The 42,911-nt window shown below is 48.0% G+C and carries 38 protein-coding genes, 5 tRNA genes and 1 pseudogene; 23 read left to right on the top strand and 21 right to left on the bottom strand.

Annotated elements, in window-relative coordinates; genetic code table 11:
- Nucleotides 1-146: 146 nt before the first annotated feature.
- The 8 genes from ACNA7P_RS07560 to rsxA form a co-directional block, all read right to left on the bottom strand.
- Nucleotides 147-1,457 (bottom strand): amidohydrolase, encoded by a 1,311-nt coding sequence (locus ACNA7P_RS07560; protein WP_416258013.1) that lies wholly within the window; start codon nt 1,455-1,457, stop codon nt 147-149.
- A gap of 139 nt (nt 1,458-1,596) precedes the next feature.
- Nucleotides 1,597-2,232, bottom strand: a complete 636-nt coding sequence (gene nth / locus ACNA7P_RS07555; RefSeq protein ID WP_416258012.1) for an endonuclease III — start codon at nt 2,230-2,232, stop codon at nt 1,597-1,599.
- Nucleotides 2,233-2,242: 10 nt separating this feature from the next.
- Complete coding sequence (locus tag ACNA7P_RS07550) at nt 2,243-2,941, bottom strand: electron transport complex subunit E (protein ID WP_416258011.1); 699 nt, start codon at nt 2,939-2,941, stop codon at nt 2,243-2,245.
- Nucleotides 2,938-3,576, bottom strand: coding sequence for an electron transport complex subunit RsxG (rsxG, locus tag ACNA7P_RS07545; protein ID WP_416258010.1), 639 nt, complete (start codon nt 3,574-3,576; stop codon nt 2,938-2,940). The genes ACNA7P_RS07550 and rsxG overlap by 4 nt, the downstream gene beginning before the upstream one ends.
- Nucleotides 3,576-4,652, bottom strand: a complete 1,077-nt coding sequence (rsxD, locus tag ACNA7P_RS07540) for an electron transport complex subunit RsxD (RefSeq protein ID WP_416258009.1) — start codon at nt 4,650-4,652, stop codon at nt 3,576-3,578. The genes rsxG and rsxD overlap by 1 nt, the downstream gene beginning before the upstream one ends.
- Nucleotides 4,652-6,313, bottom strand: a complete 1,662-nt coding sequence (gene rsxC, locus ACNA7P_RS07535; protein ID WP_416258008.1) for an electron transport complex subunit RsxC — start codon at nt 6,311-6,313, stop codon at nt 4,652-4,654. Before rsxC ends, rsxD begins: the two co-directional genes overlap by 1 nt.
- Nucleotides 6,313-6,945, bottom strand: coding sequence for an electron transport complex subunit RsxB (gene rsxB, locus ACNA7P_RS07530; RefSeq protein ID WP_416258007.1), 633 nt, complete (start codon nt 6,943-6,945; stop codon nt 6,313-6,315). The genes rsxC and rsxB overlap by 1 nt, the downstream gene beginning before the upstream one ends.
- Nucleotides 6,942-7,526, bottom strand: coding sequence for an electron transport complex subunit RsxA (gene rsxA, locus ACNA7P_RS07525; protein ID WP_416258006.1), 585 nt, complete (start codon nt 7,524-7,526; stop codon nt 6,942-6,944). Before rsxA ends, rsxB begins: the two co-directional genes overlap by 4 nt.
- A 223-nt stretch (nt 7,527-7,749) precedes the next feature.
- Here rsxA and ACNA7P_RS07520 point away from each other — a divergent pair, with 223 nt between their 5' ends.
- Nucleotides 7,750-8,274 carry a phosphatase PAP2 family protein gene (locus tag ACNA7P_RS07520; protein ID WP_416258005.1) on the top strand — a complete coding sequence of 175 codons (525 nt, stop codon included), beginning with the start codon at nt 7,750-7,752 and terminating at the stop codon, nt 8,272-8,274.
- Nucleotides 8,275-8,276: 2 nt separating this feature from the next.
- Here the strand turns inward: ACNA7P_RS07520 and ACNA7P_RS07515 are convergent.
- Nucleotides 8,277-8,353: transfer RNA gene (locus ACNA7P_RS07515), tRNA-Asn, on the bottom strand.
- Nucleotides 8,354-9,150: 797 nt separating this feature from the next.
- A complete protein-coding gene (locus ACNA7P_RS07510; protein ID WP_416258004.1) occupies nt 9,151-10,341 on the bottom strand; it encodes a pyridoxal phosphate-dependent aminotransferase in 1,191 nt (396 codons plus the stop codon).
- Between the two features lie 226 nt (nt 10,342-10,567).
- On the opposite strand from ACNA7P_RS07510, the gene ACNA7P_RS07505 reads away from it, so the two are divergent.
- The 4 genes from ACNA7P_RS07505 to ACNA7P_RS07490 all read left to right on the top strand — a co-directional run bounded on the left by ACNA7P_RS07505 (nt 10,568) and on the right by ACNA7P_RS07490 (nt 14,404).
- On the top strand, nt 10,568-12,010 hold the full coding sequence (locus ACNA7P_RS07505; protein WP_416258003.1) for an MATE family efflux transporter: 1,443 nt from the start codon (nt 10,568-10,570) through the stop codon (nt 12,008-12,010).
- The gene (gene uvrB / locus ACNA7P_RS07500; protein ID WP_416258002.1) at nt 11,910-14,027 is read left to right on the top strand and encodes an excinuclease ABC subunit UvrB; all 2,118 of its coding nucleotides are present in this window, start codon (nt 11,910-11,912) and stop codon (nt 14,025-14,027) included. The genes ACNA7P_RS07505 and uvrB overlap by 101 nt, the downstream gene beginning before the upstream one ends.
- A gap of 172 nt (nt 14,028-14,199) precedes the next feature.
- Nucleotides 14,200-14,275, top strand: a tRNA-Val gene (locus tag ACNA7P_RS07495).
- A gap of 53 nt (nt 14,276-14,328) precedes the next feature.
- Nucleotides 14,329-14,404 (top strand) — tRNA-Val (locus ACNA7P_RS07490).
- Between the two features lie 69 nt (nt 14,405-14,473).
- Here ACNA7P_RS07490 and ACNA7P_RS07485 read toward each other — a convergent pair.
- Nucleotides 14,474-14,866, bottom strand: coding sequence for an MAPEG family protein (locus ACNA7P_RS07485; protein WP_416258001.1), 393 nt, complete (start codon nt 14,864-14,866; stop codon nt 14,474-14,476).
- A 159-nt stretch (nt 14,867-15,025) separates the two neighbouring features.
- On the opposite strand from ACNA7P_RS07485, the gene gltX reads away from it, so the two are divergent.
- The 5 genes from gltX to ACNA7P_RS07460 all read left to right on the top strand — a co-directional run bounded on the left by gltX (nt 15,026) and on the right by ACNA7P_RS07460 (nt 18,435).
- A complete protein-coding gene (gene gltX, locus ACNA7P_RS07480) occupies nt 15,026-16,450 on the top strand; it encodes a glutamate--tRNA ligase (RefSeq protein ID WP_416258000.1) in 1,425 nt (474 codons plus the stop codon).
- On the top strand, nt 16,451-17,098 hold the full coding sequence (gene can, locus ACNA7P_RS07475; RefSeq protein ID WP_416257999.1) for a carbonate dehydratase: 648 nt from the start codon (nt 16,451-16,453) through the stop codon (nt 17,096-17,098). It abuts the gene before it with no gap.
- Nucleotides 17,099-17,279: 181 nt separating this feature from the next.
- Nucleotides 17,280-17,355, top strand: a tRNA-Ala gene (locus tag ACNA7P_RS07470).
- A gap of 76 nt (nt 17,356-17,431) precedes the next feature.
- Nucleotides 17,432-17,507: transfer RNA gene (locus ACNA7P_RS07465), tRNA-Glu, on the top strand.
- A 190-nt stretch (nt 17,508-17,697) separates the two neighbouring features.
- Nucleotides 17,698-18,435: an SDR family NAD(P)-dependent oxidoreductase gene (locus ACNA7P_RS07460; protein WP_416257998.1), complete on the top strand. Its 738-nt coding sequence runs from the start codon at nt 17,698-17,700 to the stop codon at nt 18,433-18,435.
- Between the two features lie 147 nt (nt 18,436-18,582).
- Here ACNA7P_RS07460 and ACNA7P_RS07455 read toward each other — a convergent pair.
- Nucleotides 18,583-18,882, bottom strand: a pseudogene (locus ACNA7P_RS07455) (2-amino-4-hydroxy-6-hydroxymethyldihydropteridine diphosphokinase); the annotation flags it as partial.
- Nucleotides 18,879-19,490, bottom strand: coding sequence for an arylesterase (locus ACNA7P_RS07450; RefSeq protein ID WP_416257997.1), 612 nt, complete (start codon nt 19,488-19,490; stop codon nt 18,879-18,881). The pseudogene ACNA7P_RS07455 and the gene ACNA7P_RS07450, both read right to left, overlap by 4 nt.
- A 69-nt stretch (nt 19,491-19,559) precedes the next feature.
- On the opposite strand from ACNA7P_RS07450, the gene ACNA7P_RS07445 reads away from it, so the two are divergent.
- Both ACNA7P_RS07445 and ACNA7P_RS07440 read left to right on the top strand, forming a co-directional pair.
- Nucleotides 19,560-20,318: an ABC transporter ATP-binding protein gene (locus ACNA7P_RS07445; RefSeq protein ID WP_416257996.1), complete on the top strand. Its 759-nt coding sequence runs from the start codon at nt 19,560-19,562 to the stop codon at nt 20,316-20,318.
- Nucleotides 20,308-22,806: an ABC transporter permease gene (locus tag ACNA7P_RS07440; RefSeq protein WP_416257995.1), complete on the top strand. Its 2,499-nt coding sequence runs from the start codon at nt 20,308-20,310 to the stop codon at nt 22,804-22,806. The genes ACNA7P_RS07445 and ACNA7P_RS07440 overlap by 11 nt, the downstream gene beginning before the upstream one ends.
- Nucleotides 22,807-22,830: 24 nt before the next feature.
- Here the strand turns inward: ACNA7P_RS07440 and ACNA7P_RS07435 are convergent, their stop codons facing one another.
- Nucleotides 22,831-23,730: a TIGR01777 family oxidoreductase gene (locus ACNA7P_RS07435; RefSeq protein ID WP_416257994.1), complete on the bottom strand. Its 900-nt coding sequence runs from the start codon at nt 23,728-23,730 to the stop codon at nt 22,831-22,833.
- Nucleotides 23,731-23,859: 129 nt separating this feature from the next.
- Here ACNA7P_RS07435 and ACNA7P_RS07430 point away from each other — a divergent pair, with 129 nt between their 5' ends.
- On the top strand, nt 23,860-24,957 hold the full coding sequence (locus tag ACNA7P_RS07430; protein WP_416257993.1) for an AI-2E family transporter: 1,098 nt from the start codon (nt 23,860-23,862) through the stop codon (nt 24,955-24,957).
- Nucleotides 24,958-25,001: 44 nt separating this feature from the next.
- Here ACNA7P_RS07430 and ACNA7P_RS07425 read toward each other — a convergent pair whose 3' ends face one another.
- The 7 genes from ACNA7P_RS07425 to ACNA7P_RS07395 form a co-directional block, all read right to left on the bottom strand.
- Complete coding sequence (locus tag ACNA7P_RS07425) at nt 25,002-25,904, bottom strand: hypothetical protein (protein ID WP_416257992.1); 903 nt, start codon at nt 25,902-25,904, stop codon at nt 25,002-25,004.
- Nucleotides 25,905-26,082: 178 nt separating this feature from the next.
- The gene (trpA, locus tag ACNA7P_RS07420) at nt 26,083-26,901 is read right to left on the bottom strand and encodes a tryptophan synthase subunit alpha (protein ID WP_416257991.1); all 819 of its coding nucleotides are present in this window, start codon (nt 26,899-26,901) and stop codon (nt 26,083-26,085) included.
- An 11-nt stretch (nt 26,902-26,912) separates the two neighbouring features.
- Complete coding sequence (trpB, locus tag ACNA7P_RS07415; RefSeq protein WP_416257990.1) at nt 26,913-28,118, bottom strand: tryptophan synthase subunit beta; 1,206 nt, start codon at nt 28,116-28,118, stop codon at nt 26,913-26,915.
- Nucleotides 28,119-28,131: 13 nt separating this feature from the next.
- Complete coding sequence (gene trpCF / locus ACNA7P_RS07410; protein WP_416257989.1) at nt 28,132-29,607, bottom strand: bifunctional indole-3-glycerol-phosphate synthase TrpC/phosphoribosylanthranilate isomerase TrpF; 1,476 nt, start codon at nt 29,605-29,607, stop codon at nt 28,132-28,134.
- Entirely contained in the window at nt 29,604-30,608 is a 1,005-nt protein-coding gene (gene trpD / locus ACNA7P_RS07405) for an anthranilate phosphoribosyltransferase (protein ID WP_416257988.1), read from the bottom strand. The genes trpCF and trpD overlap by 4 nt, the downstream gene beginning before the upstream one ends.
- Nucleotides 30,601-31,245 carry an aminodeoxychorismate/anthranilate synthase component II gene (locus ACNA7P_RS07400; protein WP_416257987.1) on the bottom strand — a complete coding sequence of 215 codons (645 nt, stop codon included), beginning with the start codon at nt 31,243-31,245 and terminating at the stop codon, nt 30,601-30,603. Before ACNA7P_RS07400 ends, trpD begins: the two co-directional genes overlap by 8 nt.
- On the bottom strand, nt 31,242-32,933 hold the full coding sequence (locus ACNA7P_RS07395) for an anthranilate synthase component 1 (protein ID WP_416257986.1): 1,692 nt from the start codon (nt 32,931-32,933) through the stop codon (nt 31,242-31,244). The genes ACNA7P_RS07400 and ACNA7P_RS07395 overlap by 4 nt, the downstream gene beginning before the upstream one ends.
- A gap of 341 nt (nt 32,934-33,274) precedes the next feature.
- On the opposite strand from ACNA7P_RS07395, the gene ACNA7P_RS07390 reads away from it, so the two are divergent.
- The 10 genes from ACNA7P_RS07390 (at nt 33,275) to csrA (ending at nt 42,882) form a co-directional block, all read left to right on the top strand.
- Nucleotides 33,275-34,186, top strand: a complete 912-nt coding sequence (locus tag ACNA7P_RS07390; protein WP_416257985.1) for a PHP domain-containing protein — start codon at nt 33,275-33,277, stop codon at nt 34,184-34,186.
- Nucleotides 34,183-34,803, top strand: a complete 621-nt coding sequence (locus ACNA7P_RS07385) for an L-threonylcarbamoyladenylate synthase (RefSeq protein WP_416257984.1) — start codon at nt 34,183-34,185, stop codon at nt 34,801-34,803. Before ACNA7P_RS07390 ends, ACNA7P_RS07385 begins: the two co-directional genes overlap by 4 nt.
- A gap of 54 nt (nt 34,804-34,857) precedes the next feature.
- Complete coding sequence (locus ACNA7P_RS07380) at nt 34,858-35,721, top strand: segregation and condensation protein A (RefSeq protein WP_416257983.1); 864 nt, start codon at nt 34,858-34,860, stop codon at nt 35,719-35,721.
- Nucleotides 35,718-36,323 carry an SMC-Scp complex subunit ScpB gene (gene scpB / locus ACNA7P_RS07375; protein ID WP_416257982.1) on the top strand — a complete coding sequence of 202 codons (606 nt, stop codon included), beginning with the start codon at nt 35,718-35,720 and terminating at the stop codon, nt 36,321-36,323. Before ACNA7P_RS07380 ends, scpB begins: the two co-directional genes overlap by 4 nt.
- The gene (rluB, locus tag ACNA7P_RS07370) at nt 36,323-37,294 is read left to right on the top strand and encodes a 23S rRNA pseudouridine(2605) synthase RluB (RefSeq protein ID WP_416257981.1); all 972 of its coding nucleotides are present in this window, start codon (nt 36,323-36,325) and stop codon (nt 37,292-37,294) included. The genes scpB and rluB overlap by 1 nt, the downstream gene beginning before the upstream one ends.
- Nucleotides 37,295-37,297: 3 nt before the next feature.
- Complete coding sequence (locus ACNA7P_RS07365) at nt 37,298-38,512, top strand: agmatine deiminase family protein (RefSeq protein ID WP_416257980.1); 1,215 nt, start codon at nt 37,298-37,300, stop codon at nt 38,510-38,512.
- A gap of 13 nt (nt 38,513-38,525) precedes the next feature.
- Nucleotides 38,526-39,236, top strand: a complete 711-nt coding sequence (locus ACNA7P_RS07360) for an SIMPL domain-containing protein (protein WP_416257979.1) — start codon at nt 38,526-38,528, stop codon at nt 39,234-39,236.
- Between the two features lie 15 nt (nt 39,237-39,251).
- The gene (locus tag ACNA7P_RS07355) at nt 39,252-39,776 is read left to right on the top strand and encodes a regulatory protein RecX (RefSeq protein ID WP_416257978.1); all 525 of its coding nucleotides are present in this window, start codon (nt 39,252-39,254) and stop codon (nt 39,774-39,776) included.
- A gap of 97 nt (nt 39,777-39,873) precedes the next feature.
- On the top strand, nt 39,874-42,480 hold the full coding sequence (gene alaS / locus ACNA7P_RS07350) for an alanine--tRNA ligase (RefSeq protein WP_416257977.1): 2,607 nt from the start codon (nt 39,874-39,876) through the stop codon (nt 42,478-42,480).
- 213 nt (nt 42,481-42,693) lie between these two features.
- Nucleotides 42,694-42,882 carry a carbon storage regulator CsrA gene (gene csrA / locus ACNA7P_RS07345; RefSeq protein ID WP_416257976.1) on the top strand — a complete coding sequence of 63 codons (189 nt, stop codon included), beginning with the start codon at nt 42,694-42,696 and terminating at the stop codon, nt 42,880-42,882.
- The last annotated feature ends 29 nt before the right edge of the window (nt 42,883-42,911 follow it).

The raw sequence follows: 42,911 nt of genomic DNA, 5'->3' as shown, positions 1-42,911 counted from the left end.
GAAAGCGTTCTTTAATGGTAGGCCGACGTTGTTCGTTAGATGAAGCTGGTTCAGCAGTACTCATTACAATCCTTTATTTTTTAGATAAATTTAGCGCAAAATTACCCTGTTATTCGCGGGCTCCATTCATGTTTCGAGTAACAGAATTAATGCGTGGCAGGATAATCTAAAGCCCAATTAATAAATAATTCCGTGCCAACACGTAATGCAGCTTCGTCGGCGTAGAAGTAGGGCGAGTGATTACTGGGTGCTGTGCTCGGCTCTTGGTTTGGTGGTGTAATACCAAGAAATACAAACATACCAGGAACTTCCATAGCGTAGAATGAGAAATCCTCTGCCCCTGTTACCAAATCAGCCTCATACACCTTATCACGGCCAATAACTCGTTCTGTTGTGGGCATCATTCGGGCTACGAGTTCTGGATCGTTCACGGTAACGGGGTAGCCTTCATGAATGGTAACTTCTGCTTTGGCGCCACTAGCAGCCGCTGTCATTTCCGCGGTAGTGGTTAACTTCTCAAAAATCTGGCTGCGAATACCCATATCGAAATTACGAATGGTGCCCTCAAGGTAAACTTCGTCGGGAATAATATTATTGCGTACGCCACCTTCAACGATACCAAAACTTACTACGGCGGGTGCTTTAGTAATATCTACTTGGCGGCTAACAATGGTTTGTACGTTGTTGATAATTTGGCTTGCAACCACGATAGGATCAACGCCACCCCAGGGCCGTGAGCCATGAGTTTGTTCACCACGCACGCGAATTTCAAAGCGATCGGAAGACGCCATTAAAGGCCCTTTACGATACCCAATATGCCCCGTAGTGCCTGCCGACCAAACGTGAATTCCGAGCACAGCTTCGGGTTTGGCAATATCGAATAGGCCTTCTTTGAGCATTAGCTCAGCACCGCCTTCTTCGCCTTCAGGAGCACCTTCTTCCGCAGGCTGGAAGATAAACATAACGTTGCCAGCAAGTTGCTCTTGCACGCCGGCTAAATATTCTGCGGCACCCATTAACATGGCTACGTGCAGATCATGGCCGCACGCGTGCATTACCGGCACCTCACGGCCTCGGTATTCGCCAGTTGCAGTAGAGGCGAAGGGTACATCGGTCATTTCTTGTACCGGTAGGGCATCCATATCGGCACGCAACGCGATGGTTGGCCCAGGGCGGCCGCCACGAAGGATACCCACCACACCGGTATGGGCAATTTCAGTGGTTACTTCCAAGCCTAAGGCACGCAAATGCTCAGCCACAACGCCGGCTGTGCGAAACTCTCGATTACTTAGTTCTGGATGCTGGTGAATATCGCGGCGCCATTCGATAACGCGTTGCTCTAATTCATTACTAATAGTGGCGTTGCTTGAGGAAACATCAGCTGCTGGTTGGGCATAACTAATGCCAACAAAAAGATGAGTAGCAAGCGCGATTAAACCGATCATTGTAAGCTTCATTTCGTTTCCTCTAAATGGGTGAGTTAAGCTCAGTATTACAGTGAGTATTACGAAGCGCAACTATCACCTAAGCTTATCACCTAAGCCTATTACTCAAGCCGTATCAAGAGTTCTTGCTACTTGCCATAAACGTAGTACTTTACAGCTCGATTTTATTAGCATACTCACAAAGATCTTCGATCAAGCACGAGCCACATCGTGGTTTACGAGCGATACAGGTATAGCGCCCATGCAAGATGAGCCAATGATGCACATCTACCTTGAATTCTGCAGGCACTACTTTCAATAGCCGCTGCTCTACTGCTTCTACCGTTTTACCCGGTGCTAACTTGGTACGATTGCTTACCCGAAAAATATGCGTATCTACCGCAATAGTTGGCCAACCAAAGGCCGTGTTAAGCACCACATTTGCAGTTTTCCGGCCAACCCCTGGCAGTGCCTCTAGCGCTGCACGATCTTCGGGCACCTCGCCGCCATGCAATTCTACTAACATGCGGCAGGTTTTAATCACATTTTCGGCCTTGGTATTAAATAGGCCAATGGTTTTAATATAATCTTTTACGCCATCCACACCTAACGCCAACATATCGGCAGGGTTGTTGGCAACGGCAAACAATGGCCCTGTGGCTTTATTTACCCCAACATCCGTTGCTTGCGCAGAGAGAAGCACGGCAATCAGGAGCTCAAATGGGTTACTGAAATTCAGTTCCGTAGTAGGGCTGGGGTTTTCGGCCCGCAGCCGCATTAAGATTTCAATGCGTTTTTGTTGATTCATAATATTCTTATTAATTTACTGTTGTTACTCGCGCGCGCTGTGCTTTTGCGATTGGCTGTTTAGCGAGCTTCTCTTTGCGCCGCAAATCAAGCCAGTTTTTCCCGGCAATTAAAAAGCCCATACAAATAAATGCACCTGGCGGCAGAATGGCTAACAGCAGCGGATAATCAAACTGAATGAGTTGGATACGCAATTCGCTGGCCCATGCGCCAAGTAATAGTTCGGCGCCATCGAATAGCGTGCCTTGGCCAAGCAGCTCGCGCATTGCGCCAAGAGCTACCAGTACTGCGGCAAAGCCTAAGCCCATCATCAAACCATCAAACCCTGCTTTATGCCAAGCATTCTTGGAAGCATAAGCTTCCGCTCGGCCAATGATGGCACAGTTGGTAACAATTAACGGAATAAAGATGCCTAAGGCCATGAATAAGCCATAGGTAAAGGCATTCATAGTGAGTTCTACCAGCGTTACAAAGGTAGCAATTACGATTACAAAAACCGGTATACGGATTTCATTGGGCACAAAATTACGCACTAACGAAACCGTGATATTTGAACCTACCAGTACCAGCATGGTGGCAATACCAAGACCGAGCGCATTGGTAACGGTTCCTGATACAGCGAGCAATGGGCAAAGGCCCAATAGTTGCACGAGGGCAGGATTATTTTCCCATAAACCATCTTTACTTAGCGTTGCGTACTCGTTACTCATGCGCTTGGCTCCTGATAACAATTCGCCGGGGCAGTAAACAGCATTTCGGTGTTTTCACTAGCAAACCATGCCGCTTTTTGTACGGCATTCACTACCGCACGCGGGGTAATGGTGGCACCAGTAAACTGATCAAACATACCATTATCACGGCGCACAGCCCAGCGAGCATCATTTTCTGTACGTACTTGTTTGCCATCGAAGCTAAGGATCCAAGGGCTTTTTGCTAGTTCAATTTTATCGCCTAAACCCGGGGTTTCGCGATGTTGCAAAACGCGCACACCCTGCACGGTACCGCTGCGATGCACTGCCACCAACATGTGGATATTGCCACTGTAGCCATCTGTTGCCGTAGTACGCAGCACCACTGCGTTGTTCATTCCTGCCATGCGAGCACGATATACCGGCTGCTTCGCGGCACCTAAAACACTTGGTGCTGCAATGAAGGCGCAATCGGCGTATAGATCGTTATCATGTTGGCTAGCAGGTACTAACTCATTCAAGGTGCGTAAAAGTTCGTTACGCTGTTGCTCGGCAATACGATCGGCGGTTAAAAATTGTGTTCCCACCACTAAGGATGTTGCCGCAAGAGCAAAGGCACCAAGAATAAGGCCGTTTTTTTGCATATTTCTCAGCATTAACGTTCCTCTCGTTGGTAGCCATAGGTAGTAGGGCGGGTGTATTGGTCTATTACCGGTACACAAAGGTTTGCGAGCAGCACGGCAAAGGCTACTGCATCTGGATAGCCGCCAAAGCTGCGAATGAGATACACCAGCACACCAATGAGTGCTGCATAAATTAGCTTGCCGCGATTAGAAGTAGCTGCGGATACCGGATCGGTAGCAATGAAGAATGCTGCCAGCATGGTTGCGCCGCTAAACAAATGAATATTCAAGCCGGGCAAATAATCGGGCGCAAATACACTGCCAATGATGGCACAAACTGCAAGCGCGCCAAGAAACGCCCCTGGGATGTGCCATTGAATTACCCGTTGTTGCAGTAATACCAAGCCACCGAGTAAATAGCCTGCATTTACCCACTGCCAACCCATTCCGGCTATACCGGTGAATTGCTGATGTTGGGTGGCTTCCCCTAAGGTTAAACCTTGGCTTAGTTGGGTTTTAATATGGTCTAACGGGGTGGCCATTACTACCGCATCTAATAAGGTGCCGGTATCAATGCGCCGCATTTGTTCCACGCTGTAGCCGTCACTGGTGTATTGAAACAGGAACAAGTGCAGGGAATCGAGGAAGCTAGGTACATTGGTAGCCAAGCTAGCCGGTGGTAGCCAGGCGGTCATTTGCACGGGAAACGATATTAACAGCAGTACATAACCGGCCATCGCAGGATTGAAGATGTTTTGGCCTACGCCGCCAAATAAGTGTTTTACTACGCCTATCGAGAACAGCGTACCAATTACAATCACCCACCAAGGGGCAAGCGGCGGGATGCTCACCGCTAGCAATGCAGCGGTAACAATAGCGGTATTATCGCGTAACCCAGACATCGCACTGCGATCGCGCGCCATTAAACACAGCGCTTCGCAGGCGCAAGCTACGGCAATCGCCACTCCGAGTTGAAATAACACGCCCCAACCAAAGAAATATAGCTGCGCTATGAACCCTGGGATCATAGCAAACAGTACAATGTTCATCAGGGTTGCCGTGGTACGGCGTTGATGATTATGCGGTGAAGAGGCGATATAAAAACTCATCAGTTTTGCTTACCTTTACGTTCGTTTTCGGCCGCACTATTTTGGCTTTCGGCATTAGCTTGCGCGGCTTTCTTAGCTTTTGCCCGCGCTAGGGCAGCTTGCACAGCCGCACTGGTGCCTTTGCCAGCACCAGGCTTGGTATCTGGAGTAGCTGGTGATGTTGGCGCTTCTGCGGCTCGTGCAGCTTGCGCTGCTTTGCGAGCTTCTGCAGCGCGCCGATGCTTCTCTAAGCGTTCTTCTTTCTCGCGCTCTAAGCGTAATTGCCGGGCCTCAAATCGTTGCCGAGCAATTTCCGCTTTTTGGTGTTCAATTGCTTGTTCGCGGATTTCTGCTTTTGCTTGCCGATAGTATTGCACTAGTGGAATTTGGCTGGGGCATACATAAGCGCAAATACCGCACTCGATACAATCTACAATATGGTGCTGCTTTAACGCATCATAATCCTGCGCCTTGGCGTGCCAATATAATTGCTGAGGCAGTAACGATGCGGGGCAGGCTTGTTCACAAGCACCGCAGCGAATACAGGCCATTTCAGCATCAGCTGGGGCAAGTTCCGAAGCGGTGGGCGCTAAAATGCAGTTGGTAGTTTTGGTAGCCGGTACCTGCAGGTTGGCAATGGTATAACCCATCATTGGGCCGCCAATAATAACGCGCTGGTGTTTACTGGGCTGAAAGCCTGATTGCTGTAATAGATACTCTACTGGTGTACCTAGCGGGACCCACGCAGTGCCGGGGTGGTGTAGTGCTTCGCCAGTTAAGGTAACCACACGCTCAAGCAGTGGTTCGCCCACATCAATGGCATGAGCCACCGCATACGCTGTGGCCACATTTTGCATAAGAATGCCGATATCGGCGGGCAAGCCATTTGCTGGTACTTGCTTGCCAGTAAGAATTTGAATTAGCTGTTTTTCGCCCCCCGATGGGTACTTGGTGGGGATTACGCGAAGAATAATGTTGGCAATCGCAGTACTGCTAGTTTCGGCTATTGCAGTGGCCACCGCATTAATCGCTTCTGGCTTATTGTCTTCAATCGCGAAAATAACGCTTTTTGCACTAGTGAGTTGTTGCAGTAGCTCACAACCTCGCAGAATTTTTGCCGCGTGTTCGCGCATTAAGCGATCGTCGGCAACAATATAGGGCTCACATTCAATGCCATTGATAATCAATGCATCAATATTGCGCGCTCCAGCAACCTTACGCGCGGTGGGGAACCCTGCACCACCAAGGCCAGCAATGCCCATTTGTTGTAAGTGCTGGAGCACTTCGCGCTGGCTAATGGCATGAATATCGGCAATAGGTTGATATGGATACGGCGCATCTTGATCATCGGGTTGCAGATACACGGTGAGGCCGCTTAACCCAGAAGGATGATTTAATGGGTGCTCAGTAATGGCTTTAATAGTGCCTGAGGTAGAGGCATGAATAGGTAAACCATTATCAACGCCGGGTATGCTGAGCGGCTGGCCTTTTAAAACATAATCACCTACTGCAACACATAGCTCACCTGCCGCGCCGGCATGTTGGCGCAGGGGAATATACAGCATGGGTGCCAGCGGAAAGCGTTGAATGGGCTTTAAGTTGGCCGGAGATTTCCGTTCATCAGGTTGAACACCTCCCGGGAAATTCCACAGCCGGCTTGTTGCGGTAATTTCAATTGCCATTAACCATTCACCTGTTGCTGTTTTGTTACTTCCGGTTCGTTGCTGCCATTAACTGATGTTTGCCCAAGCTCAGCTAAGTGATTCATTTCTATAACGGGGATTTGCTCTAACTGCCACTTCCAGCGTTCCGGCTTGGGCTCTACTGGAACCATATCGATACAATCTACCGGGCAGGGTTCTACGCATAAATCACAACCCGTGCATTCATCGGCGATTACCGTATGCATTTGCTTGGTAGCACCTAGAATGGCATCTACCGGACACGCCTGAATACATTTGGTACAGCCAATACACTCATCTTCGCGGATTACCGCTACCTTCTTAATATCTTCTTCACCATGCGCAGCATCTAAGGGTTTCGCTTCACGGCCCAGCAAATCAGCCAACTTATCAATGGTGGCTTGGCCACCTGGAGGGCACTTATTTAATTCATCACCATTAGCAATCGCTTCTGCGTATGGGCGACAACCCGGATAGCCGCATTGGCCGCACTGGGTTTGCGGTAAAATACTATCGATTTGCTCAACGATAGGATCACTTTCCACCCGAAAGCGGATAGCTGCAAAGCCAAGAATAAGGCCGGCAATCAGAGCCATGATTGCTAATGCAGAAATACCAATTACCCAGCTCATGATACGCTCACCAAGCCAGAAAAGCCCATAAAGGCAAGCGACATCAAGCCCGCAACAATCATACCAATAGCGGCACCTTTAAAGGGCTGTGGTACATCAGCTGCGGCCACACGTTCTCGTAATGCCGCAAACAATACTAATACCAAGGAAAAACCTGCCGCAGCGCCAAAACCATACACAATGGATTGAATGAAATCATGTTGCTCGTTTACGTTCAGGAGCGCTACACCTAACACCGCGCAATTAGTAGTAATTAATGGCAGAAAAATACCCAATAGGCGATACAGGGTAGGGCTGGTTTTGTGCACTACCATTTCGGTAAATTGCACAACCACGGCAATAACGAGAATAAAGCTAAGGGTGCGCAGCGACATTAAATTGAAGGGCTGTAAGATATATTCATTCACCAGATAGCTGCTCACCGATGCAAGGGTAAGCACAAATGTAGTAGCCAACGACATGCCAATTGCAGTTTCTAACCTGTTTGATACGCCCATAAATGGGCATAGGCCAAGGAACTGAACTAACACAAAGTTGTTCACTAGTACTGTAGCTACGAGTAGTAAGAGAATTTCAGTCATCTACAACCTTTAGGTGTATCTGTGCGGTGGTGCAGAAATTAGTACTGCTATTATCAGGCTTTAGAGCTGCAGAAACAACTTACAGAATGTAGGTTTTTTCGATAATTGCTAGCAACCTACCGATTTTCATGAGTGCTTGTGTAGGCACTAGCCGAGGTTTGCAGTAATATACATGGTTCGAACAAATGCCCACGGGCGAATTTTAGTAGTAAGGAGCCTTCGGTTGCTATCGATTTTAAAACGCTTGCGAGCAATAGATGAGGCAGTGTTTCATTGGCTGTTTCAATCTACGCGAGCACTGCGGAAAAGCCGTTTGGCATTCTGGCTATCGCGCAGTGGTGATGGACCTTATTATGCGTTGTTCGCGCTGTTTGCAGGTATTGCCGCTATTGAGGGGAGTATCTTGTTTATTCAACGAGCGCTACTTGCATATGCTATCGAGATCCCGCTGTTTATTGGTTTAAAAAATTTATTACGGCGAGATCGGCCGATCTTGTTACGCAAATACAAGCCAGTATTAAAGCCAGCAGACCGCTTTTCCTTTCCTTCCGGCCATTCAACGGCCGCGTTCCTATTTGCTGCGTTAGTTGTGGCAAGCTTTCCCGTGTGGGCACCGGTGTTTTACGGTTGGGCTACATGTGTGGCCATTTCACGCGTTGCGCTTGGGGTACATTATCCGAGTGACGTGATTGCTGGCGCCATTTTGGGCTCTATGATCGCAGGTTTTGTAGTAGCGGTATTACCTTAGAATGGCTCCCCAGGTTGGATTCGAACCAACGACACATGGATTAACAGTCCACCGCTCTAACCAACTGAGCTACTGGGGAATTGCTTAACGGGGCGGAATGTTAAAGCGCTAGGGCGATAGTGTCAATATATGAAAGCGATAAAATTCATGTTTTTGTGCTAAATGCATAGATTTTGAACGTGTTGTTCATATTTTATCGTGCTTCATTCAGTTACTACTAATTAGTTACAGAAAAGAGTAGTTTTTACCTAGAATATGTGGTTCCCCCCGTTAACATTTTATCCACAACTGCAATGATCGCTTGATACTCGTGGCGTACAGGATCTTATCCACTATTTCTGTGGATAACCTTGTGGTTAACTCTGTGGGCGAGCTTATTTTATAGGGGCTATAGCTGATTTTATCGTTAGATTAAAAATTGGCATGTTTTTTATTTTCTATATATATCAATTATTTATAGCTTTAGGCTGGATCTGGATGAGTTTTTGCACAGCTATGGCGCAATATTTCAGCAGGAAGCGAAAAAAATTGTGTATTACTTTCATGCAAGTAACGAGGTAAGTGCCCGTTTTTGCTGGAGTTACGATGGTAGTAACCGCAAACCTGTACAGAAACTATACCATTTGTAAAATATTACAACTTGACTTCATGCGCCTTTTACTAGCGTAAAAAGCACTTGTTTTCACAAAAGAAACAATTACTTTTAAGGCTTCTATTAGGCAAATCTAATCAAGTTAGTAAAATAAAAAAATGCCACGTTCAGAATGTTTCACTGAGCGTGGCATTTAATACAAATCTTTTTTGTAAGTTTTAATAGGGTTGTTAATGAGCTTCGAGAGCAACCCTATATCGTTTCGCTAGGTATGCTAGTTTCCGTTATGCATAGTGCTGGGCAAACTTAGCAATGCGCTGCACGGCTTCACTAAGAACCTCACGGCTGGCCGCGAAGGATAAGCGAAAATGGCCTGGCGCGCCGAACGCAGAGCCCGGTACTAGCGCAACATTGGCTTCGCTAAGAAGCTTTTCACACAGCTCGATATCTGTGTTTACACCAACGGCCGCCATTAAACCCTCAATATTTGGGAAGGTGTAGAAAGTGCCATCGCCAGCGCGTACTTTCAGGCCAGGGATTTTGCTCAATTCAGCAACCAAGGTATCGTGGCGGGCACGGAATTCTGTAACCATTTCACCAATGAAGCTTTGATCACCGGTAAGTGCGGCTAGCGCAGCATACTGCGAAATAGATGCTGGATTTGAGGTGCTTTGTGATTGTACTTTCTTCATTGCCGCAATGAGCTTCTGTGGGCCCGCTGCGTAACCAATGCGCCATCCGGTCATGGCATATGCTTTGGATACGCCAGAGAGGATTACAGTGCGATCTATCAGGTCTGGCGCAATCATTGGTAGGTTTACAAAGGGTTCTTTGGTCCACAAGATATGTTCATACATATCATCGGTAGCAATCAGCACCTGCGGATGCTTGCGCAGTACCGCCGCTAAACTTTGCAGTTCTTCCGCTGTGTACGCCATACCTGTTGGGTTGGAAGGGCTATTTAAAAAGAGTAATTTGGTTTTACTCGTGATGGCGGCATCGAGTTGCTCAGCTGTAATTTTGTACGCTTGTTCAATCCCCGCTTCAATTACTACGGGTTTAGCACCTACAAGAAGGGTCATATCTGGGTAAGAAACCCAGTAGGGTGCCGGAATTACTACTTCATCACCCGCATCTAACCAAGCAGTAAGAAGATTGAAAATGCTGTGCTTACCGCCAGCAGATACTAGTATTTGGTTCGGTTCATAGGAGAGTTGATTATCGCGCAGAAACTTATCGCATACCGCTTGCTTCAACTCCGGAATACCATCTACTGCGGTATAGCGAGTATGTCCAGCATCAATAGCCGCCTTTGCAGCAGTGCAGATAAATTCAGGTGTAGTGAAATCGGGCTCACCAACACCTAAGCCAATCACATCGGCACCGGCTGCTTTTAGTTCAGCCGCTTTCTGGCTTACTGCGAGAGTTGGTGAGGGCTTTATTGCATTAACGCGCTCGGAAAGTTTGTAATCCACACGGCACCTATGAACGTAAGTTTAAAAGGAAATTGAAGGGTGTATTGAGCTTAAAATAACGCTCACAACTACTTAAAATAACGCTCACAACTATATGTGCAATGGTGCTAAATGTCTAGTGAGGCAGCGCGTGTTACATGGCTTTTAACGGTAAAATAGGGTATGCTATGCGCTCTTTTTTAAGAAACATCGAGTAGCCCTACTCGATTTATGAAGTGGAGTAGGAATGCGCTCGTCTGCAGCATCAATTAAATCTGAACAAATGCTCAACGCGCCGATTCCGAGTACGCTATGGTCGATGACCTGGCCGATGATATTTGGTGTGCTTACGCTGCTCAGCTTTAATCTTGTTGATACCTTTTTCATTAGCTTGCTGGGTACTGAATCGCTCGCCGCGATCGGTTTTACCTTTCCGGTTACCTTTACCATTATCAGTTTAACCATTGGTTTGGGCATTGGTACCTCGGCGGTAATTGCGCGCAAGCTGGGTGCTGATGATTATGAAGAAGCGCGCCATTGTGGTAGCTCTGCACTTTGGCTAGCTGCATCCTTGGTGGCCTTGTTGGCGCTACTTGGCTATCTATTTTCCCAGCCAATTTTTTCTATGCTCGGTGCTAGTGCAGAAATACAGCCACTGATTAATCAATACATGAATATTTGGTTTGCGGGCGCCGTTTTCTTGGTGTTACCCATGGTGGGGAATAGCATTCTGCGGGCTGCCGGTGATACCAAAACACCTTCATTAATAATGGCCGCTGGCGGTTTAACAAACGCTATTCTTGATCCCATCTTGATTTTTGGTTGGGGGCCGATTCCAGCCATGGGCATGCAGGGCGCTGCTTATGCCAGTGTGGGTTCATGGTTAATTGGTTTTGCCGCGATCATCTATTTGTTGGTGTGGCGAAATAAATTAATTGATCCGATTCCGCCAAGTGTTAAAGAATTTCTCAAATACGCGCGCCAGTTAATGAAGATTGGTTTACCTGCGGCCAGCGCGAATATGCTCACGCCAATCGCCATGGGTATATTAACGGCCATTGTGGCAACCCATGGCGCACCCGCGGTAGCCGCGTTCGGTGCTGGGGCGCGCATAGAATCGATTGCTTCGGTGGTGATATTGGCGCTTTCCATGGCATTGCCACCTTTCATTAGCCAAAACTTTGGCGCCGGAAAAATTCGCCGCGTACAAGAAGCCTACAAAACTGCTTTGCGGTTTGTATTGCTGATGCAAGCGGTAATGTACTTATGTATGTTAGCGTTGCTGCCGTTAATACAGTTAGCGTTTGCCCGCGATGCCGAAGTAGCTCGAGTATTGGCATTATTCGTATGGATTATGCCGATTGGCTATGGTTTGCAGGGTTGGATTATTCTTACCAACTCGTCATTGAATGCACTGCACTTGCCAATTCAGGCGTTATGGCTGAGCATCATTCGCTTATTTGTAATGTTTGTACCGCTTTCTTGGTTAGGCAATACATTGTTTGGTTTACCTGGCTTATTTGCCGGCGGGGTGATCGCGAATGTGATTACGGCGGTAATTGCTTATCGTTGGTTTATGCGAGAAACCAATGGCCAAGCCGGCATTATTGATAAACATACTGCGGCTCGGTTACAAAAGAATGCCGAAGCGAATGCTCAAAAACCTGAAGGAGAACAACATGGCGCGTGATTTCCAGCTTGTTTCTGATTATCAACCAGCTGGTGATCAGCCGAAAGCGATCGCCAAACTGATTGAAAACCTTGAAGCTGGCCTAGCGCAACAAACCTTGTTGGGCGTAACGGGTTCCGGTAAAACCTTTACCATGGCAAATGTGATTGCAACTACTAATCGGCCAACGCTGATTTTAGCCCACAACAAAACACTAGCTGCCCAGCTGTATGGTGAAATGAAAGAATTCTTTCCGAATAATGCGGTGGAATATTTCGTTTCTTATTACGATTACTATCAGCCGGAAGCTTATGTGCCCACTACAGACACGTTTATTGAAAAAGATGCCTCGATAAACGAACACATTGAACAAATGCGATTATCGGCCACCAAGGCACTTATGGAGCGCCGTGATGTAGTGTTAATTGCATCCGTTTCGGCAATCTATGGTTTGGGTGATCCTGAATCGTATATGAAAATGATGCTGCATTTACGCCGTGGCGATATGATTGATCAGCGTGATGTGCTGCGCACTTTGGCTACCTTACAGTACAAGCGCAACGATGATGCGTTTACCCGTGGCACCTATCGTGTGCGCGGCGAAGTAATCGATATATTCCCAGCAGAATCAGATGATGTTGCCGTGCGCCTTGAACTGTTTGATGATGAAGTTGAGCGCATCAGCTTATTTGAACCCCTTACCGGCCAAGTAACACAAGCCGATTTGGCCCGTTATACGGTATACCCGAAAACTCACTATGTAACCCCTCGGGAAAAAATTGTAGAAGCAATTGAGCATATTAAAGAAGAGCTGAAAGAGCGGCGTGAGCAGTTTTTGGGTGAAAATAAACTGATTGAAGAACAACGTATTCGTGAGCGCACCCAATTTGATATCGAGATGATGCTGGAGTTGGGGTATTGCTCTGGTATTGAGAACTACTCACGGTATTTATCTGGCCGCGCTCCTGGCGAGCCACCGCCAACGCTAATGGATTACTTGCCCGATAATGCCTTGCTGATTATTGATGAATCACATGTAACGGTTTCGCAAGTTGGAGCCATGTACAAAGGCGATCGTTCCCGCAAAGAGAATTTAGTGGGGTATGGCTTCCGGTTACCTTCGGCGCTAGATAATCGGCCGCTTAAGTTCAACGAGTTTGAGGCGATATCGCCGCAAACCATTTATGTATCGGCAACTCCTGGTAAGTATGAAATTGAGAAGTGTGGTGATGATTTTGTAGAGCAGGTTGTGCGGCCAACCGGCTTAATCGATCCGGAAATTGAGATTCGCCCAGTGGGCACGCAAGTGGACGACGTGATGTCGGAAATCCGAGACCGCGCAAGCCGTAATGAACGCGTTCTGGTTACCACACTGACCAAACGAATGGCCGAAGATTTGGCTGATTACCTAGATGAGCACGGTATTCGTGTGCGCTATTTGCATTCCGATATTGATACCGTAGAGCGCATGGAAATTATTCGTGATTTACGTTTAGGTGAGTTTGATGCACTCATCGGTATCAACTTATTGCGAGAAGGCTTAGATATGCCTGAGGTATCGTTAGTGGCGATTCTTGATGCGGATAAAGAGGGCTTCTTGCGTGCTGAGCGTTCCTTGATTCAAACCATAGGCCGAGCAGCACGGAACGTGAATGGTAAAGCGATTCTGTATGCAGATCGCATTACCGGCTCTATGCAGCGCGCGATGGATGAAACCGATCGCCGCCGAGCCAAGCAGGTAGCCTATAATCTAGAACATGGTATTACCCCGCAAGGCCTGAATAAGAAAATTACTGATGTAATGGATTTGGGTGGTGGTAAGGCAGCAGAAAAGCGGAAACGTGATAAAGAGCGTGTTGCGGCTGCCGGTGCTGGCATTCGTTTACCGGAATACCGGGATCCGAAAGAAATTGTGCACGAAATTAGTGTGCGTGAAAAAGCTATGTATCAAGCTGCGAAAGACTTGGAGTTCGAAAAAGCTGGCAAGATTCGCGATGAGATTCATGCCTTGCGTGAGCAATTGAAAGTGAATGTGTAATACTTGAAAGCGTTTGGGTAATACTGGTAAAAGTAACTGCGTGGCGTATTCAACGCGGTTATTTGGCAAACAAAATGCGCTAAATTTCAGCAGTTGGCACAATTTGCTTAAATTTGCGGTTGACAGCTTTAGCCGCATCCCTATAATACCCGCCTGCAACACAGCGAAATGCGGATGGTTAGCTCAGCTGGGAGAGCACCGCCCTTACAAGGCGGGGGTCACTGGTTCGAGCCCAGTACCATCCACCATATTTTTATTATCGCGATAGCCGGTTTGGCAAATCGAGGTAAACACCAGCTTAGGATGGTTAGCTCAGCTGGGAGAGCACCGCCCTTACAAGGCGGGGGTCACTGGTTCGAGCCCAGTACCATCCACCAAATAAAAAACTCGCGTTAGCGCTGCTATCGCGAGTTTTTTGTGCGATTTTTTTATTTTTCGGCGGCGGGCTAGCCCCAAATAGCGCGGCCTGCCATCCAAAAACTGACTATCATACTAACTAGCCAAATCAATGAGCGTAAACTCGCTTTGTCAATCCAGTAACACACTACATATCCCACCCGTGCCGCTACAAATATCCAACCCAAAGCAATGGTAAGGCCATCAACTTTGCCCATGCTTACGGCGATAAATACCGCACAGGCATACACCATTAGTGCTTCAAAACTATTGTAATGGGCGGCAGTAGCGCGCGCTCCAAAACCTTTCAGGGCAGCCTGTTGCTGGCGAGGTAGGCGATTATCATAGCCCCCGGGCCTATCGTTCATGGCTTTAATGAGTGGCAACTTCGCCAAGTAAGGTAAAAACATTGCGATAAAGAGTGTGATAAGAAGGGCACTCATGCTTGTTTCCTCTGTTGTTGTTATTGCTGTGATTTACATTGTTTATTATTTGCCCAGCAACTAATTACGCAACTGTACCAGAAAGCGATCGCTGCCGTGGCGTTATTCTTCTGTTATAATCGGCGTAAATGTATTGCTTTACCAACAGGAAGATTATTCATGTCAGTTGTTTCTCGTTTTGCACCAAGCCCCACTGGATATTTGCATGTTGGCGGCGCGCGTACTGCTCTTTATGCCTGGTTAGTAGCACGCGCAGCAGGTGGCAAATTTGTTTTGCGGATTGAAGATACCGATCGTGAACGTTCTACCCAAGCGGCAATTGATGCCATTTTTGAGGGGATGCAATGGCTTGGTTTAACTTGGGATGAAGAACCAGTTTACCAAACAAAACGTTTTGAGCGCTATCAGGGCTTGATTGATGAGATGCTAACTGATGGCCGCGCATATAAGTGTTATTGCTCGCAAGAACGCTTAGAAACTATGCGCGAAGAGCAAATGGCTGCAGGTTTAAAGGCGCGTTACGATGGCCGCTGCCGTGATTTAAGCGCAGAGCAGCATGCCGCTAATGAAGGCAAGCCTTATGTGGTGCGTTTTCGGAACCCACAAGATGGCACTGTTGTGTTCGATGATCATATTCGCGGCCGTATCGAAATTGCCAATAAAGAGCTCGATGATTTGATTATTGCGCGTACCGATGGCACGCCTACTTATAATTTTTGTGTAGTGGTTGATGATTGGGATATGGGCATTACCCATGTAGTTCGTGGTGAAGATCATATTAATAACACCCCGCGGCAAATTAATATCCTGCAAGCTTTAGGGGCACCAACGCCAGAATATGCCCACGTTTCGATGATCTTAGGCGATGATGGCAAGAAACTCTCCAAGCGCCATGGTGCGGTTAGTGTTACTGAATATCGTGATAACGGTTATCTTGCCGATGCAGTAATTAACTATTTAGTACGCTTGGGTTGGTCGCATGGTGATCAGGAAATATTTAGCCGTGAAGAACTAATTAAGATTTTTAAACTGAGTGATATTAATAAAGCGGCTTCAGCATTCAATACCGAGAAGCTGAATTGGTTAAACCAACATTATATGAAAACCCTTCCTGCAGAGCAGGTGGCGGCTGAATTAGCTTGGCATTTTGCGCGTTTAGGCGTGGCAACAGAGAGCGGACCTGCACTGGTCGAGGTAGTAAAACTACAGGCTGATCGTGTAAAAACGTTAAAGGAAATGGCCGAGATCAGCCGTTACTTCTTCGTGTCGGTTACTGAGTTTGACGAGCAAGCTGCGAAGAAACACTTGCGGCCAGTGGCGAAAGAGCCGCTGCAGGATATTCGCGAGCGTTTTGCGAATCTGAGTAACTGGAGTGTAGAAGCAATTCACCAAGCCATTCAAGATACCTGCGAAGCATTGAACGTAGGAATGGGTAAGGTGGGAATGCCATTGCGCGTGGCAGCAACGGGTGGTGGTAATTCGCCAGCCCTAGACGCTACGTTAGCACTGATTCCACGCCATACCGTAGTGGAACGTATTGATCTCGCGCTAGAATTTATTCGGGCAAGAGAGGAAAACAGCTAAATGCCAAAAATTCGTGAGTTATTAGCTAATAATAAAAGCTGGGCGAAAGCCCAGCTGGAGCAAGATCCGGAATACTTTAACCGTTTGGTGAATCAGCAGAAGCCAGAGTATTTATGGATTGGTTGTTCCGATAGCCGAGTTCCTGCGAACCAAATTGTGGGCATGGCACCCGGTGAAGTGTTTGTGCACCGAAATGTAGCAAACCAAGTAATTCAAACCGATTTTAACTGCTTAGCGGTTATTGAATTTGCCGTACTGAACCTAAAAGTGAAGCATATCTTGGTAGTAGGGCATTACGGTTGCGGCGGCGTGCATGCAGCTATGGAAACTAGCCGCCATGGTTTGGTAGATCATTGGCTGCATCCAATTAAAGATATTTACCGCGCCAATGAAGAAAATTTGTGTAATCTGCCATTTGATAAACGTTTCGATAAGATGTGTGAGTTGAATGTAGTGGAGCAAGTGCACAACTTATCTAAGAACCACATTATTCAGGAAGCCTGGGATAGAGGACAGAAATTAAGTATCCACGGTTGGTGTTACAGCGTGCGTGATGGTTTGATGCGTGACCTTGGCGTTACCATTACGGGTAAAGAGGGCTTAGACCCAATTTATCAATATTATGCTGATGAAGAATCGGACGATTAAAAACCGCTAAATTTGTTACTCAGGTTATTGATTTGTTGAAAAAGAGATCAGATCGGTAAAAAAATAGCCGAACAGTAGAAAACCCCGAAAAAAAAGTTGACACTTTAGCGGGCTATTCATAGAATGCGCCTCGCTATCGGGGATGAACTCCCGTTAGCAAAACTGCAAAATTAGGTTGTTCGGGGCTATAGCTCAGCTGGGAGAGCGCTTGCATGGCATGCAAGAGGTCAGCGGTTCGATCCCGCTTAGCTCCACCACTTAAACGGCAAGTGAAAGTGCCGGCTTAAGCTAGGCAACCATCGTGAAAAGATTTTGCAGCGTAAACAGAAATGCGTCCCCTTCGTCTAGAGGCCTAGGACACCGCCCTTTCACGGCGGTAACAGGGGTTCGAATCCCCTAGGGGACGCCACTTTTCAAACTATCAAAGGACACCGGCTCTTAGTCCACGAGCGGCACCAAGCGCTCGAACCTCGCAAGGGGACGCCACTTTTCAAAAAACTAAAAGCCCGCTGCTAGCGGGTTTTTGCGTTTTTATGATCTGCTTGCTGTGATAATCCGTTAAGCTAGGGGTTATTCATCTGCGAACAGAGGACAGGCTTTTGGCAACCATTTCATCTTCACAACCTATTGCGTTAATTACCGGGGCAGGGCGCCGCTTGGGCTTGCACATGTGCCGTTCATTATTGGCCCAAGGCTGGCAAGTTATTGCCTTAACCCGCCAACGCTCTGGCGAATTAGCAGCACTTGCTGAGCAGCAGAGCCGTTTGGATATTATTGCCTGTAACGCGCTTGATATGGCGAGCGTGAATGCAACGATCGCGCAAATTCAACAGCGCTACCAGCATCTTGATTTCATCTTACACAATGCATCTATCTATGAGCGCGACAATGCTCATGAGCACGATTTTAGTGAGTTTTATGATGCCTTGTATCAAATTCACATGAAACTGCCTGCAACGCTAAATAGCGCCTTGAGTGAGTTGTTGGTAAATACACCGCGGCCAACTGCGAATATTATTCACGTTACTGATATCTATGCCAGTAATCCGAACCAAGAATATGCCTTGTATTGTTCTACCAAAGCGGGCTTAGAAAATTTGATGTTGAGTTTTGCCAAACGGCTGGCGCCAAAGGTTCGGGTGAACGCTATTCAACCTGGGCCCATTAAGTTTTTACCGGAACACTCTAATGCTGAGCAAAGCCAAGTATTAAGCGAAACCCTGTTGCCGTGTGAAGGTGGATTCGAAGCGTTGGAGAAGGGTATCGATGCGATCCTCACGAATGAGTACATTACCGCTAGCGTGATCAAAATCGATGGTGGCCGCTCGGTTACCTAAGGTTTTTTCTGTGCCCGGCAGCGCAATAGCTGCCGTGCTCTGTTGCTTGTTAGTTGAATGGTTTTGTAGAGCGTGTAGGGCAACAATGGAAGCTTGCACATAGGGCTCGTTGAAGCTTTCAGTAATACTAAAATCTAGGGTGTTTTGTGCCGCCAAAATATCGATATCCAAGGTGCGATCTTTGGCACTGCGGTTGGGGTCTGTACGATCTCGGCCGTGAGCACACTCGAGCTGATTTAGCCAACTTTTTAGCTCGCTAGTACTTTCATTACTGGCAATCAACGCAATACTGTTGAGAAAGCCATTGCTGGAATGAATAGCACAGGGCTCTGTGTGTACGATGGGCAGTATCAGTGCGGTTTGGTAGCGCTCACACAACTCATACAATGCTAAGCCAATGTTCTTTTCTGGCGCGAGGTTACTACCTAGGCTTAAATAGAAAATCATTCCGCTGTGTCCATTTGCGTTAGCACTTGCTGCTCGAGCAGTTCGCGAAGCTGTGGCTCCATAAGAGCTGCGATCTTCGGCTGTGCGGCTAAGTTTGGATGAATTCCATCGCTTTGCATGAGATCAGGGTTTAATGCTACCTCACGCATAAAGAACGGCACGAGTGGAATCCCTTTATCTTCGGCTACAGTGTGAAACACTTGGCGAAACATTTCGGTGTAACGGCGGCCAAGGTTTGGTGGTATTTCAACTTCGCTGAGTGCTACTTGAACGTTTCTGGACTGGATGATCGTAATCATCTGCCGTAAATTGTTTTCCATAGTAGAAAGATTAAAACCGCGTAAGCCATCATTGCCACCAAGTTCTATAAACACCATGTTGGGTTGATGGCGATCGAGTAAATTTTCTAAGCGGTTTAAACCGCCTGCAGTGGTTTCGCCACTAATGCTGGCGTTAATAATGCTAAGGTGAGGGTGGTTTGCCTGCCAATCCCGGGCAATTTCACTCACCCAGCTATCGGCTTCAGACAAGCCATAGCCTGCGCTGAGGCTATCGCCCAGCACCATGAGTGATACATTTGCATGTGCACTGCGTATAAACAATGACATTGCAAGTACAACGATTACAGCGCCTAACAGCGCTATGGAAACTAGATTTTTAAGGAATTTAATACGCATATGGCCCTAATTGAAGCTCGTTCTGTGTCTCGCAATGTTGCGACGACCGCTGGAAAATTGCAAATCCTATCGCCCTTAAGCCTCGCAATTGATGCTGGCGAGGTGGTGGCTATCGTGGGAGCCTCCGGCTCTGGTAAATCAACACTGCTGTCATTATTGGCCGGGTTAGATTTACCTTCAACCGGCGATATTATTGTAGATAACGTAAGTTTGGGTGATTTGGATGAAGAGCAGCGCGCAATATTGCGGGGTGAGAAAATTGGTTTCATCTTTCAATCGTTTTTATTAATCCAAAGTTTAAGTGCATTAGAGAATGTAATGTTGCCTGCAGAGCTTGCGGGTAGCCGAAACCCTGAGAAGCAAGCGCGTGAACTGTTAGAAAAAGTAGGCTTAGGCGAGCGCCTAACCCATTACCCGAACCAACTTTCCGGTGGTGAGCAACAGCGTGTGGCCATTGCCCGGGCATTTATTGGTGAACCACAAATTCTTTTTGCCGATGAGCCCACCGGTAACTTGGATACTGAAACGGGCAGCCGCATTGAAGAATTACTGTTCGAACTTAATCGCGAATTCGGTACTACGTTAGTGATTGTTACCCATGACGATGCGCTCGCACAGCGCTGTGATCGAGTGTTGCGCATTGCCGGTGGCAAGCTGGTAGAGCAGGGTGCCGATAGTGAAACTGATGTCGAAGAAAAGAGTACCGCAAAGAGCAATTCAGCACCGGGCAGCAAGGAAACAACAACCGATGTGGCATAAAATTTCTTGGCGATTACTAAAGCATGAACTGCGCCGTGGTGAACTTACTATTATGGCGGCAGCCGTTGCTTTAGCGGTTTGTGCCGTATTGTCGTTATCGGTGTTTAGTGAGCGTTTGCAGCTTGGCTTGATGGAGCGTAGTGCCGAGTTCTTAGCCGCTGATCGCGTGTTACGCAGCCGAGGTGCGGAAATACCTACTGAGTGGTTAGAGCGTGCAGAGCAAGAACAAGTTGCTTGGGCGCGCCGCACCACTTTTAACTCGATGGCCTTTGCGAACGATGAATTGGCTTTGGTAGATGTGAAAGCGGTAAGTGATGGCTATCCGTTGCGAGGGCATTTGGAAGTAGCTAGCGAACCCTTTACCGAAGGCGTTATTGCCGAGGGCTTGCCGGGGCCGGGGGAAGCTTGGGTGCAAGGTTCGTTGTTTCAACAGCTAAATTTAGCGCTTGGCGATCGGTTAGAAGTGGGTGAAAGCGAATTCCGGGTAACGAAGGTTCTCAGTAGCGAGCCCGATTCTGGCTTCAACGTGTTCGCCGATAGCCCTACCGTTTTAATTCATTACTCTGAGTTGGCTGATACGGGCCTAATTCAGCCTGGCAGCCGAGTAAATTACAATTATTTATTTGCCGGCTCCGCCACCGATTTAGCGCGTTTCGAAAACTGGCTGGTGCCACAACTGGATAATGTTTCTCAGCGTTGGCAGAACATTCAAGATGGTGATTCACCACTTTCAGCAGCATTAGAGCGTGCTGAGCGCTTTATGTTGCTGGCGAGTTTGTTAGGTGTGGTGTTAGCCGCCACCGCGGTAGCCGTAGCGGCTCAGCGCTATGCGCAACGCAATTTTGATGCTGTAGCAGTAATGAAAACCTTAGGTGGCCGCAAAGGGCAGGTGGCGAAAATATTTACCTTGCACCTATTATTGCTTACCTTGGTAAGTATTCTTATTGGCCTGCTGCTGGGGATAGCCTTGCAAGCCTCGGTAGTAGGCTGGGTAAGCGGTGCGTTAGGTTATGATTTACCCAATACGGGGGTTGGCCCCTATTGGTTAGCCATCGCTACCGGATTGCTTTGTGCATTGATGTTTAGTTTGTACCCGCTACTGCGTTTATTAAATGTACCACCGCTGCGAGTGCTGCGCAGAGATATGAATGCTTCAGGATTATCGCGCTGGCTGCATTGGGGGATTTCGGGTACCACGATTTTTGTGTTAATGGTGCTCTACAGCGGTAGCTATTTGCTTTCCTTAGCATTATTTGCCGGTGGCCTATTGGCGATGTTCTTACTGTTAGGTATTAGCCGTTTATTTATTCGAGCCAGCCGCACTGCCGGTATGCAAGCCGGCAGTAGTTGGCGCTTGGCGATGGCGGGTTTGCAACGCCGTGCGCGTGAAAATAGCATGCAAATGCTGAGCTTCTCGGTAGCAGTAATGCTGTTTTTACTGGTGCTCGCGCTGCGCAATGAGTTATTGGAAGATTGGCGTGGCCAGTTACCCGATGATGCGCCGAATTTCTTCGTGGTAAACGTTGCTAGCCAGCAGGCAGAACCCATGCAAGCGATGTTCGCGCGTGAGGGGTTAAGCGCCACCGAGTTATACCCAATTATTCCCGGCCGGTTAACCGCGATTAACGGTACCCCAGTGCGCGATGCCGTAAGTAAAGAAGAACGGGATGATAGTGAATTCCGTGAAGGCTTTGGCCGTGAGCTGCAACTAACCTGGCAGGCCGATTTGCCGGCAGAAAACGTTTTACGCGAAGGGCAGTGGTTTGCGCCAGGAGAATCTGGGGTTTCAGTAGAATCACAGGTGGCGGATCGAATTGGCGTTGGTTTAGGTGATGAGCTTACGTTCCGTATTGCCGCCGATGAGTTTACCGTGCCGGTAACTAGTATTCGTGATGTGGATTGGAATACCATGCAGCCAAATTTCTACATGGTATTCAGCCCGAATTTAATCGAAAACATGCCAGCTACTTATATCGCTAGTTTTTACTTACCGGATGATCGGCGCCCTGAATTGTATTCATTGTTCCGTGAATTCCCGCAAGCATCGTTAATCGATGTGGAGGATATTCTTGCTCAGGTTCGTGATGTAATTAGCCATGTTTCGTTAGCCATTACTTTTGTAATGGTGTTGGTAATCGGTGCTGGTGGCTTGGTATTGGTGGCGCAAGTTCAGGCTACCCTAGAAGAGCGCCAACAGGAGTTGGTGATTCTGCGAACCTTGGGGGCGCGCTCGAGCTTACTTACGCGCGCGGTAACCTATGAGTTTGTAATGTTGGGCGCGTTGGCGGGCTTGATTGCCACCATTGCCATGGAGCTCTCAATTTACGTGTTACAAACCCAGGTGTTTAATATGGCGCCTTCGTTACATTGGCGCTTCTGGGTACTGGGGCCATTATTGGGCGCTACTATTGTGGCAGCGTTAGGCTGGTCAGTTTGCTGGCGCTTATTGCGGCAGCAAACCGGCAACCTTATTCGGCAACTGGCCTAATATTACGATGCTGTAACAGCTAGCTTAGCGCGGGTAAATCTGCGCTAATGCTGGCTCAAGCTCGCGATATTTAAACGTGAACCCAGCTTGTTCTAAGCGTTCTGGTACTACAGCTTGGCCGGTAAGGAGTAAATCGGCCATCTCCCCAAAAGCAAGCCGCATGGTAAAAGCTGGTACTCGGAAAATTACCGGGCGATGCAATACTTTCCCCAAGGTTTTGCTAAATATTTTATTACTTACTGGCGTAGGGGCGGTGAAATTATACGCACCTGCACACTCATCATGATGTAAGAGAAAATCAATACCGGCGATCATGTCGTGAATGTGAATCCATGACATCATTTGCTTGCCATTGCCAATGGGGCCACCTAGGCCAAACTTAAAGGGTGGTGCCATGCGCTCCAGAGCGCCACCCAAACGAGCGAGCACAATACCGGTGCGTAGTAAGCATACCCGGGTGTGTTCACTGCCGGCTTGGTTCGCAAGCTGCTCCCATTGCTGGCATAACTGGTGGCTAAACTCATCATGAGGTGTGCCTTTAGTTTCACTTACCACTTGCTCACCTTGGCGGCCATAAAAGCCTACGGCGGAGCCAGAAATAAATACTTTTGGTGGCCGCTCAGAATTTTGAATTAAGGCGCTAAGCTGCTCGGTAATGCGAAAACGGCTTTGTTGAATACGCTGCTTTTGTTTATCGCTCCAGCGCTTTTCCGCGATAGGCTCACCCGCTAGGTTGATCACGGCATCAAATTCATTGAGATGATCAAATTCACTTAAGCTCACCACGGTGCGCACGCTACTGCCCAGAGCTTTCCGCGCTTTTTCAGGATTGCGGGTAAGCACGGTAACATCGTGTTGGTCACCGTAGTGGCGCAGATATGTGCGGCCAATTAAACCTGTGGCACCGGTAATAAATAATTTCATGGAAGCTCCCTGTTGCTTAATGCTAATCTACGAACAATAACAACACAGTATTAGTGTAGCAGCGTTAGTGTAGCAGCGATAAATGCAAGAATATTGATTCTGCGCGTTTTCTTGTACGGAGATAAGACAATGACAGACCACAACCCGGCCATTTCATCGATTAGCCGCTTTTTCGTAGTGGCGGCGGCGATTATGGTGATTTTAGCTAGTATTAAGGCAGCCAGCGTAATTGTGGTGCCATTTTTGTTGGCGTTGTTCATTGCCATTGTATTTCAGCCGGCCATTTTTTGGTTTAAGCAAAAGGGATTGCCTCCGAGTATCGCTATCGGCGCCGTGTTTGTAGTGATTTTAGTGGTGGGTTCGGCATTCGTGGGCTTGGTATTGCAATCGGTGAATGAGTTCACTTTGAAAATGCCAGAGTATCGAGAAAAGATTCTAGACCAATTTGAAACGCTGGTAGCTTACGCGGAAACATTTAATATTCATCTCGACATCGCTATTTTACAAGACCAGTTCGACCCCTCACGGCTGTTTTCCATGTCGGTTAATTTACTGTCTGGTTTGGGAAATATGATGACCAATACGGTGATCATTATGCTGATTGTGGCCTTTATGTTGAGCGAAGCAGCGTTGATGCCGAAAAAGATATCATTGGCTTTTCCAAGCCCAGAGAAGAAGCTTGGGCAAATGACGAATTTATTAATGGCGATTAATAAATACTTAGCCCTAAAAACCTTGGTGAGCTTGATTACCGGTTGCTTAATTGGTTTTGGTTTGTGGTTGATGGGGCTAGATCATTTTATTTTGTGGGCTGTGATCGCATTTCTGTTTAATTATATTCCGAATATCGGTTCTATTATCGCGGCAGTGCCTGCGGTACTGATGGCGCTTGTGCAGTTGAACCCGGTGATGGCTGGCGTTGTGGCGATCTGGTTTTTATTAGTGAATATTATTATGGGCAACATTGTAGAGCCAAAAATGATGGGCCGCGGCTTAGGCCTTTCTACTTTGGTGGTGTTCCTCTCGTTAATTTTCTGGGGCTGGTTGTTAGGGCCGGTAGGGATGCTACTCTCGGTGCCCCTTACCATGGGCGTGAAAATCGGCTTTGATGAGAACCCCAGTACCAAATGGCTGGCTATTTTGCTGGCTGGCGATGAGGTTCGCCGTTTGACTGCTAATGAGCTAATAACTGAGGCTAATCAAGCAGCAGCGCCGCCTGGAAATTAAGCGGCGCTGTGGAACAACTTGCAGAGTATTTATGGGGTATGCCGCTATTGGCACTGCAATCTTAGTTGGCAGTAATCGGTGGCGTCACAGGACCAGCTTTGGGTACATGTCGTTCCTTCGTTCATTTCACGAATAAACCAATTGTAAAGGAATTCCTCTAGTGAATGATTCACAGACCTACCATAGTCGTGATAAAGATCAGCAGAGCTAAAGCTATCGCTATGGAGAACATGTCCACTGAGAACCTCACAGGTAGTGCCTGTATTGATACACACTTTGTGGCCATCGCTTCGGGTAGATATCATGGTAAATAAGCTTTCAGTCGCCAAATCCTCAGCTAAGTCTTGGCGAAACTTTGTTGCGTCGCTCGAATTACTGCGCAGAGCTTGAATGTAGGTGATCAAAGAAGCTCCATCATTAAAAATCTCACGAATTCGATTGTTCCGGTTATTTTGTATTTCAGGGTTTTCACTAGTGACTTCGTGGGATAAATCGCTTTGCTCGTTTTGCTGTGCGTTAGGCGTGCTATATATTTCAAAGCAGTTGCCGTTATAACAACAAATTTCAATCGTTGGGTCGCACTCGCGATATGTGTAGAAGTTGTTATTTCGGAATGCGCTACGAAATGATTCAAGCGCATTATTAATATGATGTTCGTGGTTCGTGATGTTACTTACACCAGTATCGAGAACGAAATCTAGCGACATTCCAACTACGGCACCACTGTGGTTTCGCATACGGTGTACAATTACTGTATGTTCAGCGCCACCTGAGCCAGCAAAGTACATTTCTCGCTTAAGGTAACTGTAGCCAACACATTGCTGAGAAAATCGATTAAGATGGTTCCCACAAAATTCATCAGAATTATTATTTTGGGAGTTTGCGAGTAGTTTGGGAGAGGTGAAAATCATTGTTAAAACAATGGCAAATAGGCTTATATACTTCATGATTCCTTTATTCCTTTATTCCTTTATTCCTTTATTCCTTTATTCCTTTATTCCTTTATACTTATTTGAATGAAATTATTAAGCATGAGCTGTAATGATCATCAACTAACTCATGCTTAACAGAATAATAACACCGCCTCACAGTGTCAAGGCGGGCTATGATTATTCGTGGCAGGTATTAACGCTGGGTAGCCGCTTTCATAGCTGCTACAAAGGCTGCAAGCTTTGCAAGCATAGCCGCTTCATCATCCAGATTATCAGTAATAATACGCACTACTGCTGAACCACTAATAGCACCGGCCGCACCTGCGTGAATGGCGGCTTGCACCTGTTCTGGTGTACTAATGCCAAAGCCAAGCAATGCTGGTGCGCCACCAAAATTGTTCAATGCGGCAATTAATTCAGCAGCTGGCGCTGCTGCGGCTTGGTTATCGCCAGTAACACCGGAACGGCTGAGCAAATAAATATATCCCTCACTTGCTTCAGCAACTTTCGCTAAGGTAGCGGCAGAGGCATCGGGTGGTGCAATAAAGATGGCTTGAATGCCATGTTTTTTTGCAGAAGCTTGAAAATGCAGGCCCTCTCGTACAGGCACATCGGCAATCAGTACCGAATCTACGCCGGCATTTTTTGCTTGTGTGTAGAACGCATCAACGCCGTTGGTTACCACCAAGTTGCAGTACACCAATAAACCAATTGGAATATTGGGGTAATCGGCGCGAATACGGGCAATAAGATCGAAACACTGTTGTTTAGTAACGTGGTTCTTTAATGCCCGAATGTTGGCCGCTTGAATTACTGGGCCATCGGCTACAGGATCTGAGAATGGCAAACCAAGTTCTAGTGCATCGGCACCACTTTCGATAAGGGTACGAATGATCTGCTCGCTTTGGGCGAGGCTTGGATCGGCTAAAGTAACGAAGGGCACAAATGCCCCTTGTTGGCGTTCAGTTAACCCGGTAAACATTGCCGCGTAACGGTTAGCTGTTTGGCTCATGTAAATACTCCTTATGATTGAGCTTCGGCAGCTTGTGCCGCTAAGATTTTACGAACGTGATCAATATCTTTATCACCGCGGCCGGATAGATTCACCAGCAACACTTCTGGCGTAGTAGCGGCTTTGGCTCGCTCTATGGCATAGGCGAGTGCATGGGCCGTTTCTAACGCTGGAATAATGCCTTCGGCGCTGGAAAGTATCTTAAAGGCATCGAGCGCTTGTTGATCGGTAACACTGGTGTACTGCGCCCGGCCAATAGAGTGCAAATAGGCGTGTTGCGGGCCAACACCTGGGTAATCTAAGCCCGCAGAAACTGAATAACTCTCTTCAATTTGGCCATCGGAATCTTGCATTAAGAACGAACGGCAGCCGTGTAACACCCCTGGCTTGCCCGCACTTAAGGTAGCGCCATGCTCACCACTTTCGATGCCGCGGCCAGCAGGCTCAACACCGGTTAGGCGTACGCTGGGTTCATCAATAAATTCGGCGAATATACCAATGGCATTTGAACCACCACCCACGCAGGCGATAACCTCATCAGGTAAACGACCTTCTTGGGCAAGAATTTGTTCTTTTGCTTCGGCGCCAATCATGCGGTGAAATTCACGCACAATGGTTGGGAATGGGTGTGGGCCCGCAGCAGTACCAAGCAGGTAATGGGTGGTTGGGTAACTTGCGGTCCAATCACGCATGGCTTCGTTCACGGCGTCTTTTAGGGTGCCGCTACCGGCATCTACTGGCACTACTTTAGCGCCCATAAGTTCCATCCGAAACACATTGGGTTGCTGCCGTTCGGCATCTTTGCGGCCCATGTAGATAATGCACTCAAGCCCGAGTAATGCGCACGCTAGAGCTGTAGCGGTACCGTGCTGGCCGGCACCGGTTTCAGCAATAATACGCGTTTTCCCCATCCGTTTTGCCAGCAGCGCTTGCCCTAATACTTGGTTGGTTTTGTGAGCGCCGCCATGCAATAGATCTTCGCGCTTCAGGTAAATTTTAGCTGGCGAACCCTTAGTGAGGTTATGGCACAAGGTTAATGGCGTTGGGCGGCCTAAATAGGTGCTGAGCAGATTTTTAAATTCGCTCTGAAATTCTGGATCTTGCTGCGCATCATTAAACGCTTGCTCGAGTTGGTCGAGCGCAGGCAACAGGATTTCTGGTACAAACTGACCACCGAATTCGCCAAAATATGGGCTTAAAACTTGTTGTGTTTGCATCGTGATAACCTCTTTAATATATCCGAATCGTGGCGAAAACCTGCTGCATTAACGCAGGATCTTTATGCCCAGGCTGACGTTCAACGCCAGAGTTAATATCTAAGCCACGGCAGCCTAAGCTGATGGCTGTGGCAATGTTATTTGGCTTTAAACCACCAGCCAATTGAATGTGAAGGCGCTGCTCGCTACTTGGCAATGTTTGCCAATCGAAGCTGCTGCCCGAGCCCCCGCGGCCGTGATCCCATACTTCTCGGCTAATCATTGGCTGCTGATATAGCTGTGTGTTTGCTGCTACGCTGCGAGCCACCCAGATTTCAGTGTGAGCTTGGCTGTAGTTAGCGCGCTCGTGCATCGTTAACGCTTGGTTAAGTGCCGCCACAATGTTTACATCCTGCACATCATGTAATTGTACTGCAGCTAAGTGCAATTTGGCGGCAATAGCAGCTATTTGTTGCGCTGCAGCTAAGTACGCTGCCTCTTGTTGTTCATTTTCTTCATTGTTAAGAAAATCTTCTAGGGCAAAAACACCCACATAATTCAGGCCACGTACGGCGCATATTTGTTGTGCTTGCTCTAGGGATACACAACGTGGCGAGCGCTTCGCAAATATCAAGCCACCGTATGCTGCCCCGGCCGCTCTTGCTGCTATGGCTTGTGCAGGCTGGGTGAGGCCACATATTTTGTGTTCACCATAAATCAATTTGCGGCAGGCCAGATCGATGTCGGCTTGCTCGGTAAGTGAGCCACCAACTAAAAAACCATCCACATGGGGTGCTATGGAGCGGATTTGCTGGTTATTCTCGATACCTGATTCGGCGATTAACAAGGCACCTTCCGGTGCTAGCGCTGCTAACTCTTGGCTACGGTTTAAATCCACCGAAAGATCGCGCAAGTTGCGATGATTAATGCCAATTACTTTCGCGTTCAGCGCAGCCGCCCGTTGCATCTCTTCAGCATTGCTTACTTCGGTTAAAATATGTAAGCCAAGTTGCTGCGCGCGCTGGGCTAATAATTGGTAATCATCATCCGCAAGCACCGATAGCATAAGTAGAATTGCATCAGCACCAAAATAGCGCGCAAGATCGATTTGATAGCTACTAAAGATGAAATCTTTGCAGAGTACCGGTACATGCACTTTGCTGCTTACGGCTTGCAGATAAGCAAAATCGCCTTGAAAGTAATCTGGCTCCGTTAGTACTGAAATGGCAGCTGCATAGCTGGCGTAAATAGTGGCGATAGCAACCGGATCAAAATCTTCCCGAATTACTCCTTTTGAGGGCGAAGCTTTTTTGCACTCTAGAATGAATTGCGCGTTCGGTTGTTGCAACGCGGCGGTAAAACCTCTTACTGGGCGATTACTCGCTGCGGCAGCAACCGCTATTTCTGCTTCCGGATAGAGCACAGCCATTTCTTGCAAACGTTGTTGCCGAGTAGCCATAATTTCTTTCAGCACGGAAGGGGTATCATCGTGCATTACGAATGAACTCATGCGATAAATTCCTCCTGCATGCGTTGTAAATGTTGGAGTGCTGCACCACTGGCAAGATGGCTAAGTACACTATCAGTAGCTTCTTGTAAGGTTTCGTTATGGCCAGTTAAGTAACGCACTGCAGCGGCGTTCATGGCAATCGCATGGCGATGCTCCAGCTTGCCTTGGCCAGCAAATACCTCTTTCAGCATGCGTGCATTTTGATTGCCATCACCACCTTTAAGCGAGCTTAGCGGCGCTTCTGGTAGGCCAAAATCACTCGGATTAAGGGTGTATTCACGAATTTCATCACCATGTAGCTCAACCACATGGGTATCGCCGTGCAGGGCTATTTCATCTAGGCCGCTACCATTTACCACCATAGCCCGTGGGCAGCCCAATAAGCGCAACGTTTCCGCCATAGGGCGGCAAAGATTGGCATTATATACACCCAGTAATTGTGCTTGTGGACGCGTAGGGTTAAGTAACGGCCCGAGTAAGTTGAAAATCGTGCGGGTTTTCAATTCTTGCCGCACTGGCATGGCATAGCGCACTCCAGGGTGGTAGTGGGGCGCAAATAGAAAACAGAAGCCAAACTCATCTAATAATTTCTTGTTCTCATCTGGCGATAAATCGAGCGGCACACCGAGTGCTTCGAGCACATCCGCTGAACCCGAACGCGAGGAAATGCTGCGGTTGCCATGTTTGGCGATTTTTAAACCCATACTGGCGTTCACTAACGCGGCGGCGGTAGAGATGTTGATCGTATTGCTGCCATCTCCCCCGGTGCCACAGGTATCGGCTACTGGATAACTAAGCTCAGGGAATTTTTTACTGCCGGCTAATAATGCTTTGGCGGCCCCGGCGATTTCTGCTGGTGTTTCACCACGAATTTTTAATGCCACGAGCATGGCACTAATTTGGCTTAGCGTGAGCTGTCCGGCAATAAGGTGGCCAAATAGTTTTTCCGTTTCTGCCATACTCAACACATCGCCGTTGAGTAGCATTGTTAGTTCACGCATTCGTTCTCTCCTGATTGCTCGCCGGAAGGCTCTCTGGATTGCTGTTTTGCATTAAAAATTCAATGCTTTGCCGCAATAGCTGAGCGCCATCGGTGGTCATAATAGATTCGGGGTGAAATTGGAAGCCAATACTGCGCTGCTGGGCGTTATAGAATGCCATCGGAATCGCGTTTACGGTGGCGATTACCTGCACTTGCTCTGGTACTTCAGTAGCCATGAGCGAATGGTAGCGAGCTACCGGTAACGGGTTGCTAAGGCCATTGAAAATCGGATGTGTAGCGCATTCTATAAGGCTAGTTTTACCATGCACAGTTTCAAAACAACGATCCACAACACCGCCGGCTTCTTGAATGAGGGCCTGAAAGCCTAAGCAGATGCCCAGCATAGGATAGATACCACTAGCATGCCGAATGATGGGCAACAATTGGCCGGCTTCATTAGGGTGGCCTGGCCCGGGCGATAAGCACAGTAGTACCGGGCCAGCGGCGGCTTGTTCGGCTAAGCGAGCGGCAATAAACTCAAGGCTTACGTTGTTTCGGTATACATCTAAGCCAAAGCCTAACTGGGCAAGTTCATCTACTAAGTTGTAGGTGAAACTATCTAGGTTATCGATAAAAATAATATGCCCTCGGCTCATGAGCGTGGCTCCTGTAATGGGTTCTTCGCAGCAGCATTTGCGCACAGAATTGCCTGCAACACAGCCCCAGCTTTTTGTTCGGTTTCTTGTACTTCTGCATCATCATCAGAATCAAATACAACGCCAGCTCCAGCTTGCACAACAGCGGTACCGTTTTTCACATAGGCCGAGCGAATCACAATGCAATTATCCATATCACCTTGGCCATTTAAGTAGCCTACAGCGCCGCCGTAGCTACCGCGCCGGCAGCCTTCCGCCTGGCGAATTAAGCGTGCGGCACTAATTTTCGGGGCGCCAACTAAGGTACCCATATTCATACAAGCACGGTAGGCATCCAGAGCATCTAAATCGTTTCGCAGGGTAGCAACCACACGGGATACTAAATGCATTACATGGGAATACCGATCCACTTTCAATAGATCGGCTACATAGCGGGTGCCGGTGCGGGCGATGCGGGCCAGATCATTACGAGCTAAATCAACCAGCATCATATGTTCGGCCATTTCTTTTTTATCTTGCCGCAGGGCCAGCTCAATACGGGAATCTTGATCTGCCAGAATATTGCCTTGGGCATCGCGGGCGCGGCTGCGTGTTCCAGCAATCGGATAAAGCTCTACTTGTCGGTTCGCTGCGGTAAATTTTAATGCTGATTCAGGTGACGCGCCGAATAGTTCAAACTCTTTGGTGCGCAGATAAAACATATAAGGGCTAGGATTGCTTTTCTTCAGTTCGGCGTAACTTGCCAGGGCATTATTACAAGGCAACGAGAAGGTGCGCGATGGCACTACTTGGAAAATATCGCCCGCCGCAATGTGCTGTTTCATGTGCTGCACAATAGTTTTGAATGTTTCTCGGCTAGGTACGCTGGCAATCGCGCTGAAATCGAGAGTTGGTTTTTTCTGCGCGGCGGGGGCATGCTCGGCAGATGCACCATTTGGCGTTGTAGGCTGAGTGAATAATGCTGAACCGTTGCTGGTAGCAAGCGGGTTTTGCATGCGGCTCATAAGTTCGCCTAAGCGTTGGCACAACTGTTGGTGCCGTTGTTCTATAGGTAGTACGCTTGAATCTGCGGCAGTATTATCATCAGGCTCACCGCAGGCAAGAATACCTAGTAGCTCGGTTTGTTCGGTTTCATGGTTAATAATTAATAAGGTTTCCGCCAGATAGAATTGGTAATCAGGGCAATCATTTGCTCCCTCAGCTACCTCGGGCAGTTGCTCAAAAGTGGCAAGTAGATCGTAGGCGAATACCCCGGCAAGAAAAATTGCAAACGGGTGCTCATGTAATGTGGCGAGCTTTTGTTGCAATACGCGTAGCGGTTGCGTGTTGGCAACAGCGGCCAGGCGCTGTTGCTCGTTAAGGTTCTCTGCTGGCTGTTGAAACTCAAGTACCAAGCAGTGAGCGCTGTACTCTACTTGATAGGCACCTAGCTCTGTTGCCAAAAAAGCTAATAAACAACAGCCGTTATCGGTGAGGGCGCTGATGGTTACGCGCTGGCCGCGGCAAACGAGTTTTAGTGACGCATCGATCATTAGCAGGCTTTTCAAATTCTGCCGTGAATCAATTTCTGCTGATTCAAGCAAAATATGCTCGCCTTCGCTTGCTGATAATCGTTGCAACACGGCTACTGGATCGGCTTGGTATTGCGCGGCTACCGATATGGGAAAAATTTGACCTAGTTTTTGCATGCTGATGCCAATTATTGTTATGGAATAAAAACGACAAAACCCGCTTACGAAGCGGGTTTTGAATGAAATTCTGTATTAGTTGCGTTTACTAAACACGCACAGATGCATCCACTACCCGCGAGGGGAGTGCCACCACCAATGATGTTGAACCGATGCGAACTGTTGCATAGTGTTAGTAAATACCTTTCTAGACATCTGAGTAAACTTGTACAGAACATTAAATGCCTGTGGAAAAAGTGTCAACGATTTTTTGTAAAAAATCGCGTATGATATTGGCATTATTTTGTTCCACTATTTCTACATTAAATACATCTACGAATATTTTCTAATTGAGGCTCATTTTGCGGATAGATTTACATTGCCACACCAATGCCTCGGATGGGGTGTTAACACCTGCCGAGATGCTACTCCGCGCAGAAGTAATGCAGCTTGATGTGCTGGCGATTACCGATCATGATTCTGTACAAGGGTACCAGCAAGCATTGCAGCTGCAACAAGCTCAGTTGGCGGCGGTACCCGAGGGTAAATCGGCAAGCAAGCAAGCGGCTGCTCTGCAGCTATTGAGCGGCGTTGAGTTTAGCACTAGTTGGCAGGGTTTTGAAATTCATATTCTGGGTTGGCGCTTTGATCCTGACCACGAGCAAATGCGGCGGTTATTAAACGCGCAGCGCGAACAACGGCACCAACGTTCAGAATTAATTCATGAGCGGTTGCTAAAAAATGCGGTTGCGGCGGAACATTTACCAACGGCGCGGCCGAATCTTGCACAAGGTGGCGGCGTACGAACCCGCTTGCACTACGCCGATGCGTTACTGAAGCATGGTTATGTGGCAACCAAGCAGCAAGCATTTGACCGTTTTTTAGGAAAAGGGCAATGTGCTTATGTGAAACCGCAATGGTGCAGTATGGCAGAAGCGGTTAGGGTGATTCATGCAAGTGGCGGGGTGGCGAGTATTGCCCACCCATTAGCCTATAACATGAGCACCAAGTGGTTGCGCCGATTGATTAATGATTTTCAGGCCGCTGGCGGTGTTTGTATGGAAGTGGTGAGTGGTCAACAGGCCCCAGAACAACGGCAATGGTTGAGTGAACTGGCCCGTGAATACAATTTATTAGCATCAGCAGGCTCTGATTTTCATTTTCCGGGGCGCTGGCGTGAACTTGGCAGAAACTTACAAATGCCTGAGGGGTTAACCCCGGTATGGCATGATTGGTTCGATACAGAGCAAGCTATGAAGGAGAACAAAGGGTGAGTCAGTTTTTCCAGATCCATCCCGATAACCCGCAGCATCGATTGATTGCACAAGCGGCAGATTTGCTTCGCCAAGGTGGCGTAGTGGTGTATCCAACTGATTCGGGGTACGCATTAGGCTGCCAACTGCAAAACAAAGATGCAGTTGAGCAAATATTGCGGATACGGCAATTGGGTAGCGAACATAACTTTACCTTAATGTGCCGAGATTTATCGGAGTTATCGGTGTATTCGAAAGTGGGTAACCAAGCGTTCCGTTTGATAAAAAACAATACTCCGGGGCCATACACCTTTGTACTGAAGGCAACCAAAGAAGTGCCGAAGCGGTTAATGAACCCGAAGCGTAAAACCATTGGCTTGCGGGTGCCGAATAATCCGATTGCGCAGGCCCTTCTGGCAGAGCTCAATGAACCGATGATGTCCACCACATTGATTTTCCCAGGGGATGAGTTTGCCGAGCCAGATCCATATGAAATTCGTATGCGCTTGGAGAAGCAGGTAGATCTTATAATTGATGGTGGCCATTTAATGGAAAAACCAACTACTGTTGTGGATATGGTAGATGATGAGATTGCCATTATTCGATTGGGTGAAGGTGACCCTAGCCCATTTGCATAAGAACTGTTAGAACATGCAAATTGGTATTTATACTTCAGGATAGGAAGCGATTATTTGGAACCCGAACAGGTAGCTGAACAGCAATCATTACCGCTAGGTTTCGTGCGGGGGGAACCGGTGTTTGAACAACCGGAAGATTTGTATATCCCGCCGGAAGCGCTTGAGTTAATGCTAGACCTGTTTTCGGGCCCGATGGATTTATTGTTGTATCTGATTCGTAAACAAAAAATGGATATTCTCGATTTGCCTATTTTAAAGGTAACCGAGCAATACATGGTTTACGTGGAGATGATGCGGGAGTTAAAGCTAGAATTAGCTGCTGATTATTTGTTGATGGCGGCTATGCTGGCGGAAATTAAAAGCCGCATGCTATTGCCGAAAATAGCCGCAGACGACGATGAAGAAGATGATCCGCGCGCTGAGCTAGTGCGGCGCTTAAAGGAATACGAAATTGTGCGTGCCGGCGCTGGGCAACTTGATCAGCAGCCGCAGGAAGAACGCGATTTCTTCGTGGCCAATGCAACTACAGATGCGCGGGAATTGGCTGGGCAAGCACCTGCCGAAGTAGGTGTAGATGAGCTTGCTGCGGCCTTATTGAAGGTAATGCAGTTGGTAGATGTGCAAGCCCATCACCAAGTGCAGCGAGAAACGCTTTCTACACGGGAGCGCATGAGCCGAATTATGGAAGCGCTGCAAGTTCAGCAGCGGGTAGAATTTGCTACGTTATTTAGCCCTGAAGAAGGGCGTAGTGGCGTGGTAGTGAGCTTTTTAGCTATTTTAGAGTTGAATAAAGAAGGGTTGATTGCCCTTGTGCAAGCGGATGGCTTTTCGCAGATTTATGTTACCCGCAACATGAACACCACGAACAACAATGGCACTAGCAATGGTACGAATGAGGCTGAGGAATTGTTAGCATGATTTCTGATAAACAGTTGAAGCAGCTTGTGGAAGCGGCAATTTTTGCTGGCGAAGATGCAACTACCATTGACCAGTTGTTAGGTGGGGTGTTGGCGAACTTTCGGTTGAATCGGCCGCGCATTCGGCAAGTGCTTGATGAGCTTAAAGAAGATTACCGTGAACGCGGTATTGAACTTGTTGAAGTAGCATCGGGCTATCGTTTTCAAACGCGGCCAGAGCTTGGCCCTGCATTGGTGCAAATGTGGCCGGATCGAGCGCCACGATATTCCGCCGCCTTGTTAGAAACCTTAGCCCTGATTGCCTGGCGGCAGCCGGTAACACGCGGTGAAATTGAGGCAGTGCGCGGGGTATCGGTAAGTACGCAAATTATGAAAACCTTGCAAGAGCGAGGTTGGGTGAAAATCGTTGGGCATAAAGAAGTTCCGGGAAGGCCTGCGCTGTATGCCACTACAAAAGCGTTTTTAGATTATTTTTCGTTACAATCTGTAGCAGATTTACCGGCCTTGGCAGTGCCTCGTCCGGAACTTGAAGAAACCTTCGAGTTACTTAGCGCAGAACCATTAGACACGCGGGAGCGTGACGCAGAAGAGGAAAATGAATAGTGAAAGACACCGAAAAGTTACAAAAGATTTTAGCCCGTTCTGGTTACGGCTCGCGCCGAGAATTGGAAACAATGATTACCGCCGGGCGTATTCGGGTTGATGATCATGTAGCAACACTGGGTGAGCGGGTAACTGCGAGCTCGGTGATTAGTATTGATGGCCATAAGGCCACCGTGCGTAATGAAGAAGATATGCCATGCCGGGTGTTGGTGTACCACAAGCCTGAAGGTGAGTTAGTAACGCGCAAAGATCCTGAGGGCCGCGCCACAGTTTACGAGCGTATGCCGTTTATTGCCAATGGCCGCTGGATTGCGGTAGGCCGGTTAGATATTAACACCTCGGGTATGTTGTTAATGACCACCGACGGTGAGCTGGCGAATCGGTTAATGCACCCTAGTTACGAAGTAGAACGCGAATACGCGGTGCGGGTGTTTGGCGAAGTAGGTGAAGCTAAAATCCAGAAATTGTTGAAGGGCGTGCAACTTGAAGATGGCATGGCCAAATTTAAGAAAATTTTACGCCGCGGTGGTGAGGGTATGAATCAGTGGTTTCATGTGATTCTTACCGAAGGCCGCAATCGTGAAGTACGCCGGCTCTGGGAATCCCAAGGTTTAATTGTGAATCGTTTGATTCGTGTGCGCATCGGTGATTTGCACCTGCCCAAAGGCTTGGTACAAGGTGGCTGGATGGAATTACAAGCGCCGGAAGTAAACTATTTGCGAAAATTGGTACAGATGCCAATGGTGGAATCTGCGGTGGTAGTAAGTGATACGGATCAAGAACGGCAAATGCGGCAAGCACGCCGAGCGGGTAATAAGCACCGCCAAGAAATGCAGCAACGCGCCAAAGAGAGCCGCAAGCGCAAGCCTGGCGGCAAGCCAGGTGCTGGTAAAGCGGGTACTAACAATGCCAATGCGAAAAAGCGGCGGCCGAAGAAACGCCCACAACGTCAGCATCAAGGCGGCAGTTAACGTATGAATGTAGTAACGGGAAATGGCACTGTGCAGCTTCATGCAGAAGCAGATGCTGTACCAACCTTACAAACCGAATGGGATGTAACCCGCAGCGTGTGGTTGCGCTGGCCATATCGCAGCGAGATTTGGCCGCAACATGCCTTAGGTGAAGTATTACAACCGGAAGAATTCACGCCAGTGCAGCAAGATATGCTGGCGCTACTTAATGTATTGGCAAGCCAAACAGTGCCGGTAGATCTGCAAGTTGCGGCTAGCGCTAATGCGCAAGTAGCAACGGTGATTGCGCAGTTACAGCAACAATACCAAGGGTGGCAGTGTAAGCTGCACGTGCTGGATTACGCTGATATTTGGTTGCGTGATTGTGCTCCCTTTGTGCTACGAACTGCAACACCAAGCGCATGGCATTTTGGTTTTGATGGTTGGGGCGGCATTGATGATCAATATCAGCATGATGTTGCGGCGCGCAATTGGTTAAGTAACTACCTTGATTTGCGTATTGAAAACGCGGCCATGGTGCTGGAAGGTGGTGCCCTGCACCACGATGGCGAAGGCACTGCATTGGCATGCTCGGGCAGTATTTTGTTTCGGCCGGGTAATGATGGTGTAACTGCTGCGCAATTGCGGCAGCAGCTACAACAGAGCTTTGCGATTCAGCAAGTGCATATGTTACCGGGCAAGCTGGCAGCCGATGAAACGGGTGGGCACATCGACAATATGGCGGCATTTTTGGCACCTACCAAGGTAGTAGTGGCTTATACCGATGATGCGAGCCATCCAGATTATGCTACGTGCCGCCGAGTTCTTGATTATTTGGAGCATGCGCGAGATGGCAAAGGCCGCGCCTTCACCGTGTATAAATTACCCTTACCGCGGGCACCGCGTTTAAGTGCTGGCGAAGCGATTACCATTACGCAACGGCCGGGAGTGCGCAGGCGTATTGCCGGCATGCCGTTGATGGCCAGTTATGTGAATTTCTTGCGGATTAATTGTGTGCTGCCGGTGAGCGAATCGGCAAAGGCTGAGGTAGAGGTTAAATCTGTAGTATCGCCAGAAACCTGTAAATTAATCGTAATGCCTGAGTTTGGGCTGCCTAGCGATGAGGTGGCGCGGAACTTGATGGCCAAGTGGCTGCCTGATTACCAGGTAATTAGTGTGCCAGCGCGAGCCTTGTTAGTAGGCGGCGGCGGTTGGCATTGTGCAAGTTTTTGTTATTAATGAGGGAATATCAATGCGCAATTATACGGTGATTTTAGCGGCGGCTACGGCATTATTGGTAAGTGGTTGCTCGGTTAGCATGCATGATACGCAGCGCGTAAACGTAGTAGCAGATACCATTCAAGTTGAGGCGCAGGGTGAAGCATTCGGTGTGCCAGATCAGGCGAGTATGCGGTTTGTGGTGAGTGAGCTTGGTGATGATGCGGCCTTATTAAAACGCACGGTTGATACTACTACGGAGAATTTCCTTACCTTACTCGATAGTTTTGGTGTGGAACGCAAGGATGTAGATTCATGGCAAATTAATGTGCAACCACGCTACGAATATCGTGATGGAGCCTCACACTTTGTAGGCTACGAAGTATCTCGGCAGATCAATGTGCGCCTTCAAGATTTGCGCTTATTTGATCAAGTAGTGGATAGCGCGCTGAGCGAAAATATTGGCCGCGTGCAACAAGTGCTTTTTGAAATTAGCGATCCCTCACCGCTGTATTCCGAAGCGCGCAGTGCGGCGATGCAACAAGCACGGCAAAAAGCGAATGAACTTGCTGCAGCAAGCAACCGTAGCATTGCGCGAGTGCAAACAGTAGTTGAGTTCGGCTCTGCGCCAGCGCACAGTGAAAATGTTATGAGGATGCGTTCACCCATGGCTGATAGTGTTACAGAACCTGGCCAACAAGCTATGTTAGTGCGGGTGCAAGTAACCTTTGTGCTAGCGAAGTAAGCTGAGTAGTAAAGCATGTTGCAAGGCAAACCGAAGCCACCAAAAGATCCAGAAGATGAACGAGCAATAGAGTTTCGCGCCGTAGATCTGCTCAGCCGCCGCGAACATAGCGCGGCTGAGTTACGGCGCAAGCTAGTGCATAAGGGGTTTGCTGTTGAGGCGGTAAATGCTGTGCTGAAGCGCCTGCAGGAACGGCAATGGCAATCCAATGAGCGCTTTGCGGAAAGCTTTTTTCGCCAGCGGGTGGAGCAAGGGTACGGGCCGTTACGAATTCGCATGGAAATGAGCCAAAAAGGCTTAAACGACTTGGAAATTGAGGCGGTGTTTACTGATTTCGCACCTGATTGGCGAGAACTAGCCAAGCATCGCTATCAACGGCGGTTTGGCGATGCCAATGGCAACATTGCCAAACTGCAGCAACTTGAAGCAAAAGAACGCGCCAAACGACAGCGCTTTTTAGCTCAACGCGGTTTTACCGCAGAGCAGGTGTACGCAGCGATTGGTGCTGCAGAAGATGATGACAACGCGGCTGTTTTCTAACAGTTTGCTGTGCTAATCTAAGCCCCTTTATTTTTTCCTGAACACCCCATATGTATAGTGGTAAGCACGCTTAATCACCCAAGGCAGGATTGTATTTATGAGTATGACAAGCGCTGAAATTCGCTCGGCTTTTTTAGATTTCTTTGCTCAACGCGGCCATCAGGTTGTGCAGAGCTCTTCGTTAATTCCCGGTAACGATGCAACTCTCCTGTTTACCAATGCCGGCATGGTGCCATTTAAAGACGTATTCTTGGGTACTGATAAGCGTGATTATGCCCGCGCTACCAGCTCACAACGCTGCGTGCGAGCGGGTGGTAAGCATAATGATTTAGAAAATGTAGGTTATACGGCTCGCCATCACACGTTTTTCGAAATGTTAGGCAACTTCAGTTTTGGTGACTACTTCAAACGCGAAGCAATTCAATACGCGTGGCAGTTCTTAACCGAAGAGCTAAAGCTACCGAAAGAGAAGCTGTGGGTAACGGTATTTGAAGAAGATGACGAAGCCTATGATATTTGGGCGCAAGAAATGCAGGTGCCGGAAGCGCGTATTAGCCGTATTGGTGCGAAGGATAACTTTTGGCAAATGGGTGATACAGGCCCATGCGGCCCGTGTTCAGAAATATTTTATGATCATGGTGAAGATGTTTGGGGTGGGCCTCCGGGTACGCCAGAGGAAGATGGCGACCGTTATATCGAAATCTGGAATTTGGTGTTTATGCAGTATAACCGCCAGGCCGATGGCACCATGGAACCGTTACCAAAGCCTTCAGTAGATACTGGCATGGGTTTAGAGCGTATTGCTGCGGTAATGCAGAACGTACATTCAAACTATGAAACTGATACCTTTGTGGCGCTGATAAAAACGGCAGCTAAGGCGGTGGGTACCGATGATTTAAGTGCGCAATCATTGCGGGTAATTGCTGATCATATTCGCTCATGTTCATTCTTGATCGCGGACGGTGTGTTACCAAGCAATGAAGGTCGCGGATATGTGTTGCGCCGTATTATTCGTAGAGCGGTGCGCCATGGTTCCAAGCTAGGCGCTACGGGTGCGTTTTTCCACAAGTTGGTAGCACCGCTAGTAGCGTTGATGGGCGAAGCGTTTCCTGAGCTTGCAAGTGCGCAAGGGCGTATTGAACAAGCGCTGTTGCAAGAAGAGCAGCAATTTGCACGTACACTACAGCGCGGCATGAGCTTATTGGAAGATGAATTAACAACGCTTACGGAAGGCGCTGAATTAACCGGTGATGTAGCGTTCAAATTGTACGATACCTATGGCTTTCCGTTCGATTTAACGGCGGATATTTTACGCGAGCGTGGCTTTGCCGTAGATCAGGCGGGCTTTGATGCAGCAATGGCGGAACAGCGGGCGCGTGCGCAGCAAGCTTCGCAGTTCGGAGCTGATTACAATGATCGTATTACTGCGGCCACGGTTTCTGAATTTAGCGGCTATACTGAATATGAAAATACCGCAACGATCACGGAAATCTTTGTTGCAGGTGAAGCGGTAAACTCAGTTGCTGCTGGGGAAACCGCGATTGTGGTTTTGGATAATACTGCATTTTACGCTGAAAGTGGCGGCCAGGTAGGCGATGTAGGTGTATTTGAAGTGGCTGGCGAGCCCGTTTACACCGTTACCGATACACAGTATTTAGGTAAAGCGATTGGCCACCATGGTGTGGCGGATGCCACCTTAAAGGTTGGCGATAGCATTCTAGCAGTAGTAGATGATGAACGCCGTTGGGCGGTTCGCCGTAATCATTCGGCAACCCACTTGTTGCATGCGGCGTTGCGGAATGTATTAGGTGAGCATGTAAATCAAAAAGGCTCGTTGGTAGATGATCAGCGGTTACGATTTGATTTTGCCCATCCGCAGGCTGTAACCGCTGCAGAATTGCAAGCGATTGAAGCACAAGTGAATGAACAGATTTATCTGAATACACCACTAACTACAGCGGTGATGCCGATTGCGGAAGCACAAGCTCGCGGCGCCATGGCGTTGTTCGGGGAAAAGTATGACGATAACGTGCGTGTAGTAGCTATGGGTGAGTACTCATTAGAGCTTTGTGGCGGAACTCATGTAGAGCGAACGGGTGACATTGGTTCGCTGAGAATCGTTGCTGAAGCAGGCATCGCTTCTGGTGTGCGCCGAATTGAAGCGGTAACCGGTGCAGGTGCAATTGCTTTTACGCAAGGGCAGCAGCAGCGCTTGTTGAGTGCTGCCAGTTTATTGAAAAGTGATCCGGCAAATTTAGCAGAACGTATTGAGCAAACTTTGCAAAAACAAAAAGCGCTTGAGAAAGAACTTGCGGAAATGCAAAAGCAGCTTTCAGCGAATGCTGGCGCCTCGCTAATTGACAGTGCTGTTGTGATTCATGGTGCCAAAGCCATTATCGCTGAGGTAACGAATACAGAAGCCAAAGCGTTGCGCGAAATGGTTGATGATTTGAAGAACCGTTTGGGCGAGGGCATTGTGATGCTGGGCCTCAAACAAGATGGAAAAGTTAGCTTGATCGCAGGTGTAACGAATTCACTAACCAGTAAGGTAAAAGCTGGTGAATTGGTGAACTTTGTGGCGGCTCAAGTTGGCGGGAAAGGGGGCGGACGCCCTGATATGGCGCAAGCAGGTGGAAGCGAACCAGCCCAGCTTGAAGGAGCTCTGGCCAACGTTACTGCATGGCTTGAAGAGAAGCTAAGTTAACAAATTCCGTGATAGTAATGTGGTATCATCAATAACCATGATTTATACAGATGGTTATGTAGATTGTCATATCGAGAAAATTGCGTAAGTTGTTAATATAAATAACCCTTGTGGTAGTGTGGCAAGCTTGCTGTTCTACTTACGGCACTACTTGCTGCATCAAGTTGCTGCATCAAGTTGCTGCATCAAGGGTTTAATCTAAGGAGCAGGCAGATGCTAATATTAACGCGGCGTGTCGGAGAGACACTTATGATCGGTGACGATGTAACCGTTACTGTTTTAGGCGTAAAGGGAAACCAAGTACGCATCGGTGTCAATGCTCCGAAAGAAGTGTCGGTACATCGAGAAGAAATTTACATGCGAATTCAAGCGGAAAAAGATAACCCTTCTAGCGAAGAATAACGCAAAATCAGTTTTCAAAAGCTGGCTTT

Source organism: Aliidiomarina sp. (assembly GCF_047920995.1).
In the GTDB taxonomy this organism is placed as follows: domain Bacteria; phylum Pseudomonadota; class Gammaproteobacteria; order Enterobacterales; family Alteromonadaceae; genus Aliidiomarina.
Note: the sequence above shows the minus strand (reverse complement) of the source record. Positions and strands in the feature narration are given on the sequence as shown.

Bases quoted from the DNA above. Each gene is read 5' to 3' on its own strand.
- ACNA7P_RS07560 (WP_416258013.1), bottom strand. From the start codon at position 1,457: ATGAAGCTTACAATGATCGGTTTAATCGCGCTTGCTACTCATCTTTTT.
- nth (WP_416258012.1), bottom strand. From the start codon at position 2,232: ATGAATCAACAAAAACGCATTGAAATCTTAATGCGGCTGCGGGCCGAA.
- ACNA7P_RS07550 (WP_416258011.1), bottom strand. From the start codon at position 2,941: ATGAGTAACGAGTACGCAACGCTAAGTAAAGATGGTTTATGGGAAAAT.
- rsxG (WP_416258010.1), bottom strand. From the start codon at position 3,576: ATGCTGAGAAATATGCAAAAAAACGGCCTTATTCTTGGTGCCTTTGCT.
- rsxD (WP_416258009.1), bottom strand. From the start codon at position 4,652: ATGAGTTTTTATATCGCCTCTTCACCGCATAATCATCAACGCCGTACC.
- rsxC (WP_416258008.1), bottom strand. From the start codon at position 6,313: ATGGCAATTGAAATTACCGCAACAAGCCGGCTGTGGAATTTCCCGGGA.
- rsxB (WP_416258007.1), bottom strand. From the start codon at position 6,945: ATGAGCTGGGTAATTGGTATTTCTGCATTAGCAATCATGGCTCTGATT.
- rsxA (WP_416258006.1), bottom strand. From the start codon at position 7,526: ATGACTGAAATTCTCTTACTACTCGTAGCTACAGTACTAGTGAACAAC.
- ACNA7P_RS07505 (WP_416258003.1), top strand. From the start codon at position 10,568: ATGCGCTCGTCTGCAGCATCAATTAAATCTGAACAAATGCTCAACGCG.
- uvrB (WP_416258002.1), top strand. From the start codon at position 11,910: ATGGCCAAGCCGGCATTATTGATAAACATACTGCGGCTCGGTTACAAA.
- ACNA7P_RS07485 (WP_416258001.1), bottom strand. From the start codon at position 14,866: ATGAGTGCCCTTCTTATCACACTCTTTATCGCAATGTTTTTACCTTAC.
- gltX (WP_416258000.1), top strand. From the start codon at position 15,026: ATGTCAGTTGTTTCTCGTTTTGCACCAAGCCCCACTGGATATTTGCAT.
- can (WP_416257999.1), top strand. From the start codon at position 16,451: ATGCCAAAAATTCGTGAGTTATTAGCTAATAATAAAAGCTGGGCGAAA.
- ACNA7P_RS07450 (WP_416257997.1), bottom strand. From the start codon at position 19,490: ATGTCATTGTTTATACGCAGTGCACATGCAAATGTATCACTCATGGTG.
- ACNA7P_RS07445 (WP_416257996.1), top strand. From the start codon at position 19,560: ATGGCCCTAATTGAAGCTCGTTCTGTGTCTCGCAATGTTGCGACGACC.
- ACNA7P_RS07440 (WP_416257995.1), top strand. From the start codon at position 20,308: ATGTGGCATAAAATTTCTTGGCGATTACTAAAGCATGAACTGCGCCGT.
- ACNA7P_RS07435 (WP_416257994.1), bottom strand. From the start codon at position 23,730: ATGAAATTATTTATTACCGGTGCCACAGGTTTAATTGGCCGCACATAT.
- ACNA7P_RS07430 (WP_416257993.1), top strand. From the start codon at position 23,860: ATGACAGACCACAACCCGGCCATTTCATCGATTAGCCGCTTTTTCGTA.
- ACNA7P_RS07425 (WP_416257992.1), bottom strand. From the start codon at position 25,904: ATGAAGTATATAAGCCTATTTGCCATTGTTTTAACAATGATTTTCACC.
- trpA (WP_416257991.1), bottom strand. From the start codon at position 26,901: ATGAGCCAAACAGCTAACCGTTACGCGGCAATGTTTACCGGGTTAACT.
- trpB (WP_416257990.1), bottom strand. From the start codon at position 28,118: ATGCAAACACAACAAGTTTTAAGCCCATATTTTGGCGAATTCGGTGGT.
- trpCF (WP_416257989.1), bottom strand. From the start codon at position 29,607: ATGAGTTCATTCGTAATGCACGATGATACCCCTTCCGTGCTGAAAGAA.
- trpD (WP_416257988.1), bottom strand. From the start codon at position 30,608: ATGCGTGAACTAACAATGCTACTCAACGGCGATGTGTTGAGTATGGCA.
- ACNA7P_RS07400 (WP_416257987.1), bottom strand. From the start codon at position 31,245: ATGAGCCGAGGGCATATTATTTTTATCGATAACCTAGATAGTTTCACC.
- ACNA7P_RS07395 (WP_416257986.1), bottom strand. From the start codon at position 32,933: ATGCAAAAACTAGGTCAAATTTTTCCCATATCGGTAGCCGCGCAATAC.
- scpB (WP_416257982.1), top strand. From the start codon at position 35,718: ATGATTTCTGATAAACAGTTGAAGCAGCTTGTGGAAGCGGCAATTTTT.
- ACNA7P_RS07365 (WP_416257980.1), top strand. From the start codon at position 37,298: ATGAATGTAGTAACGGGAAATGGCACTGTGCAGCTTCATGCAGAAGCA.
- ACNA7P_RS07360 (WP_416257979.1), top strand. From the start codon at position 38,526: ATGCGCAATTATACGGTGATTTTAGCGGCGGCTACGGCATTATTGGTA.
- ACNA7P_RS07355 (WP_416257978.1), top strand. From the start codon at position 39,252: ATGTTGCAAGGCAAACCGAAGCCACCAAAAGATCCAGAAGATGAACGA.
- alaS (WP_416257977.1), top strand. From the start codon at position 39,874: ATGAGTATGACAAGCGCTGAAATTCGCTCGGCTTTTTTAGATTTCTTT.
- csrA (WP_416257976.1), top strand. From the start codon at position 42,694: ATGCTAATATTAACGCGGCGTGTCGGAGAGACACTTATGATCGGTGAC.